The sequence below is a fragment of the Pseudomonas sp. LH21 genome, from assembly GCF_036549575.1.
GTDB classification, from domain to species: domain Bacteria; phylum Pseudomonadota; class Gammaproteobacteria; order Pseudomonadales; family Pseudomonadaceae; genus Aquipseudomonas; species Aquipseudomonas peradeniyensis.
Map to the genome: position 1 here is coordinate 1217160 of NZ_CP144367.1, position 56884 is coordinate 1274043.

Here is a 56884-nt window from a genome sequence, read left to right on the forward strand (position 1 = left end):
AGAGATCCCGACCTTCGCACCAGGCGACACTGTTGTCGTTCAGGTTAAAGTGAAGGAAGGCGACCGCTCGCGTCTGCAGGCGTTCGAAGGCGTCGTTATCGCCAAGCGTAACCGCGGTCTGAACAGCGCCTTCACCGTGCGCAAGATCTCCAGCGGCGTTGGCGTAGAGCGTACCTTCCAGACCTACAGCCCGCAGATCGACAGCCTGGCCGTGAAACGTCGTGGTGACGTGCGTAAAGCCAAGCTGTACTACCTGCGCGACCTGTCCGGCAAAGCCGCTCGCATCAAGGAAAAACTGTCCTGAGTACAGTTTGCCTGGCGGCCTAGGCCGCCTTGCGAGAAAAAAGCAGCCTTCGGGCTGCTTTTTTGCTTTCTGAAACCCGCCCTTGCGATGTGACCCGAAAATGACCACCCGAGACCAGGAAATCCAGCGCCGCACCGAGCTGTCGGTGACCCGCGTGACCAAGGCCGTGTTCCCCAACACCACCAACCACCACAACACCCTGTTCGGCGGCACCGCCCTGGCGTGGATGGACGAAGTGTCGTTCATCGCCGCCACCCGGTTCTGCCGGTTGCCGCTGGTGACCGTGTCCACCGATCGTATCGATTTCAAGCACCCGATCCCGGCCGGTTCGATCGTCGAGCTGGTGGGCACGGTGATCAAGGTCGGCAACACCAGCCTGCAGGTGCAGGTGGATGTGTTCGTCGAGAACATGTACCTCGATGGCCGCGAGCGGGCGATCCATGGCGTGTTCAGCTTCGTCGCCATCGACGAGGACAAGCGCCCGGTGCCGGTGCTGCCGTTGGCCTGATTCCAGGGCCATTCATGGATCAATGCGCCACAGGCTGCTCGGTCAGCTCCGGCTCCACCAGTGCCACCAATGTCCACCCAGGCTGCGGCTTGAGCGGATTGTCCGGGCTGGCCACATGTACCCAGCCTTGCCCGTCCCGGGCGAACAGCAGCGTGGCCCGCGGGCCATGCAGTTGCTGGTAGTCGCTCCAGCCGAAGGCCTCGGTCAGCGTGGTGCTGTACAGCTCGGCACCCTGGTGCAGCAGCTTGGCCAGCTGTCCATAGGTCATCGGGCTTGACCCGAGCAATTGCCCGCGATGCTCCTCGCTGGCCCGGTGCTTGTCGCTGCGCTGTTTTTCCAGGCCGCTGGCCAGCACGAACAACCGGCCTTGGCCGAAGTCATGGCGAAAACGCGCACAGGCCAGGGCATTGAGCTCGCCCGCCGGTGACAGCCCCAGCAGATGGCCCAGGCCGACCAGGTCGAGGTGGGCGTCGGCGTGCTGCGAGGCGGGGTTGCCGAAGTAGGTCGGCAGGTTGTCCATGCGCGCGGCGCGGATGTTCTCCCAGCTCGAGTCGGTCAGCAGCACCCGACAGCCCAGTTGCTGCAGGGCCTTGGCGACTGCCCGCGCAGGCGGGTTGGCGCCGACCACGAGAAACCCGCTCGGCGCAGGTTCCGCTACCTTCAGCAGGCGGGCCAGGGGCCTGGCGGTGGCGCTTTGCAGCACCACGGTGCCGATGATCACGGCGAAGGTCAGCGGCACCAGCAGCAGCGCGCCTTCGTGTCCGGCCTGGTCCAGGCGAATGGCGAAGATCGCCGACACGGCCGCGGCCACGATGCCCCGTGGCGCGATCCAGGCCAGCAATGCCCGTTCCCGCCAGCTCAGCGGCGAGCCCAGGGTCGACAGCAGGACGTTCAGCGGCCGTGCCAGCAACTGGATCACCAGCAGCAGCGCCAGCACCGCCGGCCCCAGGGCCAACAGCGCGTGCAGGTCGAGCCGCGCGGCCAGGAGGATGAACAGGCCGGAGATCAGCAGCACGCTGAGGTTTTCCTTGAAATGCAGGATCTGCCGCACGTCCACGCCGGGCATGTTGGCCAGCCACATGCCCATGACCGTGACTGCCAGCAGGCCCGATTCATGGACGATCTGGTTGGCGGCGATGAAGATGCCCAGCACCGCCGCCAGCGAGGCCAGGTTGTGCAGGTATTCCGGCAGCCACTGCTCGCGCATGACCTGCCCGAGCAGCCAGCCACCGGCAACGCCCAGCGCACTGCCGCAGAAGATCACCCCGGCAAAGGTCGCCAGGCTGTGGCTCAGGCCTTCGCCGGCGGCGCTGGCGATGATGAAGCTGTACACCACCACCGCCAGCAGCGCGCCGATCGGGTCGATGACGATACCTTCCCAGCGCAGGATGTTGGCGATCGCCGCCTTTGGCCGCACCACCCGCAGCATGGGCACGATCACCGTGGGGCCGGTGACCAGGGTCAGGGTGCCGAACAGGATCGCCAGCGGCCAGTCGAAACCCAGCAGCCAGTGGGTGGCCAGGGCGATCACCAGCCAGGTGCTCAGCGCGCCGACGGTGACCAGGCGATGCACCACGCTGCCGATCTCGCGCCATTGCGACAGGTGCAGGGTCAGGCTGCCTTCGAACAGGATCAGCGCCACCGCCAGCGACACCAGCGGCATCAGCAGCGGGCCGAACAGCGCCTGCGGCTGCAGCCAGCCCAGCACGGGCCCCGCGAGGATGCCGCACAGCAGCAGGAACAGGATCGCCGGCAGCTTCAGGCGCCAGGCCAGCCATTGGCAGAGCAGGGCGGCAGCGCCGATGCCACCGACACTCAAAAGAATCTGTTGTTCGTTCACGCGGGCTCCCTCTGCATGCCGTGTTATGAAAGACTAAGCGTCATTTCGTCGTTTGCCACCGAGTCTTCATGCCTGCACTGGACCACCCCCTGATCGACCAGTTCCTCGATGCCCTCTGGCTGGAGAAGGGGCTGTCCGACAACACCCGCGCTTCGTATCGCAGCGACCTGGCGCTGTTCAATGGCTGGCTGCAGGAGCATGGCGTGGCACTGCCCGATGCCGGGCGTGAGCTGATCCTCGACCACCTGGCCTGGCGTTTCGAGCAGGGCTACAAGCCGCGTTCGACCGCGCGCTTTCTTTCCGGGGTGCGCGGGTTCTTCCGTTACCTGCTGCGCGAGCGGCTGGTCGCAGTCGACCCGACGCTGCAGGTGGACATGCCGCAACTGGGCCGGCCCCTGCCCAAGTCGCTGTCGGAGGCCGATGTCGAGGCCCTGCTGCAGGCGCCGGACCTCGGCGAAGCCATCGGCCAGCGCGACCGTGCCATGCTCGAGGTGCTCTATGCCTGCGGCCTGCGGGTGACCGAGCTGGTCAGCCTGACCCTGGACCAGGTCAACCTGCGCCAGGGCGTGCTGCGGGTGATGGGCAAGGGCAGCAAGGAGCGCCTGGTGCCGATGGGCGAGGAGGCGGTGGTGTGGATCGAGCGCTACCTGCGCGATGGCCGCGCCGAGCTGCTGGGCGGGCGCCCCAGCGACGTGCTGTTCCCCAGCCAGCGCGGCGAGCAGATGACCCGCCAGACCTTCTGGCACCGCATCAAGCACCAGGCGCGGGTGGCCGGCATCGACAAGCCGCTGTCGCCGCACACGCTGCGCCACGCCTTTGCCACCCACCTGCTCAACCATGGCGCCGACCTGCGCGTGGTGCAGATGCTGCTGGGCCACAGCGACCTGTCCACCACGCAGATCTACACCCATGTGGCCAAGGCGCGGCTGCAGGAACTACACGCTTTGCATCACCCTCGAGGTTGACGCTCGGGCGATCATCCAGCAAATATCGACATCTCAAACGCTCGATATGGAAATCAAGCATGACCAGGTTCAAGTGGCCTGCAGCCGTGCCGTTGCCGGTCAGTAATGTCTGACGCCCTGTGGGCCGCCCGCGAGGGCGATGCGCTGATGCACACTTCGATGATGGCCGACATCGTCAGCGGTGTGCTGGAAGTGGCCGCCAACGTCGCCATCGGTATGCTGGCCACCGCGGCGGTAACCGCGGCGTTGGGCCTGACCGTGGCCACTGGCGGCCTCGGCTGCTTCGTGCTCGGAGCGGTGGTGGGCATCGTGGTCGGCGTGGTCATGAGCAAGACCGGGGCCGACAAGGGCTTGAGCCGTTTATGCGAGGGCATCGGCAATTTTCTGTTCCCGCCCTCGGTGCAAGCCAACATCCTCACCGGCTCGAAGAATACCCGCACCAATGGCAAACCGGCCGCCCGCGCTGCCGGCGTCATCGTTGCCGCCGCTGCGCCCGCCGGCAGCGACGCGGCTCAGCCGCCGGCCGAGGAGGAGGAAGAGAGCTTCCTCGACATGGCCAAGGGCTTTTTCTCGCAGATGTGGCGGCCTACGGTCGCCAGCCCGGCGCCGAACACCGAGCCTGCCGACGACGACAAGATCCTCTGCAGCAAGCATCCGCCGATGCCGCCGCAGTACCTGGCAGAAGGCTCGAGCAAGGTCACCATCAACGGTCACCCGGCCTGTCGCAGCGGCGATCGCAGCACCTGCGAGGCGGTGATCGTCGACGCCGGGCTGGTCTCCGATAATGTGCGCATCGGCGGCGACTCGATCGTGGTCCGCGAGATTCGCAGCGGCAAGACCCCGGGCATCGGCCTGGCGATTACCGCCTTGATGATGCTGCGCGGGCGCGGCGGCAAGTTCTACAGCAAGTTCGGCTGCATGGTGATTGGCGGCATCGGCAGCGCCGTCACCAGCCAGGTGACCGGGGCGATCACCAGCGCCATCGCCGGCTCGCCCAACCCGGTCCACAGCGCCACTGGCGCCAAACTGTTGAGCGGCGAAGCCGAGCTTGATTTCAGCCTTCCGGGCTTGATCCCGTTGGACTGGCAGCGCTACTACAATAGCCGGGATGAACGCCGCGACGGCTTGTTCGGTGCTGGCTGGAGCGTCGATTACGAAGTCTTCGTCGCTATCGAAGCGCATCCTGAAGGCGGCGAGCGCCTGCTGTTCACCGACGAACAGGCACGGGTCGTCGACATGGGCCATATCCCTCGTGGTGATGCCGTGTTTAGCGCCGGCGAAGGCCTCAGCGTCCGTCGCGCGCACAATGGCGAGCTGCTGATCGAAAGCGTCGACGGTCTCTATCGCCTGTTCCAGCCGAACCCGAACAATCCGCAGCGCCTGCGCCTGACGCAACTGGGTGACCGCAACGACAACCGCATCTACCTGGACTACGACAGCAACGGCCGCTTGCTCAGGCTGCGCGATACCTTCGATGTGGTCCAGGTGCAGGTGGTTTACAGCAGCCAATGGCCAGCCCGGGTCAGCCATATCGAGCGATGGTACAGCGACGAGTCGAACGAGCTGCTGGTCAGCTATGCCTATGACAGCAATGGCGACTTGGCCGAAGTCCGCGACGCCAGCGGCCAGGTGCAACGGCGCTTCGTCTATGACCAGGGCCGGCGCATGGTCGAACACCAACTGCCCAGCGGCCTGCGCTGTTTCTATGAGTGGACTCGTGCTGCAGACGACTGGCGCGTGGTCCGACACTGGACCGACGACGGCGACGAATACCACTTCGACTACGATATCGAGGCTGGCATCACCCGGGTCACCGACGGTTTGCAGCGGGTCAGCACACGCTATTGGAACCCGCAGTACCAGATCACCCAGTACACCGATGCTCTCGGCCACACCTGGCGTTTCGAGTGGAACGACGAACGCCAGCTGCTGGGCGCTACCGACCCGCAAGGCGGGCAATGGCAGTACCTGTACGATGAATCCGGCAACCTCTGCGAAAGCATCGACCCACTGGGTCGCAGCGAGGCGACCCAGTGGCTGGAACACTGGTCGCTGCCCCGGGTACAGACCGACAAGGCCGGCAAGCGCTGGCGCTATTGCTACGACCAGCGCGGCAACTGCAGCAGCGAAACCGACCCGCTGGGCCACACCACCCGCTACCGCCATGACGAACGCGGCCAGGTGGTGGAGATCATCGATGCGGCGGGCAAGCACAAGCACCTGCGCTGGAACGAATTGGGCCTGCTGATTGAGCAGGTCGATTGTTCGGGGTATCCGACCCGCTTCAGCTATGACCGGCGCGGGCATCTGCAGGCGGTCACCGATGCCCTCGGCGAACGTACCGAGTACCAGTACGATGCCCAGGGCCGATTGCTCGGCTCGCAATTGCCCGATGGGCGCAGTGAGCACTATCAGCTTGATCGCAACGGCCAGCTCAACAGCTATACCGACCCCGCCGGGCACTCCACCCAATACCGCTATAACCGGCGTGGCCAGGTGCAGCAGCGTATCGATCCGCATGGTCGGCGGGTGCAGTTCAGTTACGACGCCTACGGGCGGCTGCTGGCGCTGACCAATGAAAATAGCGAAAGCTACAGGTTCAGCTGGGACCTGGCTGATCGCCTGACTGAGCAGCAGGGTCTGGACGGCAGCGCCAGCCGCTATCACTACGACCGGCTGGATAACCTCAGTTGCGTTGAGTACCTCCCCGCTCCCCAAGGCGATGCTGAAGCGATCATTCATCAATTGCACCGGGATGCCGTCGGGCGCTTGATCAAAAAGCGCACCGACGATGGTGAAACCCAGTACAGCTACGATCCCCTTGATCAACTGACGGCGATCAGCTTCACCGACAAGGCAGGCAACAGCGAGCAACTGGCCTTCGCTTACGATGCCCTTGGCCAATTGCTGGAAGAGCACAGCGCCAATGGTGTGCTGCAACATCACTACGACGAACTCGGTAACCTGATCCAGACCCAGTTGCCCGACGGCCGCTGGCTCAACCGCCTGTACTACGGCAGCGGCCATCTGCACCAGCTCAACCTCGACGGCAAGGTGATCAGCGATTTCGAACGTGACCGCCTGCACCGTGAAGTGCTGCGCACCCAGGGCCGGGTCAGCACCCGCAGCGAGTACGACCGCAGCGGTCGTTTGCGCTCACGCCTGCGCCGCCCCAACCACCAGCCGCCGCAACTGCCGGCTACGGTACAGCAACGCTTCGATTTCGACTCGGCAGACAACCTGATCGGCCGTTTCAACCAGCAGCCCGGCAGCCAGCACCAGCAATTGCTGCACTACGATGCCAGCGGCCGGATCCTGGCCAGCCAGGACGCTGGCCAGGGCCAGAGCGAAACCTTCGCCTACGACGCTGCTGCCAACCTGCTCGACGGCCCCCAGGCCGGCATCGGCCTGGTACGCCATAACCGCTTGCTCACCTACCAGGACAAACGCTACCGCTACGACGGCTTCGGCCGCCTGATCGAGAAACGCAGCAGTCGGCGTGGCATCCAGCACTTCAGCTACGACGCCGAGCACCGCCTGATCCAGGTGCGCAGCCAGCACGGTGGGCGCGAACGGATACTGAACATGCGCTACGACCCGCTCGGGCGGCGTGTCGAGAAAAGCGAATACGACGATCAGGGCAATCTGCTCGACCAGACCCGTTTCGCCTGGGATGGCCTGCGCTTGTTGCAGGAGCATCGCTACAGCCAGACCAGCCTTTACCTGTATGTCGAAGACAGCCACGAACCCTTGGCTCGGGTTGACGGTATGGGGCAGCACCAGCAGGTGCGTTACTACCATAACGATCTCAATGGCCTGCCCGAACAGCTGACGGATGACAGTGGCGAGGCGGTCTGGCAGGCGCGCTATCAGGTCTGGGGCAATACCCTGCAGGAGGTGCGTGAGGCGCATTTCATCGAAGGGCAGCACCTCAGGTTTCAGGGTCAGTACCTGGACCGTGAGACGGGTCTGCACTACAACACGTTTCGGTTTTATGATCCGGATGTCGGGCGGTTCACGCAGCCGGATCCGATAGGGTTGCTGGGTGGCACGAATCTTTATCAGTATGCGCCGAATCCGAACGGGTGGGTTGATCCGCTTGGATTATCTCCTGTTAGTCCTAAAACGATTTTATTCTCACAAGACAGTATTAATGGTGTGTTTGAGGATGGAAGAAGTGTTAATGGATTGACACATAGACTTATAAATGATCCCTTGTATATAAATGAACTTGAGCCAATCAGAAAAGTCAGGATGCGGGATTTACCTGCCAATGTTCAAGAGCGCTTATTGTCTCAAGGAGCACATAAAGATTCAGTGTTTAGCTTGGATAATAGAAGGCTGTACGCAGCGAAAGAAGCTGGTGTATCCAAAATCCCATCCAGATGGGCAACTTCAGAGGAATTGTCTAAAATAAATCTTGATCGAAGGTTTTCAACTGGTGATGGTGGTAAATCGATAAGGACAAGAGGTTGTGGCTAATATGAATGTTAAGGCAATAGAAACAAAATATGGTCTGATTTATGGGCGAGATGCTTTGGTTATTTCAGGGGCTGAATTAATACTCTATCCTTTTAAGTTTGTCATTAAAGCATCGTTGTCTTTGCGTTCCTGCAAGCCAATGATTACAGATGCACCTGATGTTAATGTTGAGTTTTTGTTTAGTGATATTAAAAGTATGTCTGTGTATAAAATGGATGATTATCCATATGAAAAACACTCTCTGTCGAGCTTTGATTTGATAGATAACATAGATGGAGATGGGCTCCAGCATATAGTTCTTAGCACTTATGATCATGTTTTCGATGTGGTTGGAAAATATGATATTAAATATTTTTAGATGAATTTTTAATAAGCCGGGAAAGAGATTCTGATTCTCCAGGTTTATTATTTAATCTCCGTTCAACTAAACACGGCCTATGGTGAGCGGGATTCCTGTAGCTGCACTGCGACCTGAACAGCGCCCCGCTGGAGTGCACCAACGAGCAGGGCCAGCTGCGCTGGTCCGGCGACTAAGCTCCGTTCGGCGAGGTCACCAACCGGGTTATCAACAGCATGCCGATGCTGAAAAATCGATCCAAGATGTTTCGAGTGTTGTTCGCGATGTCATGAGGCAGAATAGAGGTGTGTTGGTCGGTAAGGGTACTGTTGGTAAGTACCAGATCAGTGGTACTTCCGGGGGCGTAGAGTATGTGGTTGGGCTTAATAGCGGCAGAGTAGGACAATTATATCCAAGATGAAGAATAGAATTATTATTGAAACCTATGTGAAGACGGGTGAACGGTTTTCCGACTTCTTCGAATATCAAGGCAGGTTCAATGGCCAGGCGTCTATCGAAGGGGCTCTGGTTCTTACCATTGATGGTACACCGCTTATTGATAAAAGCATGTTTGATTACGTCGACGACCTGTGGAGCTATTTGTCAGAAGGATTGCTACAGATCAGTGAAGGCAAATCGTTTAGATGTTATTTTCCTGACCAGCCCATCGAAGTCAATTTGACCCCCAGCAACGGTCGTCTGCAGGTGAGCGTCACCTGCCATAGTGAGGTTTCTGTTGCAGTTGATAAAGATGAATTTGTCAGGGTCATGAGCGAGCACGCACGCAAATTTTTCACCCGGTTGAAGGGGATAGAGCCTGACGCCAAAGGTAATTGCGACTACGTACTGGGAAACCTGAACAAAATTCGTCGGTAACATCATGAATTGGCGAATCAACTGCGCGCTATTCTACGCCGCGTACAATTGACCTGAGCGCTGCACAAAAGTCGAACCAAAGCGGGCTCGGCGGATAGCCTGTGGAGGTTGGATATATGAGAAAGACAGTGGAGGTCGCAGTGCATTGGTTTAGGTGGTTTAGTTGTTCCCGCTGTAACGACTGGGTGAGCATCCGCTGACGAAGGTAAAAAATGAATATAGTTCAACGCCTGGCTTTAAACCACCCGTTGGCTTTTTTGCAGATGCCGGCTGGCTGGGCAGTGGTCAAGAATAACTTCATTGACGCTGATCCCAATATCCTTGATAGGATCGATAATCCGCTTGAGCAAATGATGGTTCGCGCGAATTTTTTCGACGCCGATATTTTTTATGCGTTCAGCGAATGCGTTACGGGTGAGCGTAGTCAGATCAAAGCAACCATTGATGTCTGGTGTCGTCCATCTGACAGGGACGTATCGCTTGTCAGCTATGAACTCACTTTTTCCTTGTACAAGAACAAGTCGAAAAACAGTTACTTCAGTACGCAGCAATTAGCTCAGGACAGGCATGGCGCGATAAGGCTCATCAATCACTGGATGAGTTCATTTTCACTAAAGTTTGTCTATGCGCTTGACAGCGATCTCGTAAGCTGCTTTTCGGTTGATTCAAGTAAAGGTTAAAGGTTTTCGAAATGCTGGACATCTCCTATCTGTCGGACACGCTAGGCGACAAGCCCTACCTTCAACTGAGTGACGCTGAGGTGAAGCGTGTGCAGGGCGCATTTATTGAGTTGCGTGAAAAGACGGGGCTTTATATCGATCCTTATGGGCGATCCAGGATCTATCCCAGGCAGCAGAAGATGTTGATTGCGCTGCTGTTGCAGGACATTGATCGCGATGTGCTTGCTTTGGTTGATTTTCTGAAAGTTTCCAGTGATGCAGATGAGGTCTTGCTGGTAGACGGTGATTGATAGCCGAGGTAACCGCCGCCCCCTGGCGCACGCAGCCTTGCGCTCCCGATCGAGCACGCCTCGACCGCCGCCGCTTCTGTGGTAGGCTTGGACGGTTTGCACCGAGGGCCGCAATGACACCCCGTTTTCAGTACGGGCGTGCTGCATCCGGCCCCGTCCGCCTTCAGGAGTACCCCATGCGCGTGACCCAGATTTTCGCCGCCGCCGCCCTGGCGTTGGCCAGTACCTTTGCCGTCGCCGCGGCCACCGATGCCAATGCCGGTGCCGAGCAGGCGATCCGCAAGTCCTTGCAGAACCTCGAGCTGGAAGTGCCTGTCGAGAGCGTCAGCAGCAGCCCGCTCAATGGCCTGTACGAAGTCAAGCTGCAGGGCGGTCGCGTGCTGTACGCCAGCGCCGACGGCCAGTTCGTCATGCAGGGCTACCTGTTCCAGATCCAGGACGGCAAGCCGGTCAACCTCACCGAGAAGACCGAGCGCCAGGGCATTGCCAAGCTGATCAACGGCATTCCGGTCGGCGAGATGGTGGTCTACCCGGCCAAGGGTGAAACCAAGTCGCACATCACCGTGTTCACCGACACCACCTGCCCGTACTGCCACAAGCTGCACGCCGAAGTGCCGGAACTCAACCGCCGTGGTATCGAAGTGCGCTACGTCGCCTTCCCGCGCCAGGGCCTGGGTTCGCCGGGTGACGAGCAGCTGCAGGCGGTATGGTGCTCCAGCGATCGCCGCGCGGCGCTGGACAAGATGGTCGACGGCAAGGAGATCAAGGCCGCCAAGTGTGCCAACCCGGTCAGCAAGCAATTCCAGCTGGGCCAATCGATTGGTGTAAATGGCACGCCGGCGATCGTTCTACAGAATGGCCAGGTGATTCCGGGTTACCAGCCGGCGCCGCAAGTGGCCAAGCTGGCCCTGGCCGAGAGCAAGTAATCAATTCAGACGCCGTCGTCATGGGGTGACGGCATGTTTCACGGTCGGCGCAGGTGCCGGCCGTTCTATGGGGAGTTCACAGTGAAACCGGTCAAAGTAGGCATCTGTGGGTTGGGGACCGTCGGTGGCGGAACCTTCAATGTACTTCAGCGCAACGCCGAGGAGATCGCCCGCCGTGCCGGGCGCGGTATTGAAGTGGCACAGATTGCCATGCGCTCGCAGAACCCGAACTGCCAGATTACCGGTACCCCCATTACCGCTGATGTGTTCGAAGTCGCGAGCAACCCCGAGATCGATATCGTCATCGAGCTGATCGGCGGCTACACCATCGCCCGCGACCTGGTGCTCAAGGCCATCGAGAACGGCAAGCACGTGGTCACCGCCAACAAGGCGCTGATTGCCGTGCACGGCAACGAGATCTTCGCCAAGGCCCGCGAGAAGGGCGTCATCGTCGCCTTCGAAGCCGCCGTGGCCGGTGGCATTCCGGTGATCAAGGCGATCCGCGAGGGCCTGTCGGCCAACCGCATCAACTGGCTGGCCGGCATCATCAACGGCACCGGCAACTTCATCCTCACCGAGATGCGCGACAAGGGCCGCGCCTTCCCCGACGTGCTGGCCGAAGCCCAGGCGCTGGGTTATGCCGAGGCCGACCCGACCTTCGACGTCGAAGGCATCGACGCCGCGCACAAGCTGACCATCCTGGCGTCCATCGCCTTCGGTATCCCGCTGCAGTTCGACAAGGCCTACACCGAGGGCATCACCCAGCTGACCACCGCCGACGTCAACTACGCCGAGGCCCTGGGCTACCGTATCAAGCACCTGGGCGTGGCCCGCCGCACCGCCGACGGCATCGAGCTGCGCGTGCACCCGACGCTGATCCCCAACGATCGCCTGATCGCCAACGTCAACGGCGTAATGAACGCGGTGATGGTCAACGGCGACGCCGCCGGTTCCACCCTGTACTACGGCGCCGGTGCCGGCATGGAGCCGACCGCGTCGTCGGTGGTCGCCGACCTGGTCGACGTGGTTCGTGCAATGACTTCCGATCCGGAGAACCGCGTGCCGCACCTGGCCTTCCAGCCGGACGCGCTGTCGGCCCACCCGATCCTGCCGATCGAAGCCTGCGAAAGTGCCTACTACCTGCGCATCCAGGCCAAGGACCACCCGGGCGTGCTGGCCCAGGTCGCCAGCATCCTCTCGGAGCGCGGCATCAACATCGAGTCGATCATGCAGAAGGAAGCCGAGGAGCAGGACGGCCTGGTACCGATGATCCTGCTGACCCACCGTGTGGTCGAGCAGCGCATCGACGACGCCATCGTCGCCCTGGAAGCGCTCCAGGACGTGATCGGCAAGGTCGTGCGCATCCGCGTCGAACAGCTCAATTAATTCCGGCGGCGGGCCGCGACGGCGGCCCGCGCCCAGCATCGAAGGTTTGCACCCATGCGCTATATCAGTACCCGCGGCCAGGCTCCGGCCCTGAACTTCGAAGACGTCCTGCTGGCGGGCCTCGCCAGCGACGGCGGCCTGTACGTACCCGAGAACCTGCCACGCTTCACCCAGGAAGAGATCGCCTCCTGGGCGGGCCTGCCGTACCACGAGCTGGCCTTCCGGGTGATGCGCCCGTTCGTCGACGGCAGCATCGCCGACGCCGACTTCAAGAAGATCCTCGAAGAGACCTACGGCAACTTCGCCCACGCCGCGGTCGCGCCGCTGCGCCAGCTCAACGGCAACGAGTGGGTGATGGAGCTGTTCCACGGCCCGACCCTGGCTTTCAAGGACTTCGCCCTGCAGCTGCTCGGCCGTCTGCTCGACCACGTGCTGGTCAAGCGCGGCGAGCGTGTGGTGATCGTCGGCGCCACCAGCGGTGATACCGGCTCGGCCGCCATCGAAGGCTGCCGCCGTTGCGACAACGTCGACATCTTCATCCTGCACCCGCACCAGCGCGTGTCGGAAGTACAGCGCCGGCAGATGACCACCATCCTCGGCGACAACATCCACAACATCGCCATCGAAGGCAACTTCGACGACTGCCAGGAAATGGTCAAGGCCAGCTTCGCCGACCAGTCGTTCCTCAAGGGCACCCGCCTGGTGGCGGTGAACTCGATCAACTGGGCGCGGATCATGGCCCAGATCGTCTACTACTTCCATGCAGCCCTGCAGCTTGGCGGCCCGGCCCGTTCGGTGGCGTTCTCGGTGCCGACCGGCAACTTCGGCGATATTTTCGCCGGCTACCTGGCGCGCAACATGGGCCTGCCGATCAGCCAGCTGGTGGTGGCGACCAACCGCAACGACATCCTGCACCGCTTCATGAGCGGCAACCAGTACGTCAAGGATTCCCTGCACCCGACCCTGTCGCCGTCGATGGACATCATGGTCTCGTCCAACTTCGAGCGCCTGCTGTTCGACCTGCACGGTCGCAATGGCGCCGCGGTTGCCCAGCTGATGGACACCTTCAAGCAAGGCGGTGGCTTCAGCGTCGAGCAGGATCGCTGGACCGAGGCGCGCAAGCTGTTCGACTCGCTGGCCGTCACCGACGAGCAGACCTGCGAGACCATCGCCGAGGTGTTCAAGGCCACCGGTGAAGTCCTCGACCCGCACACCGCGATCGGCGTCAAGGCCGCCCGCGAATGCCGCCGCAGCCTGGATACGCCGATGGTGGTGCTGGGCACCGCGCACCCGGTCAAGTTCCCCGAGGCGGTGGAGAAGGCCGGTGTCGCCAAGGCCCTGGAGCTGCCAGCGCACCTGAGCGATCTGTTCAGCCGCGAGGAGCGCTGCACGGTGCTGGCCAACGACCTGAAGACCGTCCAGGCCTTCGTCAGCCAGCATGGCAACCGCGGCAAGCCGCTGTAAGCCGAGCGCTATGCGAAAAAGCCCGTCCTGGACGGGCTTTTTCATGTCCACGGCACAGGATTTCGCTCTTTCAGACTTTTCCCATGTAGTTCGGCACATGCCCCTACTAAAGTGGTCGTTCCAACCTGCAAGGCATACTGTTCCGGGGGAAGCTCATGCGTCAGCTCAATGTTCTTATCCACCAGGCTCGGCCCTATCACCAGATGCTGTTGCATCAGGCCTTCAATGCCCAGGGCGTCTACAGCGTCCGGGTCACCGATGACGTGCCGACCGCGACGGCACGGCAGCGCCCGGTGGATGTACTGGTGCTCGACCAGCGCATGCCCAGGGGCTATGCCCGGCGCCTGTTCAAGTACCTGGTGCAGGCTTCCTGCGCGGGGGGATTACTGTTCGTCGGGTGTGCCGGCGCGGGGGAAATGGATCTGGCGCTCGAGGCACGCCAGTACGGCTTGAACGTGCTGGCAGAGTTGCCATGGCCGATGTCGATGGTAGGCCTGGAACAGGTGTTGGAGCGCCTCTGATCGGACGCTGGCCGGGTACATCGAAACTGTCATGTTGGCCGCGCATGCTCGCGGTAACGGGCAGAGGCGAACGTTCCGTCGGCCCGATGGTCAGTTTCCTCGAACCTCAGCCAGCGAGTGATCCGGATGGAAAGAATCTGCAGACTGCTCAACGAAGCCCTTGCCCCATACCAGGCCGAGCTTGGTACGCCCGACAGCCTTGGCAGTCGCCAGTTGACACTCTATGACGAGCACGGGGTGGCGATCCTGCAACGTGGGGTCTGCGCTCGTCAATTGGCGGAGCAGCAGTTGCTGATCGACCTGGTCGATGGCCTGCACCGTGACGTGCAGATCGTCGAAGGTCGCCTGCAACCCTGTGTGATCGCCGCCTTGCAACATCAGCGGCAGATGCACGGAACCTTTGCCTGACAGGCCCATCAGATTCAGCAAGGGCCGTCTGATGGTGCTTTGCTCCGGTACCGTCCAGACTGTCACTGGAAGTCCCAAGGGCTTTCGCTTGACCCCGGTCGTCCTCCCCAGCGGCCGGGGTTTCTTTTTGCCCCGACGCCATAAACGCCCCAGTGCCATCGACTTCGCAACGCTTCAGCGCGCCGACGTTTCACCCTGGTCGAAGAAATGCCTGGCCTGCTCCAGGTAGTCCTCCTGCAGCCCCGGGTCCAGCCAGTGGGCGTACAGTTCGGGCAAGGTATCGCGACGCAAGGTCGGCAGCAGCTGGTCGATATGGGCGATCGCCTCGCGCCCCAGCGGGGTATCCGAACAGCCCACATGCAGGAACTGGTAACGGTTCACGCCAAGGATGGGGTGGAAGCTGTAGTCGTCCAGCGAGCCATTCTGCTGCTGGATCAGGTAACGCATCTCCGGCCAGTAGCCGAGCACCAGTTGCAGGCGACCCAATTGCTGCATCTGCAGCAGGCTGGCCGTGGCATCGTTGCCGTAGTGGCGGCTGAAGGCGGTATCAGGCAGTTGCCGGAGAACCTCGTCGACCTGCACGCTGTAGCTGCGCTCGGCGACGATGCCCAGCTTCAGGCGGGTCTCGGCCAGCAAGCGCTGCAGGTCGACCTGCTGGCCGTCCAGGTACGGCGCCAGCAGCGCCTGGTCTTGCTTGCGCACGATCAGGCCACTGCTCAGCACGCCCAGCGAAGGTTGGGAGAAATGCACATACCTGGCGCGTTCAGGGGTCCACAGCAGGGTCGGGTCACATGTGAAACTGCGCTCCTGGAGCATCTGCAGGCCCCGGGCCCGGTTGACCCGGACGATGCTGTGGTCGTACTCGGGCATCTGGGCGATCAGCATCGGCAGCAACTGGTCGATCACCCCCTGGCCCTTGGCCGGCCCTTCGAAGATGGTGAACGGCGGCAGGTCGCGCACCAGCCACAACAGGCGCTCCCTGGCCTCGGCCGATTGCCCTGCGAGTGCGAACAGCAACAGGCAGAGCACGATGGGCAAATGGCGGATCCGCATGGTGCGTGGGTCAGACCGTGCCGGCCGCGCGCAGGCGGGCAATGGCGGCTGCATCGTAGCCCAGGCCTGCCAGCACCGTGGCCGTATGCTCGCCCAGTGCCGGACCGACCCACTCGGCGGAGCCCGGCGTGTCGGACAACTTGGGCACGATGCCCGGCATCTTGAATGGCTTGCCGTCCGGCAGTCGGGCCTGGAGGAACATCTCACGGGCGAGGAACTGCGGATCGCCCAGCATGTCTTCGGCGGAGTAGATCCGGCTGGCCGGCACCTCGGCATCGTTCAGCGCCTGCATCACCTCGGCCAGCGGCAGGCTGTTGACCCAGCGGTCGATGACCCCGTACAACTCGTCGCGGCGTGCATCACGGCCGTCGTTGGTGGCCAGTGCGGCATCGTTGGCCAGGTCGTCGCGGCCGATGGCCTGCATGAAACGCTTGAAGATCGCATCGCCATTGGCGCCGATCTGCACGTGACGGCCATCGGCGGTGGTGTGGATGCAGGAGGGGGTGATGCCCGGCATGATGTTGCCGGTGCGTTCGCGGATGAAGCCGAATACGTCGAACTCCGGGACCATGCTCTCCATCATGGCGAAGATCGCCTCGTACAGCGCCACGTCCACCACCTGGCCCGTGCCACCGTTGACCTCGCGATGACGCAGGGCCATCAGCGCGCCGATCACGCCCCACAGGGCGGCAATGGAGTCGCCGATGGAGATCCCGGTACGTACCGGCGGACGGTCCTCGAAACCTGTGATGTAGCGCAGCCCGCCCATGGACTCGCCGACTGCGCCGAAGCCCGGCTGGTCTTTCATCGGCCCGGTCTGGCCAAAGCCCGACAGGCGCACCATGACCAGGCGCGGGTTGAGGGCATGGAGCACGTCCCAGCCCAGCCCCAGCTTCTCCAGCACGCCGGGGCGGAAGTTCTCGATCAGGATGTCGGCATCGGCCAGCAGGCGCTTGAGCACGTCGCGGCCTTCCGGGTGCTTGAGATTGAGGGTCAGCGACTGCTTGTTGCGCGCCTGGACGAACCACCACAGCGAGGTGCCTTCATAGAGCTTGCGCCATTTGCGCAGCGGGTCGCCACCATCGGGGGACTCGACCTTGATCACCTCGGCGCCGAATTCGGCGCAGATCCGCGAGGCGAACGGGCCGGCGATCAGGGTGCCGAGCTCGATGACTTTCAGGCCGGCGAGGGGTTTGCTGGGCGTAGGCATGGGGCATCCGTGGCGGCTGGGCGTGAGGGCAGGTTGTATCACAGCTCGGCGGTGGCAGGTATATCGGCGTTGTCTGATCCGACGCTGGCGCCCGGGATCAGTTAGACTGTGCGACTTTCTCCCGCAAGAAGCCTATTGCCCATGGCCCAGCCGTCCACCACCTACAAGTTCGAACTGAATCTGACCGACCTCGATCGCGGCGTGTACGAGAACGTCCGCCAGACCATCGCCCGTCATCCTTCGGAAACCGAAGAACGCATGGCCGTGCGCCTGCTGGCCTATGCCCTTTGGTACAACGAGCAGCTGTCCTTTGGTCGCGGTTTGTCGGATGTCGATGAGGCGGCCCTGTGGGAAAAGAGCCTGGACGACCGCATCCTGCACTGGATCGAAGTCGGCCAGCCCGACGCCGACCGCCTGACCTGGTGCTCGCGGCGGACCGAGCGCACCAGCCTGTTGGCCTACGGCAGCTTGCGCGTCTGGGAAAACAAGGTGCTCGGCGCAGTCAAGGGCCTGAAGAACCTGAGCATCGCCGCCGTGCCGCAGGACGTGCTGGAAGTCCTCGCCACCGACATGCCGCGCACCATCAAGTGGGATGTGATGATCAGCGAAGGCACGGTGTTCGTCACCGACGACCGTGGCCAGCACGAAGTGCAGCTGCAGTGGCTGCTCGGCGAGCGCGGCTGACCTGATTCACAGCGGATTATCGAAGACTCATGCGTATCGAACCTCGTCCCCTGCCGTCTCCCCTGCCATTGCTGGGCAACCTGCCACCCCTGCTGACCCGCCTGTATGCCGCCCGTGGCGTCCAGTCCGAGGCTGAACTGGACAAGAGCCTGGCACGCCTGCTGCCGTTCCAGCAGCTCAAGGGCATCGATGCGGCGGTGGACTTGCTGGTCGAGGCGCTCGACCAGCGCCAGCGCATTCTCATCGTCGGTGACTTCGACGCCGACGGTGCCACCGCCAGCACTGTCGGTGTGCTTGGCCTGCGTCTGCTGGGCGCGGCGCATGTCGATTATCTGGTACCCAATCGCTTCGAATACGGCTACGGCCTGACCCCGGAGATTGTCGAGGTCGCCCTGCAGCGCCAACCGCAGTTGCTGATCACCGTGGACAACGGTATCTCCAGCGTCGACGGCGTGGCAGCGGCCAAGGCTGCCGGGCTCAAGGTGCTGGTCACCGACCACCACCTGCCGGGCGAGCAGTTGCCCGCCGCCGATGCCATCGTCAACCCGAACCAGCCGGGGTGCGGGTTCCCGAGCAAGTCCCTGGCCGGCGTGGGGGTGATCTTCTACGTGCTGATGGCCCTGCGGGCGCGGCTGCGCAGCCTGGGGCGCTACGAGGCGCAGCCGCAGCCGAACATCGGCGAGCTGCTCGACCTGGTGGCGCTGGGCAGCGTCGCCGACGTGGTGCCGCTGGATGCCAACAACCGCATCCTGGTGCACCAGGGGCTGGAACGTATCCGTGCCGGCCGTGCTCGCGCCGGGCTCAAGGCTATCCTCGAGGTGGCGCGGCGCGATCATCGACGCATCACCTCCACCGACCTGGGCTTCATCCTCGGCCCTCGGCTGAATGCCGCCGGGCGCCTGGACGACATGAGCCTGGGTATCGAATGCCTGTTGTGTGAGGACGCGGCGTTGGCGCTGGACATGGCCCAGCAGCTCGATGGCCTGAACCAGGACCGCAAGTCCATCGAGCAGGGTATGCAGCGCGAGGCGCTGGCCCAGCTCAAGGACCTGCCCGTCGAGTCCATGCCCTATGGCCTGTGCCTGTTCGACGCCGACTGGCACCAGGGGGTGATCGGTATCCTCGCTTCGCGGTTGAAGGAGCGTTACCACCGTCCGACCATTGCTTTCGCCGACGCAGGGGAAGGGATGCTCAAAGGCTCGGCGCGTTCGGTACCGGGGTTCCATATCCGTGACGCGCTGGATGCCGTGGCGGCGCGGCATCCGGCCCTGATCAGCAAGTTTGGCGGGCACGCGATGGCGGCGGGATTGTCGTTGCCGGCCGAGCACTTCCCGGCGTTTGCCGAGGCGTTCGATGAAGAGGTACGGCGTCAGCTGCGTGAGGATGACCTGACCGGTCGGCTGTTGTCGGATGGCACCCTGGCGGTTGAGGAGTTTCACCTTGACCTGGCGCGGGCATTACGCAATGCCGGGCCGTGGGGGCAGCACTTTCCCGAGCCGTTGTTCCATGGGGTGTTCCAGTTGGTCGAACAGCGGGTGGTCGGGGAGCGGCATCTGAAGGTAGTGCTCAAGAGCGAGTGTGGGGCGGTGCGGTTGGATGGGATTGCGTTTGGGGTTGATCGGGAGGTTTGGCCGAATCCTACTGTGCGGTGGGTGGAGTTGGCTTACAAGCTGGATGTGAATGAGTTTCGGGGGAATGAGAGTGTGCAGTTGATGATTGCTCACATGGAAGCTCGGTGATTTTGTTTTGATTGGTTAATTGGTTGATAGGTTGATAGTTTGTTTTGAAATTTATATGCGCATTCATTTGTGATGTCGACGCTTGTTCACCTTTCCGCCCTTACGGCGGGTTACTTTGGTCTTGGCCAAAGTAACCAAAGCCGTTGCGCTCCATTCATCCGGCCCTCCGCTTCGCTCCGGGTTCCCTCACTCCGGCCTTGCTCCCGGGAGGACCGCGCTGCAGGGCCCATCCTGGGCCCCAGCGCTTGACGGGCATCCATGCCCGTCACCTCCCTCCGCAAGTCCTCCGTTCGGCCTCCTGAAGTCGCGAAGTTACGGGCGGCGCTTGGACTTGCGCAGCTGTCGCTAGTTGAAATTTAATTGATCTATCGATTGTATCGCGGGGCAAGCCCGCTCCCACGCAATAGTCGCCGTTATATATAACCCTGTAGGAGCGGGCTTGCCCCGCGAAAGGGCCGGAACAGCCAATACATAACTAATGGCCAAAAAACTAACTTCGCATTTCTTGCTCTTGCTCTTGCTCTTGCTCTTGCTCTTGCTCTTGCTCTTGCTCTTGCTCTTGCTCTTGCTTCTAAGCGCGCGATAGTTCAGGCGCCACCAATTGCGACTTCAGAAGGCCGAGCGGAGTTCTTGCGGAGGGAGGTGACAGCCATGGATGGCCGTCAAGCGCTGCGCCCCAGGATGGGGCGTTCAGCGCGGTCCTCCCGGGAGCAAGGACGGAGCGAGGGAACCCCGAAGCGAAGCGTAGGGGCCGTATGAATGGAGCCAGCGGTTTTTGCCTACTTTTGCCCAAGAGCAAAAGTAGGTCGCCGACCCCGACCCCAGGATCCCAAGAACCCAGAACACCCCCCACCCCATGGTCTAGTCTGAAACCTACCGGTACCGGCCCACCCCCAAACCACAAAAGCCGGCCCGGAAACCATTGGAGTCCCTGGGAGGTGCCCCATGAGCCTGCTGCTCGAGCCATACACCCTGCGTCAGCTGACCCTGCCCAACCGCATCGCCGTATCCCCCATGTGCCAGTACTCCGCCGTAGACGGCCTGGCCAACGACTGGCACCTGGTCCACCTGGGCAGCCGCGCGGTCGGTGGCGCGGGCCTGGTAATCAGCGAGGCCGTCGCGGTCACCGCCGACGGACGCATCACCGCCGAGGACCTCGGCTTGTGGACCGACGCTCAGATCAAACCCCTGCAACGCATCACCCGTTTCATCACCGCCCAGGGCGCCGTCCCCGGTATCCAGCTGGCCCATGCCGGGCGCAAGGCCAGCACCCACAGGCCGTGGCTCGGCAAGCAGGGCAGCGTCAAGATCGAGGAGGGCGGCTGGCAACCGGTCGGGCCGTCGAAGATCGCCTTCGACCCGCAGCACACCCCGCCACGTGAACTGACCAAGGACGAGATCCAGGACGTGGTCGGCGCATTCGTCGCCGCGACCGAGCGTGCATTGCAAGCCGGCTTCAAGGTGGTCGAGATCCATGCCGCCCACGGCTACCTGCTGCACCAGTTTCTCTCGCCCCTGAGCAACCAGCGTCGCGATGAATACGGCAGCTGTTTCGAGAATCGCATCCGTTTGACCCTGCAGGTTGCCGAGGCGGTACGCAAGGCCTGGCCGCAGGAACTGCCGCTGTTCGTACGGGTTTCGGCCACCGACTGGGTCGAGGACGGCTGGAACCCGGACGAGACCGTCGAGCTGGCCCGTCGCCTACGCGCCCTGGGCGTCGACCTGATCGACGTGTCGTCAGGAGGCACCTCGGTCAATGCCGAGATCCCCACCGGCCCCGGCTACCAGACCCGCTTCGCCGAACGGGTACGCAAGGAGTCGGAAATCGCCACCGGCACCGTCGGCATGATCACCGAACCGGCTCAGGCCGAGCATATCCTGCGCACCGGCCAGGCCGATGTGATCTTCCTCGCCCGTGAGCTGCTGCGCGACCCGTACTGGCCATTGCATGCCGACGACGACCTGGGTGGCAACAAGGCGACCTGGCCGGCGCAGTATCAGCGGGCCACCAGCCGGGCCAACCCCATCCACGAGTCGGACCTGCGCGACTGACTCAGCGACAGGCCGCCTGGCTGAGGATGTCGCTGACCCACTGGTTGATGCTCTTCTGCGCCAGCTCGGCCTTCGCCGCTACGCTGGCGTGGAGGGTGGGCTCCAGGCGCAGGCTGAGTTTTCCGGAGTAGGTCTTCTGCGGTTCGCGCCCCAGGCGCTGGCAGGTTTCGAAGTAGTCATCGACGGCTTCCTCGAACGCCTGGCGCAGTTCGCTGATCGATTCGCCATGGAAGCCGATCACATCGCGGATGCCGGCGACATGGCCAACCAGCAGCTGGTCTTCGTCGCTGTATTCGATGCGGGCCGAGTAGCCGCGGTAGTTCATCACATTCATGGGGTAACTCCTGCCTGATGATCATTCGCGGTATCAGTTTGTGATACCAGTTCCGCAAAGCTCAATAGATCAACGGTAGGGCGCCGCAGGGGCAATTCGTGGGAAATCTCGCGCTATTGTGCGGAAAAACCGCTGCGCCATGGTAACGCTCCCTACTGGAAGCAACTGGCGCAGCCAACAAACCAAGCTGGGCAACATCCGGATGCAAATGCGTTAAGCGTGGCTTCAGCTTGCCGGCCTACTCTGGAGCCCTACCTACTTTGGATGCTTGCGAGGTCTGCCAGATGAACACCCGTGGTCTGCTCGATCAGCTATTGAAAACCGGTCAATCCATGCTGCAGAACCAACAGGGCAAGGGCACCAGTCACAAGGCCTCCGGAGGCCTCGGCAGCCTACTGTCCGGTGCCGGTGGTGGCGCATTGGCGGCGGGAGCCATGGGCCTGCTGCTGGGGAACAAGAAGGCGCGCAAGTACGGCGGCAAGGCGCTTACCTACGGCGGGCTGGCCGCACTCGGCGTGCTGGCCTACAAGGCCTATGGCAACTGGCAGGCGCGCCAGGGCGCCGGCAACCACGAACCGCAGACCCTCGACCGCCTGCCGCCGGCCCAGGCCGAGCAGCATAGCCAGGCCGTGCTTCGGGCGTTGGTGGCAGCGGCCAAGTCCGACGGCCATATCGATGAGCGCGAGCGGGCGTTGATCGAGGGCGAGTTCACCCGCCTGGACAGCGACCGCGAATTGCAGCACTGGCTGCATGCCGAGCTGAACAAGCCGTTGGACCCTGCTGAAGTCGCCCGCGCGGCGCAGACCCCGGAAATGGCCGCCGAGATGTACCTGGCCAGCGTGATGATGGTCGATCAGGAGAACTTCATGGAGCGCGCTTATCTCGATGAGCTGGCCCGTCAGCTGCGCCTCGACCCGAACCTACGCCAGGAACTGGAGAACCAGGTCAGGCTTGCCGGGGGTCAATGAACCGGCATTTGGCCACCTGAACGGGCACGGACGCCTGAATACCGCCGCATTCAGCCGCAATTGAACGGGAAGCCTGGGCTATACTTCGGCGATTTTTCCCGCTCGTATCGAATTCCTGAGGGCTGAATGTGAAGAACTGGACCTTGCGCCAACGGATCCTGGCAAGTTTCGCCGTGATCATCGCCATCATGCTGCTGATGATCGTGGCCGCCTATTCGCGGCTGGTGGCGATCGAGTCCAGCGAGGAAGCCGTGGGGTCCGACAGCATCCCCGGCGTCTACTACAGCTCGATGATCCGCAGTGCCTGGGTCGACAGCTACGTCACCAGCCAGCAATTGGTGGGACTGTCGAACCACCGTGAGATCACCACAGCCGATCTTGAACTGTTCAAGAGCTTCGATGATCGCCTCAAGAAGCACATGGCCAGCTACCAGGCGACCATTCGCGACGCGGCCGACCAGGCGGCGTTCGACGACTTCACCCGTTTGGAGGAGGAGTACGTCAAGCTCGTCGACCAGGTCCTGGAAACCTATCGCCAGAAGAACTACCCCGAAGCCCAGCGCTTGATCATGGATGTGCTCACGCCGGCCTGGAAGGAAGGGCGCCAGCACCTGAACGAAGTGATCGAGCGCAATCGCGAGTCCGCCGACAAGGCCACCAATGACATTGTCAGCGCGGTCAACACCGCCAAGGGCAGCATGATCGTCTCGTTGCTGCTGGCCATCATCGCCGCCGGTGTCTGCGGCCTGCTGCTCATGCGCGCGATCACCGCGCCCATGCAACGCATCGTCCACGGCCTGGACGGCCTGCGCTCCGGCGACCTGAGCATGCGCCTGAATCTGGACCGCAAGGATGAGTTCGGCGCGATCGAAGGGGGCTTCAACGAGATGGCCGAGTCCCTGGCCAACCTGGTGGCCCAGGCCCAGCGCTCGTCGGTGCAGGTGACCACCTCGGTCACCGAGATTGCCGCCACCTCCAAGCAGCAACAGGCCACCGCTACCGAAACCGCCGCCACCACCACCGAGATCGGTGCCACGTCGCGGGAAATCGCCGCCACCTCGCGCGACCTGGTTCGCACCATGACCGAAGTCACCAGCGCCGCCGACCAGGCGTCGAGCCTCGCCGGCTCCGGCCAGCAGGGCCTGGCCCGCATGGAAGAAACCATGCACCAGGTGATGGGCGCCGCCGACCTGGTCAATGCCAAGCTGGGGATCCTCAACGAAAAGGCCAGCAACATCACCCAGATGGTGGTGACCATCGTCAAGGTCGCCGACCAGACCAACCTGCTGTCGCTCAACGCCGCCATCGAGGCGGAGAAGGCCGGCGAATACGGTCGCGGTTTCGCCGTGGTCGCCACCGAGGTGCGGCGCCTGGCCGACCAGACCGCCGTGGCCACCTACGACATCGAGCAGATGGTGCGCGAGATCCAGTCGGCGGTGTCGGCGGGGGTGATGGGCATGGACAAGTTCTCCGAGGAAGTGCGCCGCGGCATGTTCGAGGTGCAGCAGGTCGGCGAGCAACTGAGCCAGATCATCCACCAGGTGCAGGCGCTGGCGCCGCGGGTGCTGATGGTCAACGAGGGCATGCAGGCCCAGGCCACCGGCGCCGAGCAGATCAACCAGGCGCTGGCCCAGCTCAGCGATGCCAGCACCCAGACCGTCGAGTCGCTGCGCCAGGCCAGCTTCGCCATCGACGAACTGAGCCAGGTGGCCGCCGGGCTGCGGGGTGGTGTGTCGCGGTTCAAAGTCTGACGACGATGAACGACATGTCCCCCCGCGAGGCGCGCGCCACCACTGAAAAGGGCGTGCTGTACCTGCAGTTTCGCATCGCCGACCAGCGTTTCGCCCTGGATGTGCGCGAGGTGATCGAGGTCCTGCCGCATCGTGCGCTCAAGCCCATCGCCCAGGCCCCGGCCTGGGTCGCTGGTGTGCTCGCCCATCGCGGTGCGCTGGTGCCGGTGATCGACCTGTCGGCGCTCAGTTTCGGCTCGCCGGCCCAGTCGCGCAGCAGTACGCGACTGGTGCTGGTGCACTACCGCGTCGATCCGCAGCGTCCGCAGTTGCAGCTGGGATTGATCCTGGAGCAGGCCACCGACACCCTGCGTTGTGCTCCCGAAGATTTCCAACCCTACGGGCTGGACAATGCCGAGGCGCGTTACCTCGGACCAGTGCGTCAGGACGCCCGGGGCTTGCTGCAACGCATCGAGGTGGACGACCTGTTGTCGGATGCGGTGCGCGAGTTGCTGTATCCGCTGGAGCCAGGGCAGGTGCAGGCATGAGTGAGCAGCGTTTTTTCCGTTTCCTGCAGGAACGTATCGGCCTGGACGTCGAGTCGGTCGGCGCGGCGATGGTCGAGCGTGCCTTGCGCCAGCGTTGCACACTCGTGCAGGCCGAGAACCTGGACGACTACTGGATACGGTTGCAGCAGTCGACCGATGAACAGCAGGCCTTGATCGAGGCGGTCATCGTTCCGGAGACCTGGTTCTTCCGCTACCCCGAATCCTTCACCGCCCTGGCGGGGTTGGCCCACAAGCGCGTGGCTGAGCTGGCCGGCGCCCGGCCGCTGCGGATCCTCAGCCTGCCGTGCTCCACCGGCGAGGAGCCGTATTCGATCGCCATGGCATTGCTCGACGGCGGGCTGAACCCCGGGGCATTTCGTATCGACGGCATCGACATCAGCCCCAGCTCGGTGGCCAAGGGCGAGCAAGGCGTTTATGGCCGCAACTCGTTCCGCGGCAGTGAGCTGGCCTTTCGCGAGCGACATTTCAGTGTCGTCGACGAGGCCCATCGCCTGGATGAGCGGGTGCGCCAGCAGGTCAGCCTGCAAGTGGGCAACGTGCTCGATCCGGCGCTGCGGGCCCGTGAAGGCCTCTACGATTTCGTGTTCTGTCGTAATCTGCTGATCTATTTCGACGTACCGACCCAGCAGCGGGTGTTCGAGGTGCTCAAGCACCTGACCCATGCCCAGGGCGTCCTGTTCATCGGTCCGGCCGAGGGCAGCCTGCTGGCGCGCCTGGGTATGCGACCACTGGGGATCGCCCAGTCGTTCGCCTACGTTCGTCAGGAAGAAGCGCCGCCGGTCGTCATCGCCAAGCCGGCGCCGGTGGCCCGCCCTGCAGTGGTGCCACCCGTGCCACCGCGTATCGTGACGCTGTCGCCGCGGGTCGGCAGGCCGAATGCCGTGCCAGTCGCCAAGGCGATGCCGACCGAGGATGAGGCGCAACTGCTGGCCAACATCGCCCAGCATGCCAATGCCGGTGACAGCGCCCAGGCCAGGGAAGGCTGCGAGCGCTATCTGCGCAAGTTCGCGCCCAAGGCACAGGTTTACTACTGGCTGGGGTTGCTCAGCGATACCGAGGGCGATGCCGCGCAGGCCATCACCCATTACCGCAAGGCCCTCTACCTCGAGCCGCAGCACCCGGAGGCGCTGATGCACCTGGCCATGCTGCTGGCCGCGCAGGGCGACGAGGCGGGCGCGCGACGCCTGCAGGAGCGTGCCGCTCGGGCTGGCCGGGAGTCTGAACGATGAGCGGCGGATACCCTATGCAACTGATTGCCCACGATGACGAGCAGATCGATGATTGCTGGAACCGTATCGGGGTGCATGGCGACAAACAGTGCCCCTTGCTGCCACGGCATGTGCACTGCCGTAACTGCGAGGTCTATGCCGAGGCGGCCACGCGCCTGCTCGACCGTTATGCGCTGATCCAGGATGAACAGCTCGAGGCTCCCGCTGTACAGGAGGAGGCGGTCGGCCGCTCGATGCTGCTGTTCCGCCTGGGCGAGGAATGGTTGGCCCTGGCCACCGCCTGCCTGGCCGAGATCGCCCCGTTGCAGCCGGTGCACTCGTTGCCTCACCAGCGTTCACGGGTGCTGCAGGGGGTCGCCAATGTGCGCGGGGCGCTGGTGCCCTGCCTGTCGCTGGCCGACCTGCTGGGCGTGCCGGTCGAGGCGGGCAGCGAGCGCGGCGGGCGGAGCATGCCGCGCATGCTGATCCTGGCGGCCGAAGGCGGGCCGGTGGTGGTGCCGGTGGATGAGATCGACGGGATCCATCGCCTCGACCCGGCGAGCCTGGACAATGGCCGCGATGCTGCGCACTTCACCGCGGCGGTGCTGCAGTGGCGCGGGCGCAGCGTGCGTGTGCTGGATGAACAACACCTGATGTCAGCCGTGAAGCGGAGCCTGTCATGACCCCGGAGCAAATGCGCGATGCGTCGCTGCTCGAGCTGTTCAGCCTGGAGGCCGAGGCCCAGACCCAGGTGCTCAGCGCGGGCCTGATGGCGCTGGAGCGCAACCCCGCGCAACCTGATCAGCTCGAGGCCTGCATGCGTGCGGCGCACTCGCTCAAGGGGGCGGCGCGGATCGTCGGCATCGACGCCGGGGTCAGTGTCGCCCACGTGATGGAAGACTGCCTGGTGGCCGCCCAGGAGGGCCGCCTGCTGCTGCGCCCCGAGCATATCGACGCACTGTTGCAGGGCACCGATCTGCTGATGCGTATCGCCACGCCGGGCGACCAGGACAGCGAGGCCGCCGTGGCGGTGTTCCTGGCACAGATGGCGGCCTTGCTCGACCCCTCGGCACCCTTGCTGGCCAACGCGCAGCCGAGTGCAGCGAGCCTGCCGCCTGTCGTCCAGCCCTCACTGCCGGAGCCTGAGGCCCTGTCGCCACCTGAACCCGACGTCGAGGCAGAGCCGGTGCCTGCCCGCAAGGCCGGAAAACGCGGTGGCGAGGGCGGCGAGCGGGTGTTGCGGGTCACCGCCGACCGACTGAACAGCCTGCTGGACCTGTCGAGCAAGTCGCTGGTCGAGACCCAGCGCCTGAAACCCTACCTGGCCACCCTGCAGCGCCTGAAACGCATGCATGGCCAGGGCATGCGGGGGCTCGACGGGCTGAAGGCCCAGCTGGAGGAGAGCGGCCAGGGGCCAGAAGTGCTCGAAGCCCTGGCCCAGACCCAGCAGTTGCTGGCCGAAACCCAGCAAATCCTGTTGCAACAGGCGGCTGACCTGGACGAATTCGGCTGGCAGGCCAGCCAGCGCGCGCAGTTGCTCTACGACACGGCTTTGGCGTGTCGCATGCGTCCGTTCGCCGATGTGCTGACCGGGCAGAGCCGGATGGTCCGCGACCTTGGCCGCTCGCTGGACAAGCCCGTGCGCTTGCTGGTCGAGGGCGAGAAGACCCAGGTCGACCGCGATGTGCTGGAAAAACTCGAGGCTCCGCTGACGCACCTGTTGCGCAACGCGGTCGATCACGGTATCGAGCTGCCCGAGCAGCGCCTGCTGGCCGGCAAGCCAAGCGAGGGCACGGTACGCTTGCGCGCCTCGCACCAGGCCGGATTGCTGATTCTCGAATTGTCCGACGACGGTGCCGGTATCGATCTGCAGCGCCTGCGCCGCAGTATCGTCGAGCGTGCCCTGTCGCCGGCCGAGACCGTGGCGCAGATGAGCGAGGCCGAGCTGCTGACGTTCCTGTTCCTGCCGGGCTTCAGCCTGCGCGATACGGTCACCGAGGTCTCCGGACGCGGTGTCGGACTGGACGCGGTGCAGCACATGGTTCGCGAACTGCGCGGGTCTATCGAGTTGACCCAGGTTGCCGGGCAGGGCTGCTGCTTCCACCTGGAAGTGCCGTTGACCCTGTCGGTGGTGCGCAGCCTGGTGGTCGAGGTGGGCGGCGAGGCCTATGCCTTCCCACTGGCGCATATCGAGCGCACCGTCGAAGTGCCTGCCGAGGCCATCGTGCAGATCGAAGGCCGTCAGCACTTCTGGCACGAAGGGCGGCATATCGGCCTGGTGGCTGCCAGTCAGTTGCTCAACCGGCCGGCGGCCCAGGGTGATGAACAGAGCCTTCGGGTAGTGGTGATTCGTGAGCGCGAACAGCTCTATGGGGTGGCGGTCGAGCGGCTGATCGGCGAACGGGTGCTGGTGGTGATGCCACTGGACGCGCGCCTGGGCAAGGTCCAGGACATTTCCGCCGGCGCCCTGCTCGATGATGGCTCGGTGGTGCTGATCGTCGATGTCGAGGACCTGCTGCGCTCGGTGGACAAACTGCTCAGCACCGGCCGCCTGGAACGTATCGAACGGGGCGGGCGGGGCGGCAAGGGCGTGGCACGCAAGCGCATCCTGGTGGTCGACGACTCGCTCACCGTACGCGAGCTGCAGCGCAAGCTGCTGGGCAACCGCGGCTATGACGTGGCGGTGGCCGTCGATGGCATGGACGGCTGGAACGCCCTGCGCAGTGATGATTTCGACCTGCTGATCACCGACATCGACATGCCGCGCATGGACGGTATCGAGCTGGTCACCTTGGTAAGGCGTGACAACCGCCTCCAATCGTTGCCGGTGATGGTGGTGTCCTACAAGGATCGTGAAGAAGACCGGCGTCGTGGACTGGATGCCGGCGCTGACTATTATTTGGCCAAGGCCAGCTTCCATGACGATGCGTTGCTGGAGGCGGTCGTGGAGCTGATCGGAGGTGCCCAGGGATGAGAATCGCCATCGTCAACGACATGCCTATGGCCGTGGAGGCCCTGCGCCGCGCGTTGGCCTTCGAACCCGCGCATCAGGTGATCTGGGTGGCGGGCAATGGCGCCGAGGCGGTGCGCCTGTGCGCCGAGCAGACTCCTGATCTGATCCTCATGGACCTGATCATGCCGGTGATGGACGGTGTCGAGGCCACCCGACGGATCATGGCCGAGACCCCGTGCGCCATCGTCATCGTCACGGTGGACCGCAAGCAGAATGTGCACCGGGTGTTCGAGGCCATGGGCCATGGCGCCCTGGATGTGGTCGATACCCCGGCGTTGGGCGCGGGCGACGCCCGGGAGGCGGCCGCGCCGCTGTTGCGCAAGATCCTCAACATCGGCTGGCTGATCGGCCAGCAGCGTCCCAGCGCTGCCCGGGCGGTGGCCGCGCCGCTGCGCGAGACTTCGCAGCGCCGTGCCCTGGTGGCCATCGGCTCGTCGGCGGGTGGGCCGGCGGCGCTCGAGGTACTGCTCAAGGGCCTGCCGCGCAGTTTCCCGGCGGCCATCGTGCTGGTCCAGCATGTCGACCAGGTGTTCGCCGCCGGCATGGCCGAATGGCTCAGCACCGCGTCCGGCCTGCCGGTGCGCCTGGCCCGCGAGGGTGAGCCTCCGCAGCCGGGGCAGGTGCTGCTGGCCGGCACCAACCACCATATCCGTCTGCTGAGAAATGGCGAGCTGGCCTACACTGCCGAGCCCGTCAACGAAATCTACCGGCCCTCGATCGACGTGTTCTTCGAGAGTGTGGCGCGCTATTGGTCTGGCGATGCGGTGGGCGTGCTGCTTACCGGGATGGGGCGCGATGGCGCCCAGGGCCTGAAGCTGATGCGCCAGCAGGGCTTCCTGACCATCGCCCAGGACCAGCAGAGCAGCGCGGTATACGGCATGCCCAAGGCCGCCGCGGCGATCGACGCGGCGGTGGAAATCCGTCCGCTGGAGCGAATTGCCGGGCGACTGATGGAAATCTTTTCGAAATGACGATATGTATTGAGGCGCGCCGCGTGGCCGGCGGTCAACGGGTGACTACGGATGAATGATCTACCGATCGAAGGTTTCACGACCATCAACGAAAGCGCGGCGATGGTCCTGCTGGTCGACGATCAGGCGATGATCGGCGAAGCGGTGCGCCGTGGTCTGGCCCATGAAGAGAACATCGACTTCCACTTCTGCGCCGACCCGCACCAGGCGGTGGCCCAGGCCATGCGCATCAAGCCCACGGTGATCCTCCAGGACCTGATCATGCCGGGCCTCGACGGCCTGACCCTGGTGCGCGAATACCGCAACAACCCGGCCACCCAGGACATCCCGATCATCGTCCTGTCGACCAAGGAGGACCCGCTGGTCAAGAGCGCGGCCTTCGCCGCCGGGGCCAACGACTACCTGGTGAAGCTGCCGGACACCATCGAGCTGGTGGCGCGTATCCGCTACCACTCGCGTTCGTACCTGACGCTGTTGCAGCGTGACGAGGCTTACCGCGCCCTGCGGGTGAGCCAGCAGCAGTTGCTCGACACCAACCTGATGCTGCAGCGGTTGATGAACTCGGACGGGCTCACCGGGCTGTCCAACCGCCGTCACTTCGACGAATACCTGGAGCTGGAGTGGCGCCGGGCTATTCGTGAGCAGCAGCAGTTGTCGTTGCTGATGGTCGATGTCGACTACTTCAAGGCGTTCAACGACAGTTTCGGCCACCTTGCCGGTGACGAGGCCCTGCGTCAGGTGGCCGAGGCCATTCGCGGCTGCTGCTCGCGGCCGACCGACCTGCCGGCGCGCTATGGCGGCGAGGAGTTCGCCCTGGTGCTGCCCAATACTTCGCCTGGTGGCGCGCGGCTGGTGGCGGAAAAGCTGCGCCAGACCATCATGGGCCTGAAGATTGCCCACACCGTCCCTGAGGCGGCCTCGCACCTGACCGTTAGCATCGGTCTGGCGACCTTGACGCCGAGTGTCGGCAGTCACTGTCGGCAACTGATTTCGGCGGCGGACAAGGGGTTGTATCTGGCCAAGAACAGCGGGCGTAATCAAGTCGGGATTGCCTAAGTGAGTTCCCGCAGGGGTATTAGTGTTTTCAGCACTTCACTAACCCTGCGGGACCGGCTTGTCGGCAGAGGTTGTAAACAACAATTGCTGGCTGAAACCTAAACTCCAATCTCTTCGCTCTTCGCTCTTCGCTCTTCGCTCTTCGCTCTTCGCTCTTCGCTCTTCGCTTTTGCTTTTGCTTTTGCTTCTAAGTGCGCGGTAGATCAGGCAACACCAATTGCGACTTCAGGAGGCCGAGCGGAGTTCTTGCGGAGGGAGGTGACGGGCATGGATGCCCGTCAAGCGCTGCGCCCCAGGATGGGGCGTTCAGCGCGGTCCTCCCGGGAGCAAGAACGGAGCGAGGGAACCCCGGAGCGGAGCGTAGGGGCCGGATGAATGGAGCGAGGATTTTTTGGTGACTTTTTGATCCTTCAAAAAGTTACCCGCCGTAAGGGCGGAAAGGTGACATTGCGTCACCATCGCAAATGAATGCGCATATAACTTTCAAAACACACTCTCAAAGTCAAAGTCAAAGTCAAAGTCAAAGTCAAAGTCAAAGTCAAAGTCAAAGTCAAAGTCAAAGTCAAAGTCAAAGTCAAAGTCAAAGTCAAATGCGATCGGCGTGCGTTTTCACAGTTGTAAGCGCATTCATTAGCTATACTGACGCATAGTCACCTTTTCGCCCTTACGGCGAGTCCCTTTTTGAAGGATCAAAAAGGAACCAAAAAATCCTCGCTCCATTCATCCGGCCCTACGCTTCGCTCCGGGTCCCCTCACTCCGGCCTTGCTCCCGGGAGGACCGCGCTGCAGGGCCCATCCTGGGCCCCAGCGCTTGACGGGCATCCATGCCCGTCACCTCCCTCCGCAAGGCCTGCGTTCGGCCTCCTGAAGTCGCGAAGGTACGGGCGGCGCCTGGGCTGACGTAGCTGTCGCTAGTTGAGTATGGCGCTAGACTCTTGATCGGCAACGGCAACGGCAACGGCAACGGCAACGGCAACGCCGGGAATCGGGCGTAAAGGGGTTTGCGCCCAGACCGCCCGGCGGGTCTGCCGCCAGACCCCAGACTCGGTTATACTCGCGGGCTTTTCACCGAATTCGCACGAGAGCTGCCCGCCCATGGAAATCCAACCGATCCTGAACACCATCAAGGACCTCACCGAGCGTTCCCAATCCATTCGGGGGTATCTTTGACTACGATCACAAACATGATCGTCTGGTCGAAGTAAACCGCGAGCTGGAAGACGCCGCTGTCTGGAACAAACCCGAGTACGCCCAGGCCCTGGGCCGCGAGCGCGCCATGCTGGCGCAGGTGGTCGAGACCCTCGATAAACTGTCCAACGGCCTGACCGACTGCAAGGACCTGCTCGACATGGCTGTCGAGGAGGGCGATGAAGGCGCTGTCAGCGATGTCGAGACCGAGCTGCAAGGGCTTGAGGAATCCCTCGCCCAGCTCGAGTTCCGTCGCATGTTCAGCGGCGAGATGGACCCGAACAACGCCTACCTGGACATCCAGGCCGGCTCCGGCGGCACCGAGGCCCAGGACTGGGCCAACATCCTGCTGCGCATGTACCTGCGCTGGGCCGACAAGCGCGGCTTCGACGCCACCATCATCGAACTGTCCGAAGGTGAAGTCGCCGGCATCAAGGGTGCCACCGTGCACATCAAGGGCGAGTACGCCTTCGGCTGGCTGCGCACCGAGATCGGCGTGCACCGCCTGGTGCGCAAGAGCCCGTTCGACTCCGGCGCCCGTCGCCACACCTCGTTCTCGGCGGTGTTCGTCTCGCCCGAGATCGACGACAAGGTCGAGATCGAGATCAACCCGTCCGACCTGCGCATCGACACCTACCGCTCCTCCGGTGCCGGTGGTCAGCACGTCAACACCACCGACTCGGCGGTGCGTATCACCCACGTGCCGACCAACACCGTGGTGGCCTGCCAGAACGAACGCTCCCAGCACGCCAACAAGGACACCGCCATGAAAATGCTGCGGGCCAAGTTGTACGAGCTGGAAATGCAAAAACGCAACGCCGCCTCCCAGGCCCTGGAAGACAGCAAGTCGGACATCGGCTGGGGCCACCAGATCCGCTCCTACGTGCTCGACGACTCGCGCATCAAGGACCTGCGGACCGGCGTCGAGCGCAGCGACTGCCAGAAGGTCCTGGACGGCGACCTCGACCAGTACCTGGAAGCGAGCCTCAAGCAGGGGCTGTAAACCGCACACCACCGCCGCGATACGAGGCCCAGGGCCCGTATCGCGTGCCCTGCCCGACAGGGGCAACGAACACCTGATGGAAAGAATGACGACATGAGCGACCTCAAGACCGAAGCGCAAGACCTGCAACAGGAAGAAAACGCCCTGATCGCCCTGCGCAAGGAAAAACTTGCCGCCGAGCGCGCCAAGGGCAATGCCTTCCCCAACGACTTCCGCCGCGACAGCTACTGCAACGACCTGCAGAAGCAGTACGCGGACAAGACCAAGGAAGAGCTGGAAGCAGCCGGCATTCCGGTCAAGGTCGCCGGTCGCATCATGCTCAACCGTGGCTCGTTCATGGTCATCCAGGACATGACCGGCCGCATCCAGGTCTACGTCAACCGCAAGACCCTGCCGGAAGAAACCCTGGCCGCGGTCAAGACCTGGGACCTGGGCGACATCATCAGCGCCGAAGGCACCCTGGCCCGCTCCGGCAAGGGCGACCTGTACGTCGAGATGACCAACGTGCGCCTGCTGACCAAGTCACTGCGCCCGCTGCCGGACAAGCACCACGGCCTGACCGACACCGAGCAGCGCTACCGCCAGCGCTACGTCGACCTGATGGTCAACGAGGAAACCCGCCACACCTTCCGTGTCCGTTCGCAGGTGATCTCGCACATCCGCAAGTTCCTCATCGAGCGCGACTTCCTCGAAGTCGAAACCCCGATGCTGCAGACCATCCCCGGCGGCGCCGCGGCCAAGCCGTTCGAAACCCACCACAACGCCCTGGACATGGCCATGTTCCTGCGCATCGCGCCTGAGTTGTACCTCAAGCGCCTGGTGGTCGGTGGCTTCGAGAAAGTCTTCGAGATCAACCGCAACTTCCGTAACGAAGGCGTTTCGACTCGTCACAACCCAGAATTCACCATGCTCGAGTTCTACCAGGCCTACGCCGACTACCGCGACAACATGGACCTCACCGAGGAACTGTTCCGCGAGCTGGCGCAGCTGGTACTGGGCTGCACCGACGTGCCGTACGGCGACAAGGTGTTCCACTTCGGCGAGCCGTTCGTGCGCCTGTCGGTGTTCGACTCGATCCTCAAGTACAACCCGGAGCTCACCGCCGCCGACCTGCAGGACGTCGACCGTGCCCGCGAGATCGCCAAGAAAGCCGGCGCCAAGGTGCTCGGCCACGAAGGCCTGGGCAAGCTGCAGGTGATGATTTTCGAAGAGCTGGTCGAGCACAAGCTGGAGCAGCCGCACTTCATCACCGAGTACCCGTTCGAAGTCTCGCCGCTGGCCCGTCGCAACGACGACAACCCGGCCGTGACCGACCGCTTCGAGCTGTTCATCGGTGGCCGCGAGATCGCCAACGCCTACTCCGAGCTCAACGATGCCGAAGACCAGGCCGAGCGCTTCCTGGCCCAGGTGGCCGAGAAGGACGCCGGTGACGACGAGGCCATGCACTACGATGCCGACTTCGTCCGTGCCCTGGAATACGGCATGCCGCCGACCGCCGGTGAGGGCATCGGCATCGACCGCCTGGTGATGCTGCTGACCAACTCGCCGTCGATCCGCGACGTGATCCTGTTCCCGCACATGCGTCCACAGGCCTGAGCGATCTGAACAAGCCGCCTTTCGAGGCGGCTTTTTCATGCCTGAAGCTTTATGTTGTCAGTGCGGGCCTCCTCGCGGGGCAAGCCCGCTCCCACAGTTGCACCGCAGGGCTTGAGCGTTGTGGTGTAACGTGGGAGCGGGCTTGCCCCGCGATGAGGTCGGCACCGGTAACCCACTGTTCATGAGGTACCTCCAGTGACCCCCGCAATGCCCCACCAAGGCGCCGCCGGCATCGCCACCGCCGTCGCCGAGAGCGTGCAGTACCAGGGCCGCAAGACCGCCCGCCAGGGCAGCGAGCAGCGCCGCCAGCAGATCCTCGACGCCGCCATGCGCATCGTCGTGCGCGATGGCGTGCGCGGCGTGCGCCACCGCGCCGTGGCCGCCGAGGCCGGTGTGCCGTTGTCGGCCACCACCTACTACTTCAAGGATATCCAGGACCTGCTGGCCGATACCTTCGCCCAGTACGTCGAGCGCAGCGCGGCCTACATGGCCAAGCTCTGGACCAACACCGAAGGCGTGCTGCGCCAGTTGCTGGCCCAGGGCGACGGCAGCCCCCAGGCCCGGGCGCACCTGGCCGATGAAGTGGCGCGCATGCTGGCCGACTACGTCCTGCGCCAACTGAACAACCGCCGCGACTTCCTCATGGCCGAGCAGGCCTTCCGCCAGGAGGCGCTGCTGTGCCCGCGCCTGGCCGAGTTGGTGCAGGCCCACGAGCAGATCCTGCTGCATGGCGCGCGACAGATCCTGCAGGTGGTCGGCTCGCGCCAGCCCGAGCAGGATGCCCAGATGTTGACGGCGATAATCGAGCAGATGGAATATCAGGGCCTGCTCAAGGATGCGAATGCGCAGGCCGATGAGCAGATGCTCGCTATCCTTGTCCGATACCTGCAGATGGTGCTGGCCTCGGCCTGAGTGGCGAACGACTTTTCAAGGAGAACCTGATGAAAGCCTGGCGTGTGGTGTTGTTGACCTTGTCATTCCTCCTGCTGGGCGGTTGTCTGGTGACGTTCGACGAGCCGCTGCCGGCCAACCAGCCGGCGCCCAAGGCCCTGCTCGGGCAGTGGAGCAGCAAGGACGCCTGGGGCCAGCCGCTGAAGCTGAGCATCAGCCGCGCCGGCGGCAACACCTACAAGGCGGTGGCCCGTGCCCAGGGCAAGGCCCCCGAGGAATACGCCTTCACCGTGGCCCGGCACGGCAACCGCTGGTACCTGTCGGCCGGGGTGCCCAAGCGCCTGGGCGGCAACTTCCTGATCGGTGGCTTCGAGGTGATCGACGGCAAGCAGCTGGTGGTCTACAACCTCGATGTCGAGCAGGTGCAGCAGGCCGTCGCCAAGAAAGAACTGAGCGGACGCAGTACCGAAGTGCCGGAAGATAACGGCGAGGGCGTGCTGATCGACAGCCCGACCGAGCGGGTGCTGGCGTACCTGGACGATCCCGCCAACTCCGATCTGTTCGTCGAGGTGGCGCGCTTCCAGCGTTCCGGTAAATAGCAGTGAGCATACCGGCCTCGTCGCGGGGCAAGCCCGCTCCGGGTTGTGGGAGCGGGCTTGCCCCGCGATGAGGCTCCAAGAAGGAGTCCCGCGTGGACGAGTACCAGCAGACCATACGCACGTTGTCCGACCGCATCGTCGCCACCCAGACCCCGATCCGCGTACTCGACGCAGTGAAATGGGACGACGGCATCCGCCAGGGCTTCCTCAAGGCCAAGGGCAAGGAGCCACCGGCGGTGGACCGTGCCTACTACCAGAACCGCCCGCTGTCGTTCGACTCCAGCGCGGTGAAGGCCGAGTTCCAGAGCATCGAGCGCGACATCACCCGGCAGTTGGGCCAGTTCAACCCGGTCGGGCAGATCATGCGGCGCATGTGCAAGGAATACCGCATGGTCGTGCGCATGCTCGAGGCACGCGGCACCGAGGACTTCGGGCTGATCTCCCAGGAGCTCTACGGCGCTGCCTCCGATGCCTTCCACGCTGGTGATCCGACCCTGGCCGATCTGGGCCTGATGCTCTCGGACTACCTGAACAACATCGACGGTCGAGGCGACCTGAAGGACGAGCCGAAGAACCTCACGGCCAAGGAAGCGGTGGAGATCCTCCAGCGTCGCCTGAACAAGGTGTTCGGCGAGGCCGAGGAGACCATCCGCGTGTTCGAGTCCGACGGCATCGTTGCCGACGCCGCGGCTGGCGCCGACTACATCAAGGTGCGCGCCGACGCCATGTTCAACAGCCGCGATGTGCGCGCCCTGGAAGTGCATGAAGGCCTGGTGCACGTCGGCACCACCCTCAACGGCCTGAACCAGCCGATCTGCACCTTCCTGGCCAAGGGCCCGCCCTCGTCGACGGTGACCCAGGAAGGCCTGGCCATCCTCATGGAGGTGATCGCCTTCGCCTCCTACCCCAGCCGCCTGCGCAAGCTCACCAACCGCACCCGCGCCATCCACATGGTGGAGGAGGGCGCCGACTTCCTGCAGGTCTTCGAGTTCTTCCGCGGCCAGGGCTTCGAGATGGGGCAGAGCTACAGCAACGCCAGCCGGGTGTTCCGTGGCTCGGTGCCCAATGGCCTGCCATTCACCAAGGACTTGTCCTACCTCAAGGGCTTCATCATGGTTTACAACTACATTCAGTTGGCCGTGAAGAAGGGCAAGCTCGAGCAGATCCCGTTGCTGTTCTGCGGCAAGACCACCCTGGAAGACATGCGCACGCTGCGCCAGCTGGTCGAGGAAGGGCTGGTCGAACCGCCCAAGTACCTGCCCGAGCAGTTCCGCGACCTCAACGCGCTGTCGGCCTGGATGTGCTTCTCCAACTTCCTCAACCACCTGAGCCTGGACCGTATTGAAGCCGACTACGCGAACATTCTCTGACGCCTGCCGTCACCTCGCCTTCGGCCTCGGGTTGCTGCTTTTGGGCGGCTGCAGCAGCCTGCTGTTCTATCCCGAGCCCGGCCAGCCGTTCACCCCGGAAAAGGCCCACTTGCAGTATCAGGACCTGACCCTCAGCGCCGCCGACGGCACGCGCCTGCATGGCTGGTGGCTGCCCGTGCCGCAGGGCGTCGAGGTCAAGGGCACGGTGCTGCACCTGCATGGCAATGGTGGCAACCTGGCCTGGCACCTGGGCGGCAGCTACTGGCTGCCGAAGGCGGGCTACCAGGTGCTGATGATCGACTATCGCGGTTATGGGTTGTCCCAGGGCAAGCCGACACTGCCCAAGGTGTATGGCGATATCGGCGCGGCGCTGGACTGGCTCGACAAGGCGCCCCAGACCCAGAGCAGGCCGCTGGTGCTGCTGGGCCAGAGCCTCGGCGGGGCCATGGCCATCCATTACCTGGCCCAGCACCCCGAGCAGCGCCGACGCTTCAGCGCCCTGGTGTTTGATGGCGTGCCGGCCAGCTACCGGGCGGTGGGGCGTTATGCCCTGAGCACTTCGTGGATGACCTGGCCGCTGCAGGTGCCGCTGTCGTGGCTGGTGCCGGACGGCGACAGCGCGATCAACTCGATCGCCCGCCTGGACAGCCCGCCGAAGCTGTTCTTCCACAGCATCGACGACAACCTCGTGCCGTTGGACAACGGCCTGCGTTTGTACCGCCAGGCGCCGCCGCCCCGGGTGTTGCAACTGACCCGGGGCGACCATGTGCAGACTTTCGCCGACCCGACCTGGCGTCAGGTGATGCTGCGTTTCCTGGAAGACCCTGCCCATTTCAACGGCCTGCGCCGCCTGGCCGAAGTCCCCGACTACCCTGACGAGAAGAACAAGCAATGAGTGAAGAACGCAACGCCATCCCGCTGATCCTGACCGGCGTCGGCAGCATCATCGTGACGGTGGGAACCCTCTGGTACTACGGCTACCTGCATTTCGCCAAGCCCGAGGATGCGCTGTTGTTGCAGGATTTCACCATGCTCAAGACCATTCCGGGGGAAGACTACAAGGTCTCGCTGACGCCGGCGCCACAGGTGGCACAGTGCATCGATGGCGTGCTGGTGCTGTTCGACACCGAGCAGAAGGGCCTGACCGGGGTGCTGGTGGACAACCGCAAGCGCGCGGTGCGTTGCATGGGGCAGGAGACGCCGCAGCAGGTGCAGTGAGCGTGCGGGGCTTCGGTGGGGTATGGGAGAAGTGCAGCGCCTATGGAGCAATACGTAACCCATTGATTTAGCTTGACCCTGTGGGAGCGGGTTTACCCGCGAAGAATCCAGCGCGGTGTATGGCACCGGCTCCGCCGGTGTTCGCGGGTAAACCCGCTCCCACAGAGATAACAGTTCCCTGCGCGATAGCGCAGCCCCAAAGGGCTGGGCGATCTCTTGTGAATCTCAAGACCTCGAACTAAGCCTTGTCGTCCGATTTTAGGCTGTCGCGCTCTGCGTCGGCGATGAGCTCATCGATATCCACCTTCACGGTAGGCCCGCCAAGTCGCTGGTGTACCAGCTCGGCCAGTTGGATATCGTCAATCAGATCCATCATCGCCTCGTAGCGCTCTGGTGGTACTGCGTAGAAGGCGGGCTCGTTCCGATTGAGGATCACCACGGTTTCACCGTGCCCTTGGCGAATGGTGCCCATTGGGTCTTTCTTAAGGTCGGTGATGGATGCTGCCAGATCGGCGAGGACAGGGTAGGTCATAGTTGTATCAACCCATTTGTCGAGAAGGACGGTTGCCTCAGTTTAGTGCTTTTAAAGGTGTCTTCAAAGGTGCTTTTGACGGAAGGTCAAGCATGAAAAAACCCGCCATCAGGCGGGTTTTTTCATTCAGACAGCAGCCCTCATTGGACTTGGCTCACCGCCCGCGGTGCCACCGGCTGGTTGTCGTTGGAGATGGTCACCTCCACCCGACGGTTCTGCGCGCGGCCCGAGTTGCTGCTGTTGTCGGCCACCGGGTACTCCTTGCCGTACCCCTGGGCGACGATGCGTGCTGGATCGACGCCGGCACGCACCAGTGCCATGCGCACGGCGGCGGCGCGACGCTCGGACAGGGTCTGGTTGTAGTTGGCCGAACCAACGCTGTCGGTGTAGCCCTCGACGATCACCTTGCGCTCAGGGTTCTCCTGGAGGAATTGGGCCAGCTTGGTGACGTTGGGGTAGGCGCTGCTCTTGAGTACGGCCTTGTTGAAGTCGAACAGCACGTCACCGAAGGTCACGAGCGTGCCCCGATCGGTCTGCTTGGCGTTCAGGCTGTCCTGCAGCTTCTTGATCTGCGCGTCGCGGGCGTCCAGCTTGGCCTGGGCGCGCTGGGCGGCAGCGTTCTTCAGTTCGGCCTCGGCGCTACGCAGGGCGATGGTCTGCTTGGCCACTTCGACGCGCTGGTTGGTCAGGTAGGCGAGTTGGTCGACCTTCTTCGAGTCCTCGCGATCCATGTAGGCCTTGTCGGCCTTGTTCAGCCAGTCCTGGGCGTCCTTGGTCTCGAGCGCGGCCACCTTGCTCGACTGCGGGTCGCTCTGCAGGGCGGAGAAGTTGGTGCGGGCCGACTCCAGGTTGGCGTTCGGGTCGTGGGAGCAGGCGGCGAGGCCTACGCTCAGGGCCAGCAGGGCGGGAATCATGACGTAGTTGCGCATAGTGTTCATCCTTTGATCGTTAACGAAGGCTCATGAGGCTGGGCAGGGCTCATTCGGCGCTGCGCAGGCCTTCCTCGCGTACGTCGTTGATGCCTTGGCGGGCATCCTGCACGGCCTTCTGGGCCTTGGCCGCCTGGGCCTTGCGCTCGGCGACGCGGGCGTCCCACTCGGCCTGTTCGGCCAGCAGCTTGGCCTGGTCGTACTGCTTGTCGTGCATGGCGATCTCGGCCTTCTTGAACTTGTCCTGGGCAGCCTTCATCTCCACCGCGGCGAATTCGGTGCCACCGGCACTGACCGCCGAGTTGACCGCCGACTGGGTCACGGCGTATTGCTCGGTCGGCGGCTTGCCCGCGCAGCCGGCCAGCACCAGGCTGCTGCCCAGGGCCAGCGCGGCCAGCTTGAGCCCGCGCAGGTGAGTGGAGGAAGGTTGTGCGATGCGGGTCTTCATGGTGGTCAACTCCATTGGGTCACTCCTGTTAAACGACGATGCCACGTAGTGGCTATCGCTGTTCCCCTGTGGCCAGCGTCGGGCACAAAGGCCCGTGTTTACAGGGTTTTGCCGTGATGGCTATTGGCTGTGACCGAGGCGTTTTTTGAATAGTTCAGAAAAATTTGCACGCTAAAGGTATTTTTTTCTGACTAATCAGTCAGCGGAATTTCCGTGGAACTTCCGCTGTGGATGACGGTATGCCGGGTCTTGCCCGGCACCCGGAAAGGCTCAGTGCGACTGCTCTTCCCGCACCCGGCCAAGGGCCTGCAGGTGGCGTCGGGAGAGGGCCAGGAAGCGCGGCGTGGGGCCGATGTCCTCGTACAGCGGGTCGCCTTCCTCGTCGGTGGCGATCACCTGCTGGCCCTTGATGTAGGGGAAGCTGGCCTCAAGCTCTTCGAGCGCCGCCGCCACCAGTTCGCCCAGCAATTCCTCGGGGCTGCGCTTGGGGTACATGTCGATCAGCGCGGCCAGGCGCGCTTCGGCTTCCATGTCCAGGTGCAAGACATGGCCGGTGGGGCTCAGGCGGCCGGCGGCGTTCTGTTCCCAGTGCTGGGCGAGTTGGCGAATTTTCATGATGACCTCTGTCAAAGCCTGGTAATGGCATTGCTTCGGATGTCCTGTGTTCACTTTAGTCGCTCTGGCCGCTTCCGGCTTGCCAGGCGCGGGCGCGAGTGGGCACTCTTGGGCGCATGCGGTTTCCTGGAGTGGAGAAGGCTGATGAGTGATATCGATCTGCGCTTGCGCGAGGATGTGCACCTTTTGGGAGAACTGCTGGGCGAGACCATCCGCCAGCAGCATGGCGAGGCGTTCCTGCAGAAGATCGAGGACATCCGCCACAGCGCCAAGGCCGATCGGCGTGGGCAGGGCGAGCGACTGAGCTCGACCCTGGGCGACCTGGCCGAGGAGGACCTGCTGCCAGTGGCGCGGGCGTTCAACCAGTTTCTCAACCTGGCCAACATCGCCGAGCAGTACCAGCTGATCCGGCGCCGCGATGCCGACCAGCCCGAGCCGTTCGAGGCGCGGGTGCTGCCGGAACTGCTGGCGCGGCTGAAGGCGGCGGGCCACGGCAGCGATGAGCTGGCCCGGCAACTGGCCAGGCTGAACATCGAGCTGGTGCTTACCGCTCATCCCACCGAGGTGGCCCGCCGTACCCTGATCCAGAAGTACGACGCCATTGCCGCGCAACTGGCCGCGCAGGACCACCGCGACCTCGTTCCCGGCGAGCGCCAGCAGGTACGCGAGCGCTTGCGCCGCCTGATCGCCGAAGCCTGGCACACCGAGGAGATCCGTCGCACCCGGCCGACCCCGGTGGATGAAGCCAAGTGGGGCTTCGCGGTCATCGAGCACTCGTTGTGGCAGGCGATCCCCAACCACCTGCGCAAGGTCGACGCGGCCTTGTTCGAGGCCACCGGGCTGCGCCTGCCGCTGGAGTCGGCGCCGGTGCGCTTCGCCTCCTGGATGGGCGGTGACCGCGACGGCAACCCCAACGTGACGGCGGCGGTCACCCGCGAAGTCCTGCTGCTGGCGCGCTGGATGGCCGCCGACCTGTTCCTGCGCGATATCGACGGACTGGCCGCCGAACTGTCCATGCAGCAGGCCAGCGCCGCGCTGAAAGACAAGGTCGGCGACAGCGCCGAGCCTTATCGCGCCCTGCTCAAGCAGCTGCGCGACCGCCTGCGCGCCACCCGCGCCTGGGCCCATGCCTCGCTGACGAGCACGCAGCCGGCCAGCGCCGCGGTGCTGGTGGACAATCGCGAGCTGATCGCGCCGCTGGAGCTGGCCTACCAGTCGCTGCATGAATGCGGCATGGGGGTGATCGCTGACGGCCCGTTGCTTGACTGCCTGCGCCGCGCGGTGACCTTCGGCCTGTTCCTGGTCCGCCTGGACGTGCGCCAGGATGCCGCCCGCCACCGCGACGCGCTGTCGGAAATCACCGATTACCTCGGCCTCGGTCGCTATGCCGAGTGGGACGAGGAGCGACGCATCACGTTCCTTCAGGCTGAGCTGAAAAACCGTCGCCCGCTGTTGCCGGCGCACTTCCAGCCCCAGGCCGAGACCGCCGAGGTGCTCGCCACCTGCCGCGAGATCGCCGCCGCGCCTGCGGCGTCGCTGGGGTCGTACGTGATCTCCATGGCCGGCGCGGCCTCCGATGTGCTGGCGGTGCAGTTGCTGCTCAAGGAGGCCGGGCTGACCCGGTCGATGCGCGTGGTGCCGCTGTTCGAGACCCTGGCCGACCTGGACAACGCGGGCCCGGTGATGGAACGCCTGCTTGGTTTGCCGGGCTACCGTGCCGGCTTGCAAGGGCCGCAGGAGGTAATGATCGGCTATTCCGACTCGGCCAAGGACGCCGGCACCACCGCGGCGGCCTGGGCCCAGTACCGCGCCCAGGAGAACCTGGTGCGCATCTGCCGCGAACACCAGGTCGAGCTGTTGCTGTTCCATGGCCGCGGCGGCACGGTCGGGCGCGGCGGCGGCCCGGCCCACGCGGCGATCCTGTCGCAACCGCCGGGCTCGGTGGGCGGGCGTTTCCGCACCACCGAGCAGGGCGAGATGATCCGTTTCAAGTTCGGCTTGCCGGGCATTGCCGAGCAGAACCTCAACCTCTACCTGGCCGCCGTGCTGGAGGCGACCCTGTTGCCGCCGCCACCGCCGGAGCCGGCCTGGCGCGCGTTGATGGACCAGCTGGCCGCCGATGGCGTCAAGGCCTACCGCGGCGTGGTACGCGAGAATCCGGACTTCGTCGAATACTTCCGTCAGTCCACCCCCGAGCAGGAGCTCGGTCGCCTGCCGCTGGGCAGCCGCCCGGCCAAGCGCCGCGCCGGGGGTATCGAGAGCCTGCGGGCGATTCCGTGGATCTTCGGCTGGACCCAGACGCGGCTGATGCTGCCGGCCTGGCTGGGCTGGGAAACGGCGCTGAACAATGCCCTGGCGCGCGGGCAGGGGACGCTGCTGGCGCAGATGCGCGAGCAATGGCCGTTCTTCCGCACCCGCATCGACATGCTGGAGATGGTCCTGGCCAAGGCCGATGTGCAAATCGCCGAGGCCTACGACGAACGTCTGGTGCAACCCGAACTGCTGCCGTTGGGCGCGCACCTGCGCGACCTATTGTCGCAGTCGTGCCAGGTGGTACTGGGCCTGACCGGGCAGCCGGTGCTACTGGCGCACAGCCCGGAAACCCTGGAATTCATCCGCCTGCGCAACACCTACCTGGACCCGTTGCACCGCCTGCAGGCCGAGCTGCTGGCGCGCTCGCGCAGCCGTGAAGCCGCTCTGGACAGCCCGTTGGAGCAGGCCTTGCTGGTGACCGTGGCGGGGATCGCGGCAGGTTTGCGCAATACCGGCTGAGGTCGTTCGAGACCGGTCTCGGTGATTGGCGGGGTTGGTCTTGCGCCAACCCCCGACGGCCGGTTGCGCCGGGCGCAACCAGTGCCCCGGCCAGCGGCGGGCGGCCCGTTCCTGGCACTTTTGGACGCTTGTCGGGGGGGCGGGCGCTGTGTATCTTGAGCAGCCTTTTGACCGATTTTACGGTCTCGTCCGATTTTCCGGAGTTGGCCTTGTGCGCCGAATCCGTTGATTTGCAAAGAAAAATATGAGGAGCACAAGATGCGCGTAATTCTGCTGGGAGCTCCCGGGGCCGGTAAAGGTACTCAGGCAAAGTTCATCACCGAGAAGTTCGGTATTCCGCAGATCTCCACCGGTGACATGCTGCGTGCCGCCGTCAAGGCCGGCACCCCGCTGGGCCTGGAGCTGAAAAAGGTCATGGATGCCGGCCAGCTGGTCTCCGACGAGCTGATCATCAGCCTGGTCAAGGAGCGCATCGCTCAACCGGACTGCGCCAACGGCTGCCTGTTCGACGGCTTCCCGCGCACCATCCCGCAAGCTGAAGCCATGGTCGCCGCCGGTGTCGACATCGACGCGGTGGTCGAGATCGCCGTGGACGACGAAGAAATCGTCGGCCGCATGGCTGGTCGCCGCGTGCACCTGGCCTCGGGCCGCACCTACCACATCCAGTACAACCCGCCGAAGGTGGAAGGCAAGGACGACGTCACCGGCGAAGACCTGATCCAGCGCGACGACGACAAGGAAGAAACCGTGCGTCACCGCCTGTCGGTCTACCACAGCCAGACCAAGCCGCTGGTGGACTTCTACCAGAAGCTGTCGGCCGCCAACGCCGGCAAGCCAAAGTACAGCCACATCGAAGGCGTCGGCTCGGTCGAGTCGATCACCGCCAAGGTGCTGGCAGCCCTGAGCTGATCCATCACCGTGCGTCACGACGGCCCGCTTGCGGGCCGTTGTCGTTTATACTGCCGCTCTTTTTCCCCCTGTCGCCTGGATACCTCGTTCGATGACCACCTTGCTGGCCCTGGATACCGCCACCGAAGCCTGTTCCGTCGCGCTGCTGCACGACGGCAAGGTGACCAGCCACTACGAGGTGGCCCCACGCCTGCACGCGCAGAAGCTGCTGCCGATGATCAAGCAGCTGCTGGCCGACTCGGGCGTGGCGCTGAACGCGCTGGACGCCATCGCCTTCGGTCGTGGCCCGGGCGCCTTCACCGGCGTGCGTATCGCCATCGGCGTGGTCCAGGGGCTGGCCTTTGCCCTCGAGCGTCCGGTGCTGCCGGTCTCCAACCTGGCGGCCCTGGCCCAGGGCGCGCTGCGTGAGCGGGGCGTGCAGCAGGTGGCTGCAGCCATCGATGCGCGCATGGACGAGGTGTATTGGGGCTGCTACCGCGCCGAGCAGGGGGAGATGCGCCTGATCGGCCAGGAAATGGTCCTGCCACCCGAGCGGGTTGCGCTGCCGCTAGACCTGGATGGCGAGTGGTTCGGCGCCGGCACCGGTTGGGGCTATGCCGAGCGACTGGCCGTGCAGGTCGCGGCCAGCGATGCCGTTGCCTTGCCCAACGCCCTGGACATCCTCACCCTGGCCGGCTTCGCCTGGGCGCGGGGCGAGGCGGTCGCCGCCGAGCAGGCGCAACCGGTGTACCTGCGCGACAATGTGGCTACGCCCAAGGCGCGTTGAATGCAGTTCGTCGGCTATCGCCGTTCACGATAAAACCTTTTGCGCGTTCTGTGGTCCAGTTATCAGTTCGGGCATTAGCGAAGGATTCCTGATGCTGCTAAATTGCCATCATTGATCCTGAGTGCCCCTGTCATGCGTATCGACGGCTTCTCCTCACAGAGCTACCCCATCAAGCGTGCGCCTCGCAAGGCGCCGGCGCGTGGCGAAGTCATCGACGAAGCCGATGCCGAGATCATCGAGGACATCGACGCGCAGGTCAGTCGTGCCAGCCGTCGCGGCGAGAACCTGCCGGCCCGTCAGCAGGACCTGATCTATCCCCGCGCCCGCGACCGGCGTACCTCCACGGCGCTGGCCAGCTACCTGACCACTGCCGGCTTCACCGACTGGGAGATGGAAGTGCTGGGGCTGGACCTGTACATTTGATGGATGACGCCATCACCCCTCCCTTATTTCCTCGGTTGCCCGTCCTGGGCTGAGAACGCCTGGCGCGAGTACCTGTACCCCGCCGACGCCCGCACCAGTGAGTTCCTCGGGCTGTACAGCCAGGTATTCAACGCCGTCGAAGGCAATACCACCTTCTATGCCCGTCCCGCGCCAGCGACGGTCGAGCGTTGGGCGCAGATCATGCCGGCGGGGTTTCGCTTCACCGCCAAGTTTCCCGGTGATGTCAGCCACGCGGGCGATCTGCGCGAGCAGCTCGACTCGGCGCTGGACTTCACCCGGCTGATGGCCCCCTTGGGCGAGCGCGTGTCGCCTTACTGGCTACAGTTGCCGGCGATGTTCGGCCCGGCGCGCCTGGGTGAGCTTGCGCACTTTCTCGACGAGATCGGCGTGCCGGTGGCGGTGGAGGTGCGCAATGACGCGTTCTTTGCCCGTGGCGAGGAGGAGCGCCAGCTCAACCGCCTGTTGCATGAACGCGGCGTCGAGCGTATCTGCCTGGATCCGCGTGCGCTGTTCAGCTGCGCTTCGCGCGAGCCCGCCGTGCTCCATGCCCAGGCCAAGAAGCCCAAGGTGCCGCCGCGCCCGGCAGCCTTTACCCAACATCCGCAGGTGCGCTTCATCGGCCATCCCGAGCTCGAGGCCAACGAACGCTTCCTCACGCCCTGGGTGGACAAGGTCGCCGCCTGGATCGAGGAGGGGCGCCGCCCGTACGTCTTCCTGCATACCTCGGACAACCGTCTGGCCGCGGCACTGGCCCAGCGTTTTCACCAGCGCCTGATGGCCCAGCTGCCAGGCTTGGCGGCGCTGCCTGAATTGCCGCGTGCCCCTGAGGTCGAACAACTGGGGCTACTGTGATCTGACTGTCGGAGGTTGAACCATGGATGTGCAAACCCTGCGAGCCGAAGCCTTCAAGGCCCTGCATGAGCGTGATGGCGCGTTCGTCATTCCCAACCCGTGGGATGCCGGCTCCGCACGGATGCTGGCCAGCCTGGGCTTCGAGGCGCTGGCCACCACCAGTGCCGGGTTGGCGTTCAGCCTCGGGCGGCCGGATGCCGAAGGCGCGCTGACGCTCGAGGAGACCCTCGACAATGCCCGCGCCATCGTCGACGCCACGCCGTTGCCGGTGGCGGCTGATCTGGAAAATGGTTTCGGCGATTTGCCGGAAGACTGCGCGCAGACCATCCTGCGCGCTGCCGAGGTGGGGCTGGTGGGTGGCTCGATCGAGGATGCCAGCGGGCGCAACGACGCGCCGATCTACGATTTCGAACTCTCCGTGGCACGGGTGCGCGCCGCCGTCGCGGCCGCCCGCAGCCTGTCCTTCCCCTTCACCCTCTGTGCCCGCGCCGAGAACCTGCTGCACGGGCGTCTCGACCTGGACGACACCATCCGCCGGTTGCAGGCCTATGCCGAGGCCGGAGCGGACGTGCTGTACGCGCCTGGTCTGCGCAGCGTCGACGAGATCCGGGCGGTGGTGCAGGCTGTCGCACCCAGGCCTGTGAATGTGCTGATGGGCATGCCGGGGGTACCGTTGAGCGTGAATCAGCTGCAGGACCTTGGCGTGAAGCGCATCAGTGTCGGTTCCTCGCTGGCGCGGGCGGCGTTGGGCGCTTTCCAGCGGGCCGCGCTGGAGATCCGTGAGCAGGGCACCTTCAGCTATGGCGAGCAGGCTCTGCCATTTGCCCAGCTCAATGACTTGTTCCGCCGTTGAGGGCCCATGGGTAGAGCGTTGACTGCGTTGGTCAGCCTGCTGTTGGTTGTGCTGCTCGCCTGGTTGATGGGCTGGCGCCCGCCGGCTGCCTGGAGCCCCTGGGCCGCTCTGGATGTTCGGCAGCCCCCGAATTTGCTGACGCCTTACAAGCTGTCGCGTCTGCGCGACGATCCCGAGCTATGCCGCCAGGCGTTGCAGACCACCACGCTGCGTTATCGCCCGCAGAGTGACAGCCCGGCGCAGGCCGCTTGTCCGTTGCGCAACGTCTGGCGTGTGGAGGGCGGGCAGGCGCGCTTGAGCAGCAGCTTCCTCGCCAGTTGTCCGCTGGCGGTGGCCTATGCACTGTTCGAAATGCATGGATTGCAGCCGGCGGCGCAGCGGGTGTTCGGTCAGCCAGTGGTTCAGGTCGATCATCTGGGCAGTTTTGCCTGCCGCAATGTCTACCACCGCAAGCAGGGCCGGCTCAGCCAGCATGCCACGGCCAATGCGCTGGATATCAGTGGTTTTCGTCTGAAGGATGGCCAGCGCATCGTACTGGCCCAGGACTGGTCGGGAGAGGGCCCCAAGGCTGACTTCCTGCGGCAAGTGCAGGCGTCGGCCTGCGAAAGCTTCAGCACGGCGCTGGGGCCGGACTACAACGCCGCGCACCACAACCACTTTCACCTGGACATGGGCTTCTGGCAGATCTGCCGTTGAACTCAGGCGTGCACGCGCACGTTGTTCAGCACCACCGGGCGCGCCCAGTGGATATCGAACTCCAGGTCGTTCTGCTGCTTGGCCAGCGTCTGCTCGTCGAAGGGTTCGGGCGCAGGGTCGAGCAGGTTGGTCTCGAACTCGGCGATTGGCAGGAACAGCGGCCGCGGCGATGGGTCGGGGCCGGGCTCGGCGATGGGGTGACCCTGGCTCATGACCACCGGGCGCAACCAGCTGTTGCTGATATCGAGCTGGCGTTGCTGCTCGATCAGTTCGACGGTGTCGAAGGGCTCCGGAGCGGGTGGCAGCAGCTTGGCTTCCAGTTCCGCCTTGGGCAGGAACAGCGGCTCGGGCGGGGCCACCTCGGTGTCGTGAACCGGCAGGGCGCGCTGGGCGTCGATCAGGGCCAGGGCACGGGCGCCGCCGACCGGTTCGCCGCTGTCCTGGTCGCACTGCAGCAGCGCCTGGCTGAAGGTGTCGACTTCGCCTTGCGATTGCTCTGCCATGGCCTGGGCGAAGAAATCCTGCCACAGGTGGCTGACGCCACCCAGTGCCTGGGTATTCTGTCGACCGTAGTTGCCGACGGGCGACAAGTAGGTCAAGCCGATGGGAAGAGTGTCTGACATGGCAGTCGCGGACGTTGAGCTCTGGCAGAATAGCGGGATATTGCCTGTATCGGCTCTGGCCGGGGTTTCATTAATTTATTTCGAGTGCGGGAACGGATGGTAGAGCAGCAGCAAGGCGCAGGTATCAGGGTCGAGGCACTGGCCCCGCAGTTTCAGGCGCAGGCCGAGGCATGGGCCGAGCGGCTGGGCTTGCCGTTGGTCGATGATGCCGCGGAGTTCGCCGTGCAGCTGGGGGACGAGGGGCTGCAGATCCAGCAGCTCGGGCCGCAGGCGCCGGGGCCGGTGCGGGTGGATTTCGTCGAGGGGCAGGCGGCGCACCGGCGGTTGTACGGCGGTGGCAACGGGCAGATGATCGCCAAGGCCGTGGGCATCGCCCAGGGCGTGCGGCCGCAGGTGCTCGATGCTACGGCGGGGTTGGGCAAGGATGCGTTCGTACTGGCCAGCCTGGGTTGCCAGATGACCCTGATCGAGCGTCAGCCGTTGATTGCCGCGCTGCTGGAAGATGGGTTGGTGCGGGCGCGGGGGGATGAGGAGATTGCTCCGATCGTTGCGCGCATGCGCTTGCTGACCGGCAATGCCATCGAGCGGATGCGGGCTTGGGAGGGGGAGGCGCCGCAGGTGATCTACCTGGATCCGATGTTTCCGCATCGGGACAAGAGTGCCTTGGTGAAGAAGGAAATGCGGGTGTTCAGGCCTTTGGTCGGCGATGACCTGGATGCGCCGGCGTTGCTCGAGGCGGCTATGGCGCTCGCCACGCATCGGGTGGTGGTCAAGCGGCCGCGCAAGGCGCCTATTATCGAGGGGGCCAAGCCGAGTCATAGTCTGGAGGGGAAATCGAGTCGGTATGATATATATCCCAAGAAGGCTTTGAAGGCTTGACTGTTCGTTAGTTCGTTAGTTCGTTGGGTTTGGGTGGTGTTTGTTTTTGAAGTTATATGCGCATTCATTTGCGATGTCGACGCTTATTCACCTTTCCGCCCTTACGGCCATCCCTTTCAAGGTCTTCGGTAGAATCCACTGAAATCCAGTCAGGAAGACCCGAACGATGTGGGCTGATGTACTAGCGCGATTCGAGAAAAAAGCACCCGCCAGCGTAATGGCCAAACTTGCCTTGGAGCAGGCCATTGCGCCGGAGTGGGTCGATCAGGTTTTCGAGGAGCACCGGCAACGGCAGTATTCTCGCGAATTGCTGTTCTCGACCATCGTCAAGCTGATGTCGCTTGTTTCTCTGGGCTTGAAGCCATCCTTACATGCTGCCGCGAGACAACTAGACGACCTTCCCGTCAGTCTGGCGGCCCTTTACGACAAGATCAGTCGAACCGAACCTGCCCTGTTGCGTGCTCTGGTGACAGGCTGTGCGCAGCGCTTGGCGCCGACAATCCATGAGTTGGGCTATTCAGCCATGCTTCCTGATTGGCAAGTTCGGATAGTCGATGGAAGCCACCTGGCCTCCACCGAAAAGCGTCTTGGTGCGTTGCGCCAAGAGCGTGGGGCGGCTCGCCCCGGGTTCTCGGTAGTGGTCTACGATCCCGATCTGGATCAGGTGATCGACCTCCAACCGTGTGAAGACGCCTACGCAAGTGAGCGCGTCTGTGTCTTGCCGTTACTGGCTCAAGCAAAGGCCAATCAGGTCTGGGTCGCTGATCGCCTCTACTGCACGCTGCCTGTCATGGAGGCGTGCGAACAGGTGAGCACATCATTTGTCATTCGCCAGCAAGCCAAACATCCCCGCTTGATCCAAGAAGGTGAGTGGCAAGCACCGATGCCGGTAGCAACAGGCACAGTGCGCGAGCAATCCATCGAAGTAAAAGGCGGGCACTGCTGGCGACGTGTCGAGTTGACACTTCATTCGCCAAACGACTCAGGTGATAACAGCTTGATGTTCTGGAGCAATCTGCCCGAGAGCATCAGTGCACAACAAATCGCAGACTTCTATCGCCGTCGCTGGAGCATCGAAGGGATGTTTCAGCGACTGGAAGCGATTCTGGAAAGTGAAATTGAAACCCTTGGCAGCCCGCGAGCTGCCTTGCTTGGCTTCACCACTGCCGTTCTGGCATACAACGTTCTGGCCTTGCTCAAACGTAGTGTTGAGCAGGCCCATCGGGATGCCTTGCCCGATAATTGGGAAGCCTCGATCTATCACTTGGCGGTGCAGATCAGAGGGGGTTACGAAGGCATGCAGATTGCCCTGCCATCCGAGTACATGCCAGTTGTACCGATAGACAAACTGGCCCAGCGCCTGCTGGAGCTAGCCAGAAACATCCAGCCCAAACAGGTCGTGAAAAGTCCACGAGGCCCCAAGGTGCCCAAAGCGAAGGCCTGGGTGCAAGGTACGGCTGTGCATGCCCACGTTTCGACGGATCGGGTCATCAAGGCCGCTAAAACCAAAAGACCTTGAAAGGGATGGCCCTTACGGCGGGTTACTTTGGTCTTGGCCAAAGTAACCAAAGCCGCCTCGCTCCATTCATCCGGCCCTCCGCTTCGCTCCGGGTTCCCTCACTCCGGCCTTGCTCCCGGGAGGACCGCGCTGTAGGGCCCATCCTGGGCCCCAGCGCTTGACGGGCATCCATGCCCGTCACCTCCCTCCGCAAGACCTCCGTTCGGCCTCCTGAAGTCGCGAAGTTACGAGCGGCGCCTGGACTGGCGCAGCTGTCGCTAGTTGAAAGTTTAGTTGATCTCTCGATCGTATCGCGGGGCAAGCCCGCTCCCACGCAATAGTCGTCGTTATATAGATATCTGTAGGAGCGGGCTTGCCCCGCGAAAGGGCCGGAACAGCCAATACATAATTAATGGCCAAAAAACTAACTTCGCATTTCTTGCTCTTGCTCTTGCTCTTGCTTCTAAGCGCGCAATAGTCCAGGCGCCGCCAATTGCGACTTCAGGAGGCCGAGCGGAGTTCTTGCGTAGGGAGGTGACGGCCATGGATGGCCGTCAAGCGCTGCGCCCCAGGATGGGGCGTTCAGCGCGGTCCTCCCGGGAGCAAGAACGGAGCGAGGGGACCCCGGAGCGCAGCGTAGGGGCCGGATGAACGGAGCGGAACGGTTTTGCCTACTTTTCCCTAGAGAAAAGTAGGTCGCCGTTGAACTGACCCCCGAAAGTTGGACGGGGTACGCTATGGGTTCAGCGCTTGAGTCCGAAATTGTACCGGGCTCAAGCCATTCAGTCTTAGACTTATACGTTCTTGATTGTAGTAGGCGATGTAGTCCTCTAGCCCTGATGCCAGTTGCTCAACACTGTCAAACGATTCCAGATAGAAAAACTCGCTCTTGAGTGTACCGAAAAAGCTTTCCATCGCGGCATTGTCTAGGCAGTTGCCCTTACGCGACATGCTCTGCTGGATTTCCTTTCCGCCCAGCATATGTCGATAAGCAGGCTGTCGGTATTGCCAACCTTGATCGGAGTGCAATATCGGTTTGTCATCTGGGTTCAGCCGCTCGAAAGCTTGCTCCAACATCGTCGATACCATCTTGAACTCAGGGCGCGGATTGATCTGATAGGCAAGAATTTCGCCGTTGTACAGGTCCATCACAGGTGAAAGATACAGCTTCTGCCCTTTCACCTTGAACTCAGTCACATCGGTGACCCATTTCTGATTAGGGGCTTCCGCCTTGAATTCACGCTTGAGCAGATCAGATGCAACAAGCCCTTTCGGAACCTCGGTAGGAGCGATATTTCTTCACTTTTACCAGGGATTTCAGATTCATCAACTGCATCAACCGCTGCACCTTCTTGTGATTGATCACTTCGCCGTGCCGCTCAAGCACTGCGGTGATGCGGCGATAGCCGTACCGCCCCTTGTGCTTGTGATAGAGGCTATTGATGCGCTCTTTGAGAACCGCATGCTTGTCGGTCACCAACGCTTTGCTTTGGTAATAGAAGGTGCTGCGTGCCAGCCCTGCCGCGCGTAAAAGCAGAGCTAGCCGATGCTCATGCCTCAATCCTTGGACGGTCTGCGCTTTCTTGATTGCGCAGTGCTGGGGTCCGCTTGGATCAAGGCATCGAGCTTTTTTAGATAGGCATTCTCCGCACGCAGATACTCCAGCTCTTCGAGCATCTGCTCAGGTGTCAGCTCGGTATCTGCAGGGGTAGCCGGGCTTATGCTGGGTTGTTTTGATGCTTTGCGGGGCATTCGGGATTCTCGGGCACGATGCGGGTGAAGTGCTTCTACTCCGCCTTCATCGTACAGCCTTTTCCACTGCCTGATGCTACTCGGACCTCGGATATCAAACTGTATGCAGGCTTGCTGGGCTGACAGTCCGCCTTGCTCGATGCACTGCAAAACCTTCAACTTGAACTGGGCGTCGTAGTGGCTGTACTTGGTAGTCAGACCTGCTGCGCCGTGTTGCTCATAGCCCTTTATCCAACGGCGTAGCAACGATGGACTCAGGCTATGCTTCAGTGCTACCTCATGAACACTCCGTGCAGAAAGGCACTCTTCGATGAGTGCTTGCTTGAGCGCTAGATTGTATTTCGTCATGGAACACCCTCCGGTTGGAGTCAGGCGTCCAACTTTCGGGGGTCAGTTCACGTAAAGGCGAAAAGGTGACTAAATGTCGACATCGCCTACGAATGAGCATGCAAAAATCAAAACAATCACCCCCGAACCCGAACCCGAACTACCTCCGAAAAGCCCGAACAAAAACCCCAACAGCCTCCCGCACATGCGCCTCAGCCTCATCCCCACTCAGCGCCTGCGCGCACCCCAGCAACAACCGATAATCCGGCGCCCCCTTCACCAGGCAGAAGAAATGCTCCGCCGCCCGCAACGGGTTGTCGATCCGCAGCAACCCCCGCTGGTCGACACAATGCAGCAGCGCCGCCATCCCGGCCATCACCCGCTTCGGCCCCGCCTCGTAGAAATACTGCCCAAACCCCGGATCCTGGCTACCCAGGGCAAAGATCAGGCGACTCAGCTTGACCGCTTCGTCACTGCTGATGAGCGCCTGGAACCCCCGGGCAATGTTCAGCAGCACATCCTCCACCGCCACCCCTTCCGGATACTCGAACATCAAGTCAGGCAACTGGTTCTGGCAGGTGGACATGACCGCCGCGCCGAACAGCGTCTGCTTGTCGGTGAAATGACTGTAGACAGTGAGCTTTGAAACACCTGCCGCCGCAGCGACCGCATCCATGCTGGTGTTGGCATAGCCAAGGCTGAGGAACAGGTGCTTGGCGGCTTCGAGGATGGCCTCGCGCTTGGCCAGGTCCTTGGGCCGGCCTGGGCCGATGGGTGCGTCGTTGGACATGAGGGACCGCATTCAGAGTGAAAGGGACACATCTTACCGGGTCGTGAAGGCGTCGGCTGCAGCATACGTCGCAAGGCCAATATGGATTTTCTCTGACACGCCCGCTTCCCCGGCCCGGTTCGCTGACTTAATATACTCGTCAGTATAAATATTCGATGCGCCCTCTGCCAAAGGTCATTCATCATGTTGCGTCGTGCGTTGTCCCTCGCCCTGCCGGCAGTCGCCGTGCTCCTGCTTTCCGCCTGCGGCCAGGAGGCCGCGCCACCTGCCGCGCCGCGCCCGGCGCTGGTGGTTCAGCCGCAACCCGCGCAGGCCTCGGCCGACAGCTATCCGGGCGAGGTGCGCGCGCGCTTCGAGCCTGAACTTGCGTTCCGCATCGGCGGCAAGGTCAGCAAGCGCCTGGTGGAAGAGGGGCAGCGGGTCAAGGCCGAGCAGCCGCTGGCCGAACTCGATCCCCAGGACGTGCGCCTGCAGCTGGAGGCCAACCGCGCCCAGCTGGCGGCGGCCGAGGCCAACCTGGCGCTGGTCCGCGCCGAGCGCGACCGCTACCAGAAACTGCTGGACCGGCAGATGGTCAGCCACTCCCAGTTCGACAACGCCGAGAACCTCTACCGTGCCGGCCAGGCGCGGCTGAAGCAGGCCAAGGCCGAGTTCGAAGTGGCCGGCAACCAGGCCGAGTACACAGTGCTGCGCGCGCCCCAGGCCGGGGTGATCGCCAAGCGCCAGGTCGAGGTGGGCCAGGTGGTGGCCGCCGGACAGACTGTGTTCACCCTCGCCGCCGACGGTGAGCGCGAAGTGGCCATCGGCCTGCCCGAGCAGCAGTTCGCCCGCTTCGCCGTCGGCCAGGCGGTGAGCGTGGAGCTGTGGTCGCACCCGAACCGACGCTTCGAGGGCCGCATTCGCGAGCTGTCCCCGGCGGCGGACCCGCGTTCGCGGACCTTTGCCGCACGCATCGCCTTCACCTCCAGCGACACGCCGGCCGAACTCGGCCAGAGCGCCCGTGTGTTCATCGAGCATGCCGAACGCTCGCCGCTGGCGGTGCCGCTCTCGGCGGTGACTGCCGAGGCCGGCCAGGCCTATGTCTGGAAGATCGGCAAGGACAACCGCCTGGAACGCGCACAGGTGCGCCTGGGCGCCTATGGCGCCGACAGCGTGCCGGTGCTCGAAGGGCTGCAGGCCGGCGACTGGGTGGTCGCCGCGGGTGGTCATGTGCTGCGCGAAGGGCAGCAGGTGCGGCCTGTGGACCGCAGCAACCGTGAAGTGAACCTGGCGGCCAAGGAGTAAGTCCCGATGGGTTTCAACCTTTCCGCCTGGGCGCTGCGCAATCGCCAGATCGTGTTGTTCCTGATGATCCTGCTGGCGGCGATCGGCGCCATGTCATACACCAAGTTGGGGCAGAGCGAGGATCCACCCTTCACCTTCAAGGCCATGGTCATCCGTACCCTGTGGCCCGGGGCGACCGCCGAGGAAGTGTCGCGCCAGGTCACCGAGCGTATTGAAAAGAAGCTGATGGAAACCGGCGAGTACGAGCGGATCGTCTCGTTCTCGCGGCCCGGTGAGTCCCAAGTCACCTTCATGGCCCGCGACTCGATGCATTCCGCGGACATCCCCGAGCTGTGGTACCAGATCCGCAAGAAAGTCGCGGACATCAAGCACACCCTGCCGCCCGAGGCGCAGGGGCCGTTCTTCAACGACGAGTTCGGCACCACCTTCGGCAACATCTATGCCCTGACCGGCGCCGGCTTCGACTATGCGGTGCT

General features: G+C 63.4%; 52 protein-coding genes and 1 pseudogene (2 of these 53 only partly in view). 42 read left to right on the forward strand and 11 right to left on the reverse strand.

Going from position 1 to position 56884, the window contains the following annotated elements:
* A protein-coding gene (gene rplS, locus VUG52_RS05725) for a 50S ribosomal protein L19 (protein ID WP_011535315.1) crosses the window boundary here: on the forward strand, window positions 1-304 show its 3' portion. It extends 47 nt beyond the left edge of the window; 304 of the gene's 351 nt are visible here — the last part of the coding sequence; the start codon falls outside the window, past its left edge; the stop codon is at window positions 302-304.
* A 100-nt stretch (window positions 305-404) separates the two neighbouring features.
* Window positions 405-812 carry an acyl-CoA thioesterase gene (locus tag VUG52_RS05730; RefSeq protein WP_023629813.1) on the forward strand — a complete coding sequence of 136 codons (408 nt, stop codon included), beginning with the start codon at window positions 405-407 and terminating at the stop codon, window positions 810-812.
* A 19-nt stretch (window positions 813-831) separates the two neighbouring features.
* On the opposite strand, the gene VUG52_RS05735 is transcribed toward VUG52_RS05730, so the two are convergent.
* Window positions 832-2652, reverse strand: a complete 1821-nt coding sequence (locus tag VUG52_RS05735; protein WP_331832543.1) for a cation:proton antiporter — start codon at window positions 2650-2652, stop codon at window positions 832-834.
* 68 nt (window positions 2653-2720) lie between these two features.
* Between VUG52_RS05735 and xerD the strand changes: the two genes are divergently transcribed.
* From xerD to VUG52_RS05790, 11 genes are all read left to right on the forward strand, one after another.
* A complete protein-coding gene (xerD, locus tag VUG52_RS05740; protein WP_331832544.1) occupies window positions 2721-3617 on the forward strand; it encodes a site-specific tyrosine recombinase XerD in 897 nt (298 codons plus the stop codon).
* Window positions 3618-3722: 105 nt separating this feature from the next.
* Window positions 3723-8099 carry an RHS repeat-associated core domain-containing protein gene (locus VUG52_RS05745; RefSeq protein WP_331832545.1) on the forward strand — a complete coding sequence of 1459 codons (4377 nt, stop codon included), beginning with the start codon at window positions 3723-3725 and terminating at the stop codon, window positions 8097-8099.
* A complete protein-coding gene (locus tag VUG52_RS05750) occupies window positions 8092-8457 on the forward strand; it encodes a hypothetical protein (protein WP_331832546.1) in 366 nt (121 codons plus the stop codon). The genes VUG52_RS05745 and VUG52_RS05750 overlap by 8 nt, the downstream gene beginning before the upstream one ends.
* Before the next feature lie 396 nt (window positions 8458-8853).
* Window positions 8854-9312 (forward strand): hypothetical protein, encoded by a 459-nt coding sequence (locus VUG52_RS05755; protein WP_050704203.1) that lies wholly within the window; start codon window positions 8854-8856, stop codon window positions 9310-9312.
* A 212-nt stretch (window positions 9313-9524) separates the two neighbouring features.
* Window positions 9525-9992, forward strand: a complete 468-nt coding sequence (locus VUG52_RS05760; RefSeq protein WP_331832549.1) for a hypothetical protein — start codon at window positions 9525-9527, stop codon at window positions 9990-9992.
* Window positions 9993-10003: 11 nt separating this feature from the next.
* A complete protein-coding gene (locus VUG52_RS05765; protein ID WP_050704205.1) occupies window positions 10004-10282 on the forward strand; it encodes a hypothetical protein in 279 nt (92 codons plus the stop codon).
* A gap of 176 nt (window positions 10283-10458) precedes the next feature.
* A complete protein-coding gene (locus VUG52_RS05770) occupies window positions 10459-11208 on the forward strand; it encodes a thioredoxin fold domain-containing protein (RefSeq protein ID WP_028691584.1) in 750 nt (249 codons plus the stop codon).
* A gap of 81 nt (window positions 11209-11289) precedes the next feature.
* A complete protein-coding gene (locus VUG52_RS05775) occupies window positions 11290-12594 on the forward strand; it encodes a homoserine dehydrogenase (protein ID WP_050704206.1) in 1305 nt (434 codons plus the stop codon).
* Window positions 12595-12648: 54 nt separating this feature from the next.
* On the forward strand, window positions 12649-14058 hold the full coding sequence (gene thrC / locus VUG52_RS05780) for a threonine synthase (RefSeq protein ID WP_331832550.1): 1410 nt from the start codon (window positions 12649-12651) through the stop codon (window positions 14056-14058).
* A 155-nt stretch (window positions 14059-14213) separates the two neighbouring features.
* The gene (locus VUG52_RS05785; RefSeq protein WP_050704208.1) at window positions 14214-14579 is read left to right on the forward strand and encodes a hypothetical protein; all 366 of its coding nucleotides are present in this window, start codon (window positions 14214-14216) and stop codon (window positions 14577-14579) included.
* A 126-nt stretch (window positions 14580-14705) separates the two neighbouring features.
* Window positions 14706-14987, forward strand: a complete 282-nt coding sequence (locus tag VUG52_RS05790; protein WP_052896260.1) for a DUF3509 domain-containing protein — start codon at window positions 14706-14708, stop codon at window positions 14985-14987.
* 174 nt (window positions 14988-15161) lie between these two features.
* Here VUG52_RS05790 and VUG52_RS05795 read toward each other — a convergent pair whose 3' ends face one another.
* Window positions 15162-16040 (reverse strand): TIGR02285 family protein, encoded by an 879-nt coding sequence (locus tag VUG52_RS05795; protein ID WP_262974575.1) that lies wholly within the window; start codon window positions 16038-16040, stop codon window positions 15162-15164.
* 10 nt (window positions 16041-16050) lie between these two features.
* Window positions 16051-17250: a CaiB/BaiF CoA transferase family protein gene (locus tag VUG52_RS05800; protein WP_050704211.1), complete on the reverse strand. Its 1200-nt coding sequence runs from the start codon at window positions 17248-17250 to the stop codon at window positions 16051-16053.
* A gap of 141 nt (window positions 17251-17391) precedes the next feature.
* Between VUG52_RS05800 and VUG52_RS05805 the strand changes: the two genes are divergently transcribed.
* The 3 genes from VUG52_RS05805 (at window position 17392) to VUG52_RS05815 (ending at window position 21725) form a co-directional block, all read left to right on the forward strand.
* Window positions 17392-17934, forward strand: coding sequence for a YaeQ family protein (locus VUG52_RS05805; RefSeq protein ID WP_050704212.1), 543 nt, complete (start codon window positions 17392-17394; stop codon window positions 17932-17934).
* Window positions 17935-17963: 29 nt separating this feature from the next.
* Window positions 17964-19673 (forward strand): single-stranded-DNA-specific exonuclease RecJ, encoded by a 1710-nt coding sequence (gene recJ / locus VUG52_RS05810; RefSeq protein WP_331832552.1) that lies wholly within the window; start codon window positions 17964-17966, stop codon window positions 19671-19673.
* 945 nt (window positions 19674-20618) lie between these two features.
* Window positions 20619-21725 carry an NADH:flavin oxidoreductase/NADH oxidase gene (locus VUG52_RS05815; RefSeq protein WP_262974627.1) on the forward strand — a complete coding sequence of 369 codons (1107 nt, stop codon included), beginning with the start codon at window positions 20619-20621 and terminating at the stop codon, window positions 21723-21725.
* A 1-nt stretch (window position 21726) separates the two neighbouring features.
* Here VUG52_RS05815 and VUG52_RS05820 read toward each other — a convergent pair whose 3' ends face one another.
* A complete protein-coding gene (locus VUG52_RS05820) occupies window positions 21727-22059 on the reverse strand; it encodes a type II toxin-antitoxin system HicB family antitoxin (RefSeq protein WP_262952983.1) in 333 nt (110 codons plus the stop codon).
* Window positions 22060-22343: 284 nt separating this feature from the next.
* Here VUG52_RS05820 and VUG52_RS05825 point away from each other — a divergent pair, with 284 nt between their 5' ends.
* From VUG52_RS05825 to VUG52_RS05895, 15 genes are all read left to right on the forward strand, one after another.
* Window positions 22344-23027: a tellurite resistance TerB family protein gene (locus VUG52_RS05825; protein WP_262952985.1), complete on the forward strand. Its 684-nt coding sequence runs from the start codon at window positions 22344-22346 to the stop codon at window positions 23025-23027.
* Between the two features lie 128 nt (window positions 23028-23155).
* Complete coding sequence (locus tag VUG52_RS05830) at window positions 23156-24778, forward strand: methyl-accepting chemotaxis protein (RefSeq protein ID WP_050704366.1); 1623 nt, start codon at window positions 23156-23158, stop codon at window positions 24776-24778.
* Between the two features lie 5 nt (window positions 24779-24783).
* Window positions 24784-25305: a chemotaxis protein CheW gene (locus VUG52_RS05835; RefSeq protein ID WP_050704367.1), complete on the forward strand. Its 522-nt coding sequence runs from the start codon at window positions 24784-24786 to the stop codon at window positions 25303-25305.
* Window positions 25302-26555: a CheR family methyltransferase gene (locus VUG52_RS05840; protein WP_050704368.1), complete on the forward strand. Its 1254-nt coding sequence runs from the start codon at window positions 25302-25304 to the stop codon at window positions 26553-26555. Before VUG52_RS05835 ends, VUG52_RS05840 begins: the two co-directional genes overlap by 4 nt.
* Window positions 26552-27217, forward strand: a complete 666-nt coding sequence (locus tag VUG52_RS05845; protein WP_050704369.1) for a chemotaxis protein CheW — start codon at window positions 26552-26554, stop codon at window positions 27215-27217. Before VUG52_RS05840 ends, VUG52_RS05845 begins: the two co-directional genes overlap by 4 nt.
* A complete protein-coding gene (locus tag VUG52_RS05850; RefSeq protein WP_050704370.1) occupies window positions 27214-29508 on the forward strand; it encodes a hybrid sensor histidine kinase/response regulator in 2295 nt (764 codons plus the stop codon). The genes VUG52_RS05845 and VUG52_RS05850 overlap by 4 nt, the downstream gene beginning before the upstream one ends.
* The gene (locus VUG52_RS05855; protein WP_050704371.1) at window positions 29505-30518 is read left to right on the forward strand and encodes a chemotaxis response regulator protein-glutamate methylesterase; all 1014 of its coding nucleotides are present in this window, start codon (window positions 29505-29507) and stop codon (window positions 30516-30518) included. Before VUG52_RS05850 ends, VUG52_RS05855 begins: the two co-directional genes overlap by 4 nt.
* Window positions 30519-30569: 51 nt before the next feature.
* Complete coding sequence (locus tag VUG52_RS05860; protein WP_050704372.1) at window positions 30570-31574, forward strand: response regulator; 1005 nt, start codon at window positions 30570-30572, stop codon at window positions 31572-31574.
* Window positions 31575-32669: 1095 nt separating this feature from the next.
* Window positions 32670-33765 (forward strand): peptide chain release factor 2 gene (prfB, locus tag VUG52_RS05865; protein ID WP_139121065.1). Its coding sequence is split into 2 segments (ribosomal slippage): window positions 32670-32741 and window positions 32743-33765, totalling 1095 coding nucleotides; the frame shifts between segments, so codons are not numbered across the junction.
* Window positions 33766-33858: 93 nt separating this feature from the next.
* Window positions 33859-35361, forward strand: coding sequence for a lysine--tRNA ligase (gene lysS / locus VUG52_RS05870; RefSeq protein ID WP_050704374.1), 1503 nt, complete (start codon window positions 33859-33861; stop codon window positions 35359-35361).
* Between the two features lie 207 nt (window positions 35362-35568).
* Window positions 35569-36273, forward strand: a complete 705-nt coding sequence (locus tag VUG52_RS05875) for a TetR/AcrR family transcriptional regulator (protein WP_050704375.1) — start codon at window positions 35569-35571, stop codon at window positions 36271-36273.
* Between the two features lie 29 nt (window positions 36274-36302).
* The gene (locus tag VUG52_RS05880; protein ID WP_050704376.1) at window positions 36303-36851 is read left to right on the forward strand and encodes a hypothetical protein; all 549 of its coding nucleotides are present in this window, start codon (window positions 36303-36305) and stop codon (window positions 36849-36851) included.
* Between the two features lie 92 nt (window positions 36852-36943).
* Window positions 36944-38221 carry a flavohemoglobin expression-modulating QEGLA motif protein gene (locus tag VUG52_RS05885; RefSeq protein WP_028691572.1) on the forward strand — a complete coding sequence of 426 codons (1278 nt, stop codon included), beginning with the start codon at window positions 36944-36946 and terminating at the stop codon, window positions 38219-38221.
* Window positions 38193-39116 carry an alpha/beta hydrolase gene (locus tag VUG52_RS05890; RefSeq protein WP_050704377.1) on the forward strand — a complete coding sequence of 308 codons (924 nt, stop codon included), beginning with the start codon at window positions 38193-38195 and terminating at the stop codon, window positions 39114-39116. The genes VUG52_RS05885 and VUG52_RS05890 overlap by 29 nt, the downstream gene beginning before the upstream one ends.
* Window positions 39113-39439 (forward strand): hypothetical protein, encoded by a 327-nt coding sequence (locus VUG52_RS05895; RefSeq protein WP_050704378.1) that lies wholly within the window; start codon window positions 39113-39115, stop codon window positions 39437-39439. Before VUG52_RS05890 ends, VUG52_RS05895 begins: the two co-directional genes overlap by 4 nt.
* A 238-nt stretch (window positions 39440-39677) precedes the next feature.
* Here VUG52_RS05895 and VUG52_RS05900 read toward each other — a convergent pair whose 3' ends face one another.
* From VUG52_RS05900 to VUG52_RS05915, 4 genes are all read right to left on the reverse strand, one after another.
* Entirely contained in the window at window positions 39678-39971 is a 294-nt protein-coding gene (locus VUG52_RS05900) for a type II toxin-antitoxin system Phd/YefM family antitoxin (RefSeq protein ID WP_262952886.1), read from the reverse strand.
* A 140-nt stretch (window positions 39972-40111) separates the two neighbouring features.
* Window positions 40112-40900, reverse strand: coding sequence for an OmpA family protein (locus VUG52_RS05905; protein WP_262952884.1), 789 nt, complete (start codon window positions 40898-40900; stop codon window positions 40112-40114).
* 49 nt (window positions 40901-40949) lie between these two features.
* Window positions 40950-41363: a DUF4398 domain-containing protein gene (locus VUG52_RS05910; RefSeq protein ID WP_028691568.1), complete on the reverse strand. Its 414-nt coding sequence runs from the start codon at window positions 41361-41363 to the stop codon at window positions 40950-40952.
* A 255-nt stretch (window positions 41364-41618) separates the two neighbouring features.
* On the reverse strand, window positions 41619-41963 hold the full coding sequence (locus VUG52_RS05915; RefSeq protein ID WP_050704382.1) for a hypothetical protein: 345 nt from the start codon (window positions 41961-41963) through the stop codon (window positions 41619-41621).
* Between the two features lie 144 nt (window positions 41964-42107).
* On the opposite strand from VUG52_RS05915, the gene ppc reads away from it, so the two are divergent.
* The 7 genes from ppc (at window position 42108) to VUG52_RS05950 (ending at window position 49255) form a co-directional block, all read left to right on the forward strand.
* On the forward strand, window positions 42108-44735 hold the full coding sequence (gene ppc / locus VUG52_RS05920; protein WP_331832553.1) for a phosphoenolpyruvate carboxylase: 2628 nt from the start codon (window positions 42108-42110) through the stop codon (window positions 44733-44735).
* 258 nt (window positions 44736-44993) lie between these two features.
* The gene (gene adk / locus VUG52_RS05925) at window positions 44994-45644 is read left to right on the forward strand and encodes an adenylate kinase (RefSeq protein ID WP_028691565.1); all 651 of its coding nucleotides are present in this window, start codon (window positions 44994-44996) and stop codon (window positions 45642-45644) included.
* A 91-nt stretch (window positions 45645-45735) separates the two neighbouring features.
* Window positions 45736-46410, forward strand: a complete 675-nt coding sequence (tsaB, locus tag VUG52_RS05930; RefSeq protein WP_331832554.1) for a tRNA (adenosine(37)-N6)-threonylcarbamoyltransferase complex dimerization subunit type 1 TsaB — start codon at window positions 45736-45738, stop codon at window positions 46408-46410.
* Window positions 46411-46542: 132 nt separating this feature from the next.
* Window positions 46543-46833, forward strand: a complete 291-nt coding sequence (locus VUG52_RS05935; RefSeq protein ID WP_050704385.1) for a hypothetical protein — start codon at window positions 46543-46545, stop codon at window positions 46831-46833.
* Window positions 46834-46836: 3 nt separating this feature from the next.
* Window positions 46837-47706 carry a DUF72 domain-containing protein gene (locus tag VUG52_RS05940; protein WP_050704386.1) on the forward strand — a complete coding sequence of 290 codons (870 nt, stop codon included), beginning with the start codon at window positions 46837-46839 and terminating at the stop codon, window positions 47704-47706.
* Between the two features lie 22 nt (window positions 47707-47728).
* The gene (locus tag VUG52_RS05945; protein WP_050704387.1) at window positions 47729-48559 is read left to right on the forward strand and encodes an isocitrate lyase/PEP mutase family protein; all 831 of its coding nucleotides are present in this window, start codon (window positions 47729-47731) and stop codon (window positions 48557-48559) included.
* 6 nt (window positions 48560-48565) lie between these two features.
* Window positions 48566-49255, forward strand: a complete 690-nt coding sequence (locus VUG52_RS05950; protein ID WP_050704388.1) for an extensin-like domain-containing protein — start codon at window positions 48566-48568, stop codon at window positions 49253-49255.
* 2 nt (window positions 49256-49257) lie between these two features.
* Here the strand turns inward: VUG52_RS05950 and VUG52_RS05955 are convergent, their stop codons facing one another.
* A complete protein-coding gene (locus tag VUG52_RS05955) occupies window positions 49258-49878 on the reverse strand; it encodes a hypothetical protein (protein WP_050704389.1) in 621 nt (206 codons plus the stop codon).
* A 96-nt stretch (window positions 49879-49974) separates the two neighbouring features.
* Between VUG52_RS05955 and VUG52_RS05960 the strand changes: the two genes are divergently transcribed.
* The gene (locus VUG52_RS05960) at window positions 49975-50757 is read left to right on the forward strand and encodes a class I SAM-dependent methyltransferase (RefSeq protein WP_331832555.1); all 783 of its coding nucleotides are present in this window, start codon (window positions 49975-49977) and stop codon (window positions 50755-50757) included.
* A gap of 217 nt (window positions 50758-50974) precedes the next feature.
* Entirely contained in the window at window positions 50975-52276 is a 1302-nt protein-coding gene (locus VUG52_RS05965; protein ID WP_050707627.1) for an IS4 family transposase, read from the forward strand.
* Between the two features lie 714 nt (window positions 52277-52990).
* On the opposite strand, the pseudogene VUG52_RS05970 reads toward VUG52_RS05965, so the two are convergent.
* Window positions 52991-54355, reverse strand: a pseudogene (locus VUG52_RS05970) (IS3 family transposase).
* 139 nt (window positions 54356-54494) lie between these two features.
* Window positions 54495-55136, reverse strand: coding sequence for a TetR/AcrR family transcriptional regulator (locus tag VUG52_RS05975; RefSeq protein ID WP_050704392.1), 642 nt, complete (start codon window positions 55134-55136; stop codon window positions 54495-54497).
* A 171-nt stretch (window positions 55137-55307) separates the two neighbouring features.
* On the opposite strand from VUG52_RS05975, the gene VUG52_RS05980 reads away from it, so the two are divergent.
* Together VUG52_RS05980 and VUG52_RS05985 are read left to right on the forward strand one after the other, a co-directional pair.
* Window positions 55308-56408, forward strand: coding sequence for an efflux RND transporter periplasmic adaptor subunit (locus tag VUG52_RS05980; protein WP_331832556.1), 1101 nt, complete (start codon window positions 55308-55310; stop codon window positions 56406-56408).
* Between the two features lie 6 nt (window positions 56409-56414).
* Window positions 56415-56884 carry the beginning of an efflux RND transporter permease subunit gene (locus VUG52_RS05985; protein ID WP_050704394.1) on the forward strand. Its footprint extends 2596 nt past the window's final position, so the window shows 470 of its 3066 coding nt (coding positions 1-470); its start codon is at window positions 56415-56417; the stop codon falls past the right edge of the window.

What these genes read in the sequence shown, in the direction of transcription:
- VUG52_RS05975 (WP_050704392.1), bottom strand. Translation starts at nt 55,136, where the DNA reads ATGCGGTCCCTCATGTCCAACGACGCACCCATCGGCCCAGGCCGGCCC.
- VUG52_RS05825 (WP_262952985.1), top strand. Translation starts at nt 22,344, where the DNA reads ATGAACACCCGTGGTCTGCTCGATCAGCTATTGAAAACCGGTCAATCC.
- ppc (WP_331832553.1), top strand. Translation starts at nt 42,108, where the DNA reads ATGAGTGATATCGATCTGCGCTTGCGCGAGGATGTGCACCTTTTGGGA.
- VUG52_RS05850 (WP_050704370.1), top strand. Translation starts at nt 27,214, where the DNA reads ATGACCCCGGAGCAAATGCGCGATGCGTCGCTGCTCGAGCTGTTCAGC.
- VUG52_RS05730 (WP_023629813.1), top strand. Translation starts at nt 405, where the DNA reads ATGACCACCCGAGACCAGGAAATCCAGCGCCGCACCGAGCTGTCGGTG.
- VUG52_RS05745 (WP_331832545.1), top strand. Translation starts at nt 3,723, where the DNA reads ATGTCTGACGCCCTGTGGGCCGCCCGCGAGGGCGATGCGCTGATGCAC.
- VUG52_RS05835 (WP_050704367.1), top strand. Translation starts at nt 24,784, where the DNA reads ATGAACGACATGTCCCCCCGCGAGGCGCGCGCCACCACTGAAAAGGGC.
- VUG52_RS05895 (WP_050704378.1), top strand. Translation starts at nt 39,113, where the DNA reads ATGAGTGAAGAACGCAACGCCATCCCGCTGATCCTGACCGGCGTCGGC.
- VUG52_RS05950 (WP_050704388.1), top strand. Translation starts at nt 48,566, where the DNA reads ATGGGTAGAGCGTTGACTGCGTTGGTCAGCCTGCTGTTGGTTGTGCTG.
- VUG52_RS05795 (WP_262974575.1), bottom strand. Translation starts at nt 16,040, where the DNA reads ATGCGGATCCGCCATTTGCCCATCGTGCTCTGCCTGTTGCTGTTCGCA.
- VUG52_RS05860 (WP_050704372.1), top strand. Translation starts at nt 30,570, where the DNA reads ATGAATGATCTACCGATCGAAGGTTTCACGACCATCAACGAAAGCGCG.
- VUG52_RS05935 (WP_050704385.1), top strand. Translation starts at nt 46,543, where the DNA reads ATGCGTATCGACGGCTTCTCCTCACAGAGCTACCCCATCAAGCGTGCG.
- thrC (WP_331832550.1), top strand. Translation starts at nt 12,649, where the DNA reads ATGCGCTATATCAGTACCCGCGGCCAGGCTCCGGCCCTGAACTTCGAA.
- VUG52_RS05820 (WP_262952983.1), bottom strand. Translation starts at nt 22,059, where the DNA reads ATGAATGTGATGAACTACCGCGGCTACTCGGCCCGCATCGAATACAGC.
- VUG52_RS05945 (WP_050704387.1), top strand. Translation starts at nt 47,729, where the DNA reads ATGGATGTGCAAACCCTGCGAGCCGAAGCCTTCAAGGCCCTGCATGAG.
- xerD (WP_331832544.1), top strand. Translation starts at nt 2,721, where the DNA reads ATGCCTGCACTGGACCACCCCCTGATCGACCAGTTCCTCGATGCCCTC.
- VUG52_RS05840 (WP_050704368.1), top strand. Translation starts at nt 25,302, where the DNA reads ATGAGTGAGCAGCGTTTTTTCCGTTTCCTGCAGGAACGTATCGGCCTG.
- VUG52_RS05760 (WP_331832549.1), top strand. Translation starts at nt 9,525, where the DNA reads ATGAATATAGTTCAACGCCTGGCTTTAAACCACCCGTTGGCTTTTTTG.
- VUG52_RS05900 (WP_262952886.1), bottom strand. Translation starts at nt 39,971, where the DNA reads ATGACCTACCCTGTCCTCGCCGATCTGGCAGCATCCATCACCGACCTT.
- tsaB (WP_331832554.1), top strand. Translation starts at nt 45,736, where the DNA reads ATGACCACCTTGCTGGCCCTGGATACCGCCACCGAAGCCTGTTCCGTC.
- recJ (WP_331832552.1), top strand. Translation starts at nt 17,964, where the DNA reads ATGCGTATCGAACCTCGTCCCCTGCCGTCTCCCCTGCCATTGCTGGGC.
- VUG52_RS05980 (WP_331832556.1), top strand. Translation starts at nt 55,308, where the DNA reads ATGTTGCGTCGTGCGTTGTCCCTCGCCCTGCCGGCAGTCGCCGTGCTC.
- VUG52_RS05915 (WP_050704382.1), bottom strand. Translation starts at nt 41,963, where the DNA reads ATGAAAATTCGCCAACTCGCCCAGCACTGGGAACAGAACGCCGCCGGC.
- VUG52_RS05785 (WP_050704208.1), top strand. Translation starts at nt 14,214, where the DNA reads ATGCGTCAGCTCAATGTTCTTATCCACCAGGCTCGGCCCTATCACCAG.
- lysS (WP_050704374.1), top strand. Translation starts at nt 33,859, where the DNA reads ATGAGCGACCTCAAGACCGAAGCGCAAGACCTGCAACAGGAAGAAAAC.
- VUG52_RS05755 (WP_050704203.1), top strand. Translation starts at nt 8,854, where the DNA reads ATGAAGAATAGAATTATTATTGAAACCTATGTGAAGACGGGTGAACGG.
- VUG52_RS05790 (WP_052896260.1), top strand. Translation starts at nt 14,706, where the DNA reads ATGGAAAGAATCTGCAGACTGCTCAACGAAGCCCTTGCCCCATACCAG.
- VUG52_RS05910 (WP_028691568.1), bottom strand. Translation starts at nt 41,363, where the DNA reads ATGGAGTTGACCACCATGAAGACCCGCATCGCACAACCTTCCTCCACT.
- VUG52_RS05905 (WP_262952884.1), bottom strand. Translation starts at nt 40,900, where the DNA reads ATGCGCAACTACGTCATGATTCCCGCCCTGCTGGCCCTGAGCGTAGGC.
- VUG52_RS05960 (WP_331832555.1), top strand. Translation starts at nt 49,975, where the DNA reads ATGGTAGAGCAGCAGCAAGGCGCAGGTATCAGGGTCGAGGCACTGGCC.
- VUG52_RS05855 (WP_050704371.1), top strand. Translation starts at nt 29,505, where the DNA reads ATGAGAATCGCCATCGTCAACGACATGCCTATGGCCGTGGAGGCCCTG.
- VUG52_RS05815 (WP_262974627.1), top strand. Translation starts at nt 20,619, where the DNA reads ATGAGCCTGCTGCTCGAGCCATACACCCTGCGTCAGCTGACCCTGCCC.
- VUG52_RS05955 (WP_050704389.1), bottom strand. Translation starts at nt 49,878, where the DNA reads ATGTCAGACACTCTTCCCATCGGCTTGACCTACTTGTCGCCCGTCGGC.
- VUG52_RS05770 (WP_028691584.1), top strand. Translation starts at nt 10,459, where the DNA reads ATGCGCGTGACCCAGATTTTCGCCGCCGCCGCCCTGGCGTTGGCCAGT.
- VUG52_RS05940 (WP_050704386.1), top strand. Translation starts at nt 46,837, where the DNA reads ATGACGCCATCACCCCTCCCTTATTTCCTCGGTTGCCCGTCCTGGGCT.
- VUG52_RS05800 (WP_050704211.1), bottom strand. Translation starts at nt 17,250, where the DNA reads ATGCCTACGCCCAGCAAACCCCTCGCCGGCCTGAAAGTCATCGAGCTC.
- VUG52_RS05805 (WP_050704212.1), top strand. Translation starts at nt 17,392, where the DNA reads ATGGCCCAGCCGTCCACCACCTACAAGTTCGAACTGAATCTGACCGAC.
- VUG52_RS05845 (WP_050704369.1), top strand. Translation starts at nt 26,552, where the DNA reads ATGAGCGGCGGATACCCTATGCAACTGATTGCCCACGATGACGAGCAG.
- VUG52_RS05875 (WP_050704375.1), top strand. Translation starts at nt 35,569, where the DNA reads ATGCCCCACCAAGGCGCCGCCGGCATCGCCACCGCCGTCGCCGAGAGC.
- adk (WP_028691565.1), top strand. Translation starts at nt 44,994, where the DNA reads ATGCGCGTAATTCTGCTGGGAGCTCCCGGGGCCGGTAAAGGTACTCAG.
- VUG52_RS05765 (WP_050704205.1), top strand. Translation starts at nt 10,004, where the DNA reads ATGCTGGACATCTCCTATCTGTCGGACACGCTAGGCGACAAGCCCTAC.
- VUG52_RS05880 (WP_050704376.1), top strand. Translation starts at nt 36,303, where the DNA reads ATGAAAGCCTGGCGTGTGGTGTTGTTGACCTTGTCATTCCTCCTGCTG.
- VUG52_RS05965 (WP_050707627.1), top strand. Translation starts at nt 50,975, where the DNA reads ATGGCCAAACTTGCCTTGGAGCAGGCCATTGCGCCGGAGTGGGTCGAT.